Annotated in this window: 54 protein-coding genes and 1 pseudogene (1 of these 55 running past the window's edge); 51 read left to right on the top strand and 4 right to left on the bottom strand. The window is 41.1% G+C overall.

All coding sequences use genetic code 11. From position 1 onward, the window contains the following. The 12 genes and pseudogenes from OCV72_RS02235 to OCV72_RS02180 all read left to right on the top strand — a co-directional run. On the top strand, positions 1–628 hold the final stretch of the coding sequence (locus OCV72_RS02235) for a glycosyltransferase family protein (RefSeq protein WP_055281602.1). 701 nt of this gene lie to the left of the window's left edge; only the last 628 of its 1,329 coding nucleotides appear in the window; the start codon falls outside the window, past its left edge; the stop codon is at positions 626–628. 26 nt (positions 629–654) lie between these two features. Beyond that, positions 655–1,881, top strand: a complete 1,227-nt coding sequence (locus OCV72_RS02230; RefSeq protein WP_172677192.1) for a glycosyltransferase family 2 protein — start codon at positions 655–657, stop codon at positions 1,879–1,881. Between the two features lie 13 nt (positions 1,882–1,894). After that, on the top strand, positions 1,895–3,079 hold the full coding sequence (locus tag OCV72_RS02225) for a MerR family transcriptional regulator (RefSeq protein WP_055281598.1): 1,185 nt from the start codon (positions 1,895–1,897) through the stop codon (positions 3,077–3,079). Positions 3,080–3,168: 89 nt separating this feature from the next. Then, positions 3,169–4,555, top strand: a pseudogene (locus OCV72_RS16730) (AAA family ATPase). Between the two features lie 245 nt (positions 4,556–4,800). Next, entirely contained in the window at positions 4,801–6,102 is a 1,302-nt protein-coding gene (locus OCV72_RS02215) for a DUF262 domain-containing protein (RefSeq protein WP_055281596.1), read from the top strand. After that, positions 6,071–7,177: an AAA family ATPase gene (locus OCV72_RS02210; protein ID WP_055281594.1), complete on the top strand. Its 1,107-nt coding sequence runs from the start codon at positions 6,071–6,073 to the stop codon at positions 7,175–7,177. The genes OCV72_RS02215 and OCV72_RS02210 overlap by 32 nt, the downstream gene beginning before the upstream one ends. A gap of 11 nt (positions 7,178–7,188) precedes the next feature. Continuing rightward, entirely contained in the window at positions 7,189–8,139 is a 951-nt protein-coding gene (locus OCV72_RS02205) for a hypothetical protein (RefSeq protein ID WP_055281592.1), read from the top strand. Between the two features lie 187 nt (positions 8,140–8,326). Next, a complete protein-coding gene (gene rfbA / locus OCV72_RS02200; RefSeq protein ID WP_028087015.1) occupies positions 8,327–9,223 on the top strand; it encodes a glucose-1-phosphate thymidylyltransferase RfbA in 897 nt (298 codons plus the stop codon). A gap of 41 nt (positions 9,224–9,264) precedes the next feature. Continuing rightward, the gene (rfbB, locus tag OCV72_RS02195; RefSeq protein WP_028087014.1) at positions 9,265–10,293 is read left to right on the top strand and encodes a dTDP-glucose 4,6-dehydratase; all 1,029 of its coding nucleotides are present in this window, start codon (positions 9,265–9,267) and stop codon (positions 10,291–10,293) included. Between the two features lie 2 nt (positions 10,294–10,295). Beyond that, a complete protein-coding gene (rfbD, locus tag OCV72_RS02190) occupies positions 10,296–11,237 on the top strand; it encodes a dTDP-4-dehydrorhamnose reductase (protein ID WP_055213658.1) in 942 nt (313 codons plus the stop codon). Positions 11,238–11,328: 91 nt separating this feature from the next. After that, on the top strand, positions 11,329–11,937 hold the full coding sequence (gene rfbC / locus OCV72_RS02185; protein ID WP_028087012.1) for a dTDP-4-dehydrorhamnose 3,5-epimerase: 609 nt from the start codon (positions 11,329–11,331) through the stop codon (positions 11,935–11,937). An 8-nt stretch (positions 11,938–11,945) separates the two neighbouring features. Beyond that, entirely contained in the window at positions 11,946–13,181 is a 1,236-nt protein-coding gene (locus tag OCV72_RS02180) for an O-antigen ligase family protein (protein ID WP_055281590.1), read from the top strand. A gap of 23 nt (positions 13,182–13,204) precedes the next feature. Here OCV72_RS02180 and OCV72_RS02175 read toward each other — a convergent pair whose 3' ends face one another. Then, positions 13,205–14,185 carry a glycosyltransferase family 2 protein gene (locus tag OCV72_RS02175; protein ID WP_055281588.1) on the bottom strand — a complete coding sequence of 327 codons (981 nt, stop codon included), beginning with the start codon at positions 14,183–14,185 and terminating at the stop codon, positions 13,205–13,207. A 221-nt stretch (positions 14,186–14,406) separates the two neighbouring features. On the opposite strand from OCV72_RS02175, the gene OCV72_RS02170 reads away from it, so the two are divergent. The 6 genes from OCV72_RS02170 (at position 14,407) to OCV72_RS02145 (ending at position 22,481) form a co-directional block, all read left to right on the top strand. Then, positions 14,407–15,810 (top strand): undecaprenyl-phosphate glucose phosphotransferase, encoded by a 1,404-nt coding sequence (locus OCV72_RS02170; protein ID WP_055281587.1) that lies wholly within the window; start codon positions 14,407–14,409, stop codon positions 15,808–15,810. Between the two features lie 18 nt (positions 15,811–15,828). After that, positions 15,829–16,965, top strand: coding sequence for an LCP family protein (locus OCV72_RS02165; RefSeq protein ID WP_055281585.1), 1,137 nt, complete (start codon positions 15,829–15,831; stop codon positions 16,963–16,965). Next, positions 16,949–18,256 (top strand): O-antigen polymerase, encoded by a 1,308-nt coding sequence (locus OCV72_RS02160; RefSeq protein WP_055281583.1) that lies wholly within the window; start codon positions 16,949–16,951, stop codon positions 18,254–18,256. Before OCV72_RS02165 ends, OCV72_RS02160 begins: the two co-directional genes overlap by 17 nt. Positions 18,257–18,273: 17 nt before the next feature. Then, on the top strand, positions 18,274–19,200 hold the full coding sequence (locus tag OCV72_RS02155; protein ID WP_055281580.1) for a glycosyltransferase family 2 protein: 927 nt from the start codon (positions 18,274–18,276) through the stop codon (positions 19,198–19,200). A 95-nt stretch (positions 19,201–19,295) separates the two neighbouring features. Further along, the gene (locus OCV72_RS02150) at positions 19,296–20,705 is read left to right on the top strand and encodes an LCP family protein (RefSeq protein ID WP_055281578.1); all 1,410 of its coding nucleotides are present in this window, start codon (positions 19,296–19,298) and stop codon (positions 20,703–20,705) included. 33 nt (positions 20,706–20,738) lie between these two features. Further along, entirely contained in the window at positions 20,739–22,481 is a 1,743-nt protein-coding gene (locus OCV72_RS02145; RefSeq protein ID WP_055281576.1) for a cohesin domain-containing protein, read from the top strand. Between the two features lie 77 nt (positions 22,482–22,558). Here OCV72_RS02145 and OCV72_RS02140 read toward each other — a convergent pair whose 3' ends face one another. Next, positions 22,559–23,452 (bottom strand): polysaccharide deacetylase family protein, encoded by an 894-nt coding sequence (locus OCV72_RS02140; protein ID WP_055281574.1) that lies wholly within the window; start codon positions 23,450–23,452, stop codon positions 22,559–22,561. 105 nt (positions 23,453–23,557) lie between these two features. On the opposite strand from OCV72_RS02140, the gene OCV72_RS02135 reads away from it, so the two are divergent. From OCV72_RS02135 to OCV72_RS02125, 3 genes are all read left to right on the top strand, one after another. Further along, positions 23,558–24,550: a leucine-rich repeat protein gene (locus tag OCV72_RS02135; protein WP_242859188.1), complete on the top strand. Its 993-nt coding sequence runs from the start codon at positions 23,558–23,560 to the stop codon at positions 24,548–24,550. A gap of 105 nt (positions 24,551–24,655) precedes the next feature. Next, positions 24,656–25,939 carry a vWA domain-containing protein gene (locus OCV72_RS02130; protein ID WP_055281748.1) on the top strand — a complete coding sequence of 428 codons (1,284 nt, stop codon included), beginning with the start codon at positions 24,656–24,658 and terminating at the stop codon, positions 25,937–25,939. Positions 25,940–25,973: 34 nt separating this feature from the next. Then, on the top strand, positions 25,974–27,476 hold the full coding sequence (locus OCV72_RS02125; protein WP_055281572.1) for an ATP-binding protein: 1,503 nt from the start codon (positions 25,974–25,976) through the stop codon (positions 27,474–27,476). A 10-nt stretch (positions 27,477–27,486) separates the two neighbouring features. Here OCV72_RS02125 and OCV72_RS02120 read toward each other — a convergent pair whose 3' ends face one another. Then, on the bottom strand, positions 27,487–27,630 hold the full coding sequence (locus tag OCV72_RS02120) for a hypothetical protein (RefSeq protein WP_171029315.1): 144 nt from the start codon (positions 27,628–27,630) through the stop codon (positions 27,487–27,489). 341 nt (positions 27,631–27,971) lie between these two features. Here OCV72_RS02120 and prmA point away from each other — a divergent pair, with 341 nt between their 5' ends. From prmA to thiI, 4 genes are read left to right on the top strand one after another with little or no spacing between them, the layout of a single operon-like run. Further along, the gene (prmA, locus tag OCV72_RS02115; RefSeq protein ID WP_055281570.1) at positions 27,972–28,925 is read left to right on the top strand and encodes a 50S ribosomal protein L11 methyltransferase; all 954 of its coding nucleotides are present in this window, start codon (positions 27,972–27,974) and stop codon (positions 28,923–28,925) included. A gap of 10 nt (positions 28,926–28,935) precedes the next feature. Then, entirely contained in the window at positions 28,936–29,673 is a 738-nt protein-coding gene (locus OCV72_RS02110; RefSeq protein ID WP_055281569.1) for a 16S rRNA (uracil(1498)-N(3))-methyltransferase, read from the top strand. 45 nt (positions 29,674–29,718) lie between these two features. Beyond that, positions 29,719–30,879, top strand: coding sequence for a cysteine desulfurase family protein (locus OCV72_RS02105; RefSeq protein ID WP_055281567.1), 1,161 nt, complete (start codon positions 29,719–29,721; stop codon positions 30,877–30,879). Positions 30,880–30,924: 45 nt separating this feature from the next. Beyond that, positions 30,925–32,112 carry a tRNA uracil 4-sulfurtransferase ThiI gene (thiI, locus tag OCV72_RS02100; protein ID WP_028086996.1) on the top strand — a complete coding sequence of 396 codons (1,188 nt, stop codon included), beginning with the start codon at positions 30,925–30,927 and terminating at the stop codon, positions 32,110–32,112. Positions 32,113–32,182: 70 nt separating this feature from the next. On the opposite strand, the gene OCV72_RS02095 is transcribed toward thiI, so the two are convergent. After that, positions 32,183–32,416 (bottom strand): HPr family phosphocarrier protein, encoded by a 234-nt coding sequence (locus OCV72_RS02095; protein WP_055281565.1) that lies wholly within the window; start codon positions 32,414–32,416, stop codon positions 32,183–32,185. A gap of 143 nt (positions 32,417–32,559) precedes the next feature. Between OCV72_RS02095 and mtaB the strand changes: the two genes are divergently transcribed. The 26 genes from mtaB (at position 32,560) to OCV72_RS01965 (ending at position 57,550) form a co-directional block, all read left to right on the top strand. Beyond that, complete coding sequence (gene mtaB / locus OCV72_RS02090) at positions 32,560–33,888, top strand: tRNA (N(6)-L-threonylcarbamoyladenosine(37)-C(2))-methylthiotransferase MtaB (RefSeq protein ID WP_055281746.1); 1,329 nt, start codon at positions 32,560–32,562, stop codon at positions 33,886–33,888. A 57-nt stretch (positions 33,889–33,945) separates the two neighbouring features. Continuing rightward, on the top strand, positions 33,946–34,209 hold the full coding sequence (locus tag OCV72_RS02085) for an IreB family regulatory phosphoprotein (RefSeq protein WP_055281563.1): 264 nt from the start codon (positions 33,946–33,948) through the stop codon (positions 34,207–34,209). A gap of 5 nt (positions 34,210–34,214) precedes the next feature. Next, positions 34,215–34,649, top strand: coding sequence for a Holliday junction resolvase RuvX (ruvX, locus tag OCV72_RS02080; protein ID WP_028086993.1), 435 nt, complete (start codon positions 34,215–34,217; stop codon positions 34,647–34,649). Between the two features lie 14 nt (positions 34,650–34,663). Then, positions 34,664–34,924 carry a DUF1292 domain-containing protein gene (locus OCV72_RS02075; protein ID WP_028086992.1) on the top strand — a complete coding sequence of 87 codons (261 nt, stop codon included), beginning with the start codon at positions 34,664–34,666 and terminating at the stop codon, positions 34,922–34,924. Between the two features lie 6 nt (positions 34,925–34,930). Next, complete coding sequence (locus tag OCV72_RS02070) at positions 34,931–35,392, top strand: Fur family transcriptional regulator (RefSeq protein WP_055281561.1); 462 nt, start codon at positions 34,931–34,933, stop codon at positions 35,390–35,392. 26 nt (positions 35,393–35,418) lie between these two features. Continuing rightward, positions 35,419–37,086 (top strand): ribonuclease J, encoded by a 1,668-nt coding sequence (locus tag OCV72_RS02065; RefSeq protein ID WP_055281559.1) that lies wholly within the window; start codon positions 35,419–35,421, stop codon positions 37,084–37,086. Positions 37,087–37,246: 160 nt separating this feature from the next. After that, positions 37,247–37,912, top strand: a complete 666-nt coding sequence (locus tag OCV72_RS02060) for an O-methyltransferase (protein ID WP_055281556.1) — start codon at positions 37,247–37,249, stop codon at positions 37,910–37,912. A 1-nt stretch (position 37,913) separates the two neighbouring features. Then, positions 37,914–39,152, top strand: coding sequence for a peptidase U32 family protein (locus OCV72_RS02055; protein WP_055281554.1), 1,239 nt, complete (start codon positions 37,914–37,916; stop codon positions 39,150–39,152). A 107-nt stretch (positions 39,153–39,259) separates the two neighbouring features. Then, positions 39,260–39,883, top strand: a complete 624-nt coding sequence (gene sigK, locus OCV72_RS02050) for an RNA polymerase sporulation sigma factor SigK (protein WP_028086987.1) — start codon at positions 39,260–39,262, stop codon at positions 39,881–39,883. 115 nt (positions 39,884–39,998) lie between these two features. Next, positions 39,999–41,090, top strand: a complete 1,092-nt coding sequence (locus tag OCV72_RS02045; protein ID WP_055281552.1) for an MGDG synthase family glycosyltransferase — start codon at positions 39,999–40,001, stop codon at positions 41,088–41,090. Then, positions 41,090–41,818: a polysaccharide deacetylase family protein gene (locus tag OCV72_RS02040; RefSeq protein WP_055281549.1), complete on the top strand. Its 729-nt coding sequence runs from the start codon at positions 41,090–41,092 to the stop codon at positions 41,816–41,818. The genes OCV72_RS02045 and OCV72_RS02040 overlap by 1 nt, the downstream gene beginning before the upstream one ends. Next, positions 41,787–42,845 carry a lysylphosphatidylglycerol synthase transmembrane domain-containing protein gene (locus OCV72_RS02035; protein WP_055281547.1) on the top strand — a complete coding sequence of 353 codons (1,059 nt, stop codon included), beginning with the start codon at positions 41,787–41,789 and terminating at the stop codon, positions 42,843–42,845. Before OCV72_RS02040 ends, OCV72_RS02035 begins: the two co-directional genes overlap by 32 nt. A gap of 240 nt (positions 42,846–43,085) precedes the next feature. Further along, complete coding sequence (locus OCV72_RS02030; protein ID WP_055281545.1) at positions 43,086–44,636, top strand: YifB family Mg chelatase-like AAA ATPase; 1,551 nt, start codon at positions 43,086–43,088, stop codon at positions 44,634–44,636. Between the two features lie 10 nt (positions 44,637–44,646). Then, positions 44,647–45,726 (top strand): DNA-processing protein DprA, encoded by a 1,080-nt coding sequence (dprA, locus tag OCV72_RS02025; protein ID WP_055281543.1) that lies wholly within the window; start codon positions 44,647–44,649, stop codon positions 45,724–45,726. 26 nt (positions 45,727–45,752) lie between these two features. Further along, positions 45,753–47,837 carry a type I DNA topoisomerase gene (gene topA, locus OCV72_RS02020; RefSeq protein WP_055281744.1) on the top strand — a complete coding sequence of 695 codons (2,085 nt, stop codon included), beginning with the start codon at positions 45,753–45,755 and terminating at the stop codon, positions 47,835–47,837. Between the two features lie 64 nt (positions 47,838–47,901). Continuing rightward, positions 47,902–48,684, top strand: a complete 783-nt coding sequence (gene codY, locus OCV72_RS02015) for a GTP-sensing pleiotropic transcriptional regulator CodY (protein ID WP_055281541.1) — start codon at positions 47,902–47,904, stop codon at positions 48,682–48,684. Between the two features lie 64 nt (positions 48,685–48,748). Beyond that, positions 48,749–49,057 carry a hypothetical protein gene (locus tag OCV72_RS02010; RefSeq protein WP_226851666.1) on the top strand — a complete coding sequence of 103 codons (309 nt, stop codon included), beginning with the start codon at positions 48,749–48,751 and terminating at the stop codon, positions 49,055–49,057. A gap of 112 nt (positions 49,058–49,169) precedes the next feature. Further along, entirely contained in the window at positions 49,170–49,454 is a 285-nt protein-coding gene (locus OCV72_RS02005) for a co-chaperone GroES (protein ID WP_028086978.1), read from the top strand. 39 nt (positions 49,455–49,493) lie between these two features. Beyond that, the gene (groL, locus tag OCV72_RS02000) at positions 49,494–51,116 is read left to right on the top strand and encodes a chaperonin GroEL (RefSeq protein ID WP_055281536.1); all 1,623 of its coding nucleotides are present in this window, start codon (positions 49,494–49,496) and stop codon (positions 51,114–51,116) included. Positions 51,117–51,220: 104 nt separating this feature from the next. Further along, positions 51,221–51,712, top strand: coding sequence for a DUF6106 family protein (locus OCV72_RS01995; protein ID WP_055281534.1), 492 nt, complete (start codon positions 51,221–51,223; stop codon positions 51,710–51,712). 124 nt (positions 51,713–51,836) lie between these two features. Then, positions 51,837–53,291, top strand: coding sequence for an IMP dehydrogenase (guaB, locus tag OCV72_RS01990; protein ID WP_028086975.1), 1,455 nt, complete (start codon positions 51,837–51,839; stop codon positions 53,289–53,291). Positions 53,292–53,525: 234 nt separating this feature from the next. Further along, positions 53,526–54,554: an aldose epimerase family protein gene (locus tag OCV72_RS01985; protein ID WP_172677191.1), complete on the top strand. Its 1,029-nt coding sequence runs from the start codon at positions 53,526–53,528 to the stop codon at positions 54,552–54,554. A gap of 101 nt (positions 54,555–54,655) precedes the next feature. Next, the gene (locus tag OCV72_RS01980; protein ID WP_055281529.1) at positions 54,656–55,309 is read left to right on the top strand and encodes a peptidoglycan recognition protein family protein; all 654 of its coding nucleotides are present in this window, start codon (positions 54,656–54,658) and stop codon (positions 55,307–55,309) included. Between the two features lie 78 nt (positions 55,310–55,387). Next, positions 55,388–56,668 carry a S1C family serine protease gene (locus OCV72_RS01975; RefSeq protein ID WP_055281527.1) on the top strand — a complete coding sequence of 427 codons (1,281 nt, stop codon included), beginning with the start codon at positions 55,388–55,390 and terminating at the stop codon, positions 56,666–56,668. A gap of 123 nt (positions 56,669–56,791) precedes the next feature. Continuing rightward, positions 56,792–57,208: a hypothetical protein gene (locus OCV72_RS01970; protein WP_055281525.1), complete on the top strand. Its 417-nt coding sequence runs from the start codon at positions 56,792–56,794 to the stop codon at positions 57,206–57,208. A gap of 201 nt (positions 57,209–57,409) precedes the next feature. Further along, positions 57,410–57,550 carry a hypothetical protein gene (locus OCV72_RS01965; RefSeq protein WP_155515193.1) on the top strand — a complete coding sequence of 47 codons (141 nt, stop codon included), beginning with the start codon at positions 57,410–57,412 and terminating at the stop codon, positions 57,548–57,550. Positions 57,551–57,671: the final 121 nt, after the last annotated feature.

Here is a 57,671-nt window from a genome sequence, read left to right as displayed (position 1 = left end):
AGCCGTTATTCCGTTTCTGCCGATATTTTTCTTGAGAATCCTTGAATGGTTAGATAACAAAAAGATGTCTGTGAAAATAGTAATTTTCGTGACGGGAATTATAGTGATGCTTGTTTTGCTTGTTGGATTAAATTACTATTTGAATTTATTTAGCTTATTTAAGGCATTTATGAAAAGTTATTTTAATATGGCAACAATGGGAGACAGGGGAAAATCTTTATTTTCAGTTGTACCGACAATTCTTCCGGAAATCTTCAATTTGCTTTGGATAGTCAGTACTTTCTTGATAGTACTGGGTGAAAATGCTTATAATTGGAATCGTTGGTTTACTTATGGGGGTCTTTTAGCATATCTGGTTAATTGGATGGGTATTTTTACTGGTTTCTATCTGATAATGGGGAAAACTTCAGATATGATAAATGAGTTGGATGGAAGGTATTTACATCCGTATATGTTATATTTTGTTCCGGCTTTACAAAGATTTAGTAAAAGAAATAAAATAAAAGTAAATTCAACTACAATTGCAGCATTAGCTATAATAACAGTTGTAATTATTTATTCAGTATATCTTTTCACTTGTTTTTATAGAGGTTTTATTTTAAATATTACAGCAACATGGGTGAGTTAAGAAGTGTGACCGAGAGGGGAGAAAAAATGACACCAAAAGTGAGTATAATCCTGGCAAATTATAATGAAGAAAAATATATTGCAGAAGCTATAGAGAGTGTAATAAATCAGACATATAGAAACTGGGAATTGATTATTGTTGATGATGCGTCAACGGACCGGTCACAGGAAATTATCAATAGCTATAAAGATTCGAGAATAAAAACCATATTTTGTAAAAAGAACAACCATGTTGCATATGCTTCAAATCTTGGTATTGATATGGCAATAGGTGAATACATTGCAAAGATTGACAGTGATGATGTATGGGAAGCGGAAAAACTAGAAAAACAAGTTTTATTTATGGAAGAACATACAGAATATGGAGTGTGTTTTTCAAAAGTGAATATCATTGATGAAGAGTCGGAAGAAGCAAATACGAAATTCAGCGATATTTTTGAATTGTTTAATAAAGTAAAAAACCGGTCACAGGAGGAATGGATAAAATATTTTTTGAAAAATGGAAATTGTCTCTGCAATGCATCTGCGGTAATCAGAAAAGCAGCGTTGCAATGTGTCGGCGGTCACTATAACCTTGCATTTGTAGGAGCGGAAGATTATGAATTGTGGATGCGGCTGGTTATAAAATTTCCGATTTATGTAATGAATGAAAGACTTGTGCGATATAGATGGGAAGAAGCGGTAGGAAAGATAAGTGGTTTTTCATTAGGAAAAATTTATGCGACATTTAATTTACAGACAATGGTGAAGAGCAAGATGTTTGATTATATGTCGGATGAAGAGTTTGAAAAGTTTTTTAGAAATGAATTCGTTAATAATGCGGCAGATACGAAAGAAGAAATTGAGTGTGAAAAAGCTGCATTTATGCTGAGATGTACAGGAAAAGATGTTAATTTCCTGGGATTAATGCAATATGAAAGACTTTTGGAACAGCCGGGGATATTGGAAGTTTTGCAGGAAAAACAAGGTTTTTCATTGCCTGAATTTTATAAAGAATTGCGGGTGAGAAATTTCGGGATTCCGGGGGAACTGGAAGCCAAAGATGTAACAATTGAAGAATTGCAAAGGGTAGTACAGCGAAAAGAAAAGGAAATTAATCAGAGAGAGCAGCAAAAGCTTATATTAGAAAAAAACATAGAAGATAGGGATAATAAGATAAAAGAGTTGGAAGCAATCATAGAAGACTATGAAAATTCGACTTCCTGGAAACTGACAAAACCATTAAGAAAAATTGGAACAATAGTAAAAAAGTAAGAAGGAATGAAAGTTGAAAAAACCAGGCTACTATTCATCCGGTGAATTTGCCCGCATGGCCCACGTGACCCTGCGGACAATTCGCTATTATGACAAACAGAATATATTAAAACCATCTTACGTCACAGAAGCAGGAGCAAGATTTTACACAGATGAAGACTTCGCCAGATTGCAGCAGATATTACTTTTGAAATATCTGGGATTTTCGCTGGACGATATCCGTGATATGACGATCGATGATGCAGACTATCACTTCATGCTCAATTCTCTTAACATTCAGTTGAAATTAGTCCGTGACCGCATCGAACAGATGCAGCTGGTGGAACAGGCAATTCAGGATACGTCGGATCTGATACAGAAAGAACATTCCATCGACTGGAGCCAGATGTTGAATCTAATCCATCTGACCGGCATGGAGAAGAGTATGAAGAACCAGTATCAGGATGCGTCGAACATTTCCGCAAGAATCAATCTACATAGCCTGTATTCGCAGAATACGAAAGGATGGTTTCCATGGATTTTCGAACAACTGGAATTAAAGCCGGGAATGAAGGTTCTGGAGCTGGGATGTGGAGATGGTACACTCTGGAACGTGGACAGGGATAAGATTCCGGAACAGACGGAGATCGTAGTATCAGATATATCGGATGGAATGTTAAGAGATGCAAGGCGTACGATCGGTGCAGACGACAGCAGGTTCAGATTCCGTGTATTTGATGCGGGAAGAATCCCATATGATAAGGATGCATTTGATCTTGTAATTGCCAATCATGTGTTGTTTTATTGCGAAGATATCCCGAAAGTCTGTAAAGAAGTAAAACGTGTATTGAAGCCGGGAGGAAGATTTGTCTGCAGTACATATGGCAATGATCATATGAGAGAAGTGAGTGAACTGGTACAGAAGTTCGATGACCGGATCGTACTGGCAGCAAAGAATCTGTACGAGCGTTTTGGAAAAGAGAACGGAGAAGAGATTCTTAAGAAGGATTTTGAAAAGATAGAGTGGAGGCGGTATGAGGATTCGCTTATCGTGCCGGAACCGGAGCCATTGATTTCTTATATCTTGTCGTGCCATGGAAATCAGGGACAGTATATTCTGGATCATTACAAGGAGTTCCAGTCTTATGTGCGTAAGAAGACGGAAGGCGGGTTCCACATTACGAAAGATGCAGGGATTTTTGTTGGGTATAATGGTTGAGAATAATAAAAATGTTGTGTATAATAAAATAAATGTATGCATTAATAAATGCGCTTTTTGAAATGTGGCAAGAAAGTGAGCATGAATAAATGAATAACAGGGAAAAATTGCCGGTAGGTGTGGAGAACTTTGAAAAACTAATCAAAGAAAATTTTATTATGTAGACAAGACGACAATCATTGCGGCACTTCTTAAAAGCTGGGCAAAGGTAAATGTTTTCACCCGCCCAAGACGCTTCGGAAAAAGCCTGAATATGAACATGCTCCAACCCTTTTTTGAAATCGGAAGTGACAAATCCGTCTTTGAAGGATTAAAGATTTCTGAAGAAAAAGAATTATGCGATAAATATATGGGAAAGTTTCCAGTGATTTCTATAAGCTTAAAAGGAATCGAAGGACAGAACTTTCAGACAGCCAGAGAAGCAATGCAGTATGTGGTTGGGAGTGAAATCAGAAGATTCTCTTTTCTGACAGAAAGTGAGAAACTGGATGCCGGTGAAAGAAAAATGTATGACAGTATGGTACGCATAGACAAGGGGCGTTTCCTGGCAGAAGAAGAAAATGTTGCCGGTGAGTTTGCTTGTATTGTCTGAACTGCTTGCAAAGCATTACGGTAAAGAAGTGATCATTTTGATTGATGAATACGATGTGCCATTAGATAAAGCTTTCCAGTATGGTTATTATGATGAGATGGTAATGCTAATCCGTGGATTATTTGGTAATACATTAAAGACGAATTCGAACTTGTTCTTTGCGGTGCTGACAGGCTGTCTTCGTGTTTCGAAAGAGAGTATATTTACGGGACTCAATAATTTTAATATTTATTCAATTACCAATGTAGAATTTGATGAATATTTCGGATTTACAGATACGGAAGTAAAAGAAATGTTGTCATACTATGGAATTAAGGAATGTTAGGATACCGTGAAAGAATGGTATGACGGATACCAGTTCGGTGAAACGGATGTATACTGTCCGTGGGATGTGATCAATTATTGCAAGAATCGTTGTGCGGATATCAATGCACTGCCGGAAGACTATTGGTCGAATACCAGTGGAAACGCTATGGTACGGTGTTTTATTGATAAGGCGGATTACTGGACGAAAAATGAGATTGAGCAGCTGATCGCCGGAGAATTGATTATAAAGGAGATTCGTCAGGATCTGACTTATAATGAATTAGATAGTTCACTAGAAAATCTGTGGAGCGTTCTTTTACAACCGGGTATCTGAACTTGGATACAGTGATATCCTGATTGAGATCCCGAAAGGCCGCACAGGTGTGGCTGTCGAGATGAAGTATGCGGAAGATGGTGATCTGGAGCGGGCATGCACAGAAGCATTGCAGCAGATTGAAGAAAAGGATTATATGGCAAGACTGAAGCAGGACGGTATGCGGCAGTTTATAAAATACGGAATTGCATGTTATAAGAAGGATTGTAAAGTTATGATTGGAGATGATTCTGATAATACTTAAGAGCGGTTTCCATGCAGGCTGCAGGAGATGATTCCCATCCACCGATAATCTGAACCCATTGGGTCGTATATGTTATTAAACTCCAGTAATATGGACGGATGGGATTGTCATGTATATGTTTTGTGAGGGATATTTTGATTGCGTATTCAGATTCCATTTTACAATAATCCTTTGAGGAAGTATAATAATTAAAGGTTAAGCTATTAGTTGTTGAATATTATATGCACGGAAACGGGAGAGTATACATGTTTAGCGAAAAAGAAAAAAAGGACTTAGATTTGTTGGTGGAAATTGGTGAAAAACAGTCAGGAAAGATAAGTTCTATGCTTGTGAGCAATTACTGGGTAGAATTATCATCTGAAAAGCAGACAGAGGAGATGTACAATCGGATAAAAGCTTATCTAAGTAAGATGAATATAGAAGTTATCGATGATGTTCAGGAACAGGATGCAGAAGTTGAAAATGATGAACAGACAATACCGATGATCCGTCCGTTTGATCCAAGTAAGATTGATATCGATATGAAGACAATGGAATTATCAAGTTTGATTAAGCGCTTACAATATAAAGAGATTGATATGAATACGGATTTTCAGAGAAAGGGTGGATTGTGGACGGACATTCAAAAAAGTCAGTTAATAGAGTCTTTGTTTTTAAGAATACCTATTCCGGCTTTTTATTTTGATGGTGGAATTGTTGATTCGTGGCTGATTATAGATGGACTTCAAAGACTTACGGCATTGAAAGAGTTTGTGATTGATAAGACGCTGAAGCTTACTGGACTGGAATTCTTCAGTGACTTGAATGGATTGACATTTTCAGAACTTCCGAGAGCGTTTGTAAGACGTATTGAAGAGACGAATATTGTCGCTTATATTGTAAAAAGTGGAACTCCGGTAAATGTGAAATATAATATATTTAAAAGAATTAATACAGGCGGACTGGAATTAAAACCACAGGAAATAAGGCATGCATTATATCAGGGGAATGCAACAAAGATATGTAAAAAATTTGCAAAGATACAGGAATTTTTATCTGCAACCACCTTTAGCATAAAAGAAGACCGGATGATGGATCAGGAATTTGTTCTTAGATTTATAGCGGTTTGCTATTATGGAATTGAAAAATATGAAGGAGTACCGGATAATTATCTGAATGGAGCAATGGAATTTCTGAATTCCAAAGAATGTGTGGATGAAGAACTGATGGAGCAGCAGTTCATACGTGTGATGAGATATTCCAGAATTATCATGGGAAAATATGCATTTCGAAAATTAGGGGAGAATGGAATGCGCCGCCCGATTAATAAAGCAATTTATGAAGCATGGTGCAGAAGTATGTTTGTGTTAAATGATTCGGAATTAAAAAAATTAGCAGAAGAAAAGAAAGAAGTATATAAAAGATTTATGAAACTTTGTAATGATGAGGTGTTTTTGCAGATTATTAAAGCAAGTGATAAAAAATCCTTTTTATTTCGGTTTACAAGAATTGAGAATTTATTGAGAGGAGTCTTAGATGATACAAAGAATAGAAGCATCGAATTTTAAATGTTTCAAAGATATTTCGTTGGAGATGTCTAATTTGAATTTACTGTCGGGAATAAACAGTATGGGGAAGTCTACGATAATACAGATGCTGTTGTTGTTAAGACAGTCGTATGAACAGAATGCTTTGGAAAAGGGCATTTATCTGAATGGAAAATATACAAATCTTGGTGTGGGAAAAGATGTATTATATACAGAGGCAGAAGAGAATCGCATAAAAATGAAAATAAGCGATGAAAGTACGATGCTGTCGGCAGAATATGATTATAATGGTATGGCAGATTTTCTGAAATTATTAGAAAATATAGACATAAATATGGTTAAAGATATGAATTTGTTTGGAAGTGGATTTAACTATATTGCGGCGGATCGTCTGGGACCACAAAGTAGTTATGAAAAATCATATTACGAAGTCTGGGAACAGGAACAAATCGGAAATCATGGAGAGTATGCGGTACACTATTTACAGACGCACGAGTCAGAAGAAGTTGAAAATAAAAATATTCTTTATGATGAGGAACCGAGTAGACGACTTCAAAGACAGGTAGAATGTTGGCTGGGGGAGATTACGCCGGGTGTGTCTCTTCGAATGGAAGATTATGGACATAGCAACAGAATTGGTCTTATGGTGCATCAGGAAGGAAATATAGGAGCAGACTACTTTACTGCGCAGAATGTTGGTTTTGGTATTTCTTATGTATTACCAATTGTGCTGGCACTTGTGAAGGCGAAAAAGGGAGAATTAATCATTCTGGAGAATCCGGAAGCGCATTTACATCCAAGCGGACAGAGAAAAATGGGAGAACTGATCGCCAGAGCAGCACAGGGAGGTGTGCAGGTTATTGTAGAAACGCATAGTGATCATATTTTGAATGGAATACGTTTGTGTGCAAAACATAATATGATTGATCCGGATATAGTGCGTCTATATTATTTTTCCAGAAAAAAAGCCGATACAGAAGAATACAGTTCTATCCCAGTTATTGATAATCCGGTCTTATATAAAGATGGAAGACTGAGCTTCTGGCCGGAAGGGTTCTTTGATGAATGGGACAGGGCAATTGATGAATTGTTCTAGAGGATACAAGTATGCAAATGATAATAAATGACTTGTCTGCAAAATTTCCGGTAGATACAATATCCGAGGGCAGACAGATTATGGATAGCTTTTTGAATACATATTCGAAAGTGAAGAAAATAATTATAAATGACTCTGTGCTTATGGATCAGAATTATTGTTCTTTTGAATTGGCAAAAAATTACAGAATAGAACAGTGGAGAAATGATCCGGTTGTAGATATGGAAACAAAGAGAAGATTCCGAGCGTTATTAAATAAATCCGTGATATATGATCCTTCGGAGGTTGAATTGGAAAGCGAATTCGATCTAGAAATTCAAGGGAAGAAATATATATCAAAGGGATGTCTGCGGGCATATGAAACAGAGGGCGTGACGATTAGTTTTTTGAGTGATGACTATTGGGAAACCCCTGAGATTAGTGGATATTATGTGACATTTAATGAGAAGGACGAGTTAAAGGAAGAACATGTACAGGTCCCGAATGTATCGTGTCAGAAGAATGTAGAGCCTTTTGAAGAAAAGTACAAGGAAAAAAGGAAAGAGTGGCGTGCAGAGATCCGGTCAGCACAAGATGTTTTGAAATGTAAAGAGACTAGATTTCCGAATTTAATCTTTTGTGAAAATGCGATAAATGGATGTTATAAGAATGTAGGTGTTGCAGAAGCGGGACAAGTGTATAAACGCCTGTTGGAATTACAGGTGGCAGCTGAAAAAATGGGAAACCAATTTGACAAGAGGCTTTTACCTAAAGCTTCACCGGAAACACCGCTAACATTAGAACAATATGAGACGGAACATACTTTTTTGTTACCGGAAGGAAATGCACAACTGTTTTCATGGCATACAAGGTTTACTGGAGGATATGCCGGAAGAATATTTTTTTATCCGGATACAACACAAAAGAAGATGTATATAGGGCATATAGGACATAAGCTGCCAACCAAAAAGTATCCACATTAGAGATGAATACCAGAAGTAATTCTTAAGAACTTCTTAAATATTACAGGAAAGTTACAAAAAAATAAAAAAAGTACTTGAAGGTGACCTAAGGTCACCTTTTATAATCTAATTAACACGGAACATGGAGACTAGAATAGAAAGTAAAGAACTTGATAACCTATTTATACAAAACGAGGAGGTTCCTGAAATGAAAGGAATTATTTTAGCAGGTGGTTCAGGCACACGTCTGTATCCATTAACAATGGTAACATCAAAGCAGTTATTGCCAATCTATGACAAGCCGATGATCTATTATCCAATGTCAGTGCTGATGAACGCAGGTATCCGTGATATCCTGATCATCTCAACACCACAGGATACACCAAGATTCCAAGAACTGTTGGGAGATGGACATCAGTTTGGTGTGAATCTGTCTTATGCAGTACAGCCAAGCCCGGACGGACTTGCTCAGGCATTTATCATCGGAGAAGAATTCATCGGTGATGATACAGTAGCAATGGTTCTCGGAGATAACATTTTTGCAGGTCATGGACTGAATAAACGTCTGAAAGCTGCTGTTGAGAATGCAGAGACCGGAAAGGGAGCTACTGTATTTGGATATTATGTAGATGATCCGGAACGTTTCGGTATCGTAGAATTTGATCACGAGGGAAAAGCTATTTCCATCGAAGAAAAACCGGCACAGCCAAAGAGCAACTACTGTGTAACAGGATTGTATTTCTATGACAACAATGTTGTGAAGTATGCAAAAGAGTTAAAGCCAAGTGCACGTGGAGAACTGGAGATCACAGATCTGAACCGTGTATATCTTGAAAAAGGTGATCTGAATGTAGAACTTCTCGGACAGGGATTCACATGGCTGGATACAGGTACACACGAAAGCCTTGTAGATGCAACCAACTTCGTGAAGACGGTTGAGACACATCAGCACCGTAAGATCGCATGCCTGGAAGAGATCGCATACCTGAACGGATGGATCAGTAAGGACGAGGTAATGGAAGTATATGAAGTCCTGAAGAAGAACCAGTATGGACAGTACTTAAAAGATGTCCTGGATGGAAAATATAAAGAAAATCTGTACTAAAATCTATACTAAGAAATGATAAAAAAAGGAGAAAGCAAAAAATGACAATTATTGTAACCGGAGGAGCCGGATTTATCGGAAGTAACTTTGTATTTCATATGTTAAACAAATACCCGGACTATCGCATCGTTTGTCTGGACTGCCTGACATATGCAGGTAACTTATCTACACTGGAGCCTGTAATGGACAATCCGAATTTCCGTTTTGTAAAAGAAAGCATTACAGACCGTGAAGCAGTGTACAAATTATTCGAAGAAGAGAAACCGGACATGGTTGTAAACTTCGCAGCAGAAAGCCACGTAGACCGTTCTATCGAGAACCCGGAAGTATTCCTGGACACAAATATCAAAGGTACTGCTGTACTGATGGATGCCTGCAGAAAGTATGGTATCAAACGTTACCATCAGGTATCTACAGATGAAGTATACGGCGATCTGCCGCTTGACAGACCAGACCTGTTCTTCACAGAGGAGACACCGATCCACACAAGCAGCCCATACAGCTCATCTAAGGCAGCAGCAGACCTGTTAGTTCTTGCTTATCACAGAACATACGGACTGCCGGTATCTATCAGCAGATGTTCCAATAACTACGGACCATATCACTTCCCGGAGAAACTGATCCCGCTGATGATCGCCAATGCACTGAATGACAAGCCGCTTCCGGTATACGGAGAAGGATTAAATGTACGTGACTGGTTATATGTAGAAGATCACTGTAAAGCAATCGACCTGATCATCCATAACGGAAGAGTCGGAGAAGTATACAACGTAGGCGGACACAATGAGAAGACAAACATCGAGATCGTTAAGATCATCTGTAAAGAGCTTGGAAAACCGGAAAGTCTGATCACTCACGTTGCAGACCGTAAGGGACATGATATGCGTTATGCGATCGATCCTACAAAGATCCACAACGAACTTGGATGGCTTCCGGAGACCAAATTCGAAGATGGTATTAAGAAGACGATTAAATGGTATCTTGAAAATAAGGAATGGTGGGAGACGATCATTTCCGGAGAATACCAGAACTATTATGAGAAAATGTATGCTCACCGGGAGGAGATTTAAGAATGAAAGTATTAGTGACAGGTGTTGGCGGACAGCTTGGTCATGACGTGATGAACGAACTGGCATCCCGTGGTTATGAGGGAATTGGTTCTGACATCAAAGAAACATACAGCGGAATCCAGGATGGTACAGCGGTAACAACAATGCCATATGTGCCGATGGATATCACAGATGCATCTTCTGTAGAAAAAGTTCTGACAGATGCAAAACCGGATGTAGTGGTACACTGTGCTGCATGGACGGCCGTAGATCTTGCAGAAGACGAAGATAAGAAAGACATCGTAAAAGCGGTCAATGCAACAGGAACAAAGAACATTGCAGATGTATGTAAAAAGTTAGACTGTAAGATGGTATACATCAGTACAGACTATGTATTTGACGGACAGGGAGAGAAAGCCTGGGAACCTGACTGCAAGGATTACAAACCACTGAATGTATATGGAGAGACAAAACTTGCCGGAGAGCTTGCCGTATCTGAGACTCTGGATAAGTACTTCATCGTACGTATCGCGTGGGTATTCGGAAAGAACGGTAAGAACTTTATCAAGACAATGCTCAATGTAGCAAAGACACACGATACATTGAAAGTTGTAAATGACCAGATCGGAACACCAACCTATACATTTGACCTTGCAAGACTTCTCGTTGACATGATCGAGACTGACAAATATGGTTACTATCATGCAACAAATGAAGGCGGATATATCAGCTGGTATGATTTTACAAAGGAAATCTTCCGCCAGGCAGCAGAGCTTGGCCATGACGAATACGGCGAAGACAAGGTGACGGTTCTGCCGGTAACAACAGAAGAGTACGGTGTATCCAAAGCAGCAAGACCTTTCAACAGCAGACTGGACAAGAGTAAACTTGTGGAAAATGGATTTACTCCACTTCCGACATGGCAGGATGCGCTTGGAAGATACTTGAAAGAAATCGAATTCTAAATTTTATATAGGTGAAGAATAATCTCAGCCACATGACGTGGCTGGGATTAACTCACGTATAAATCATTTAAAACAATAAGGAGACGTAATAATGGGACAGATTAAAGTAGAAAAAAACGCAGGCGGTATCCAGGGACTCTGTGTAATTGAACCAACAGTACATGGTGACGCAAGAGGATACTTTATGGAGACATATAACCAGAAAGATATGGAAGAAGCAGGACTTACAATGCAGTTCGTTCAGGACAACCAGTCAAGTTCTACAAAGGGAGTCTTAAGAGGATTACATTTCCAGAAAGAATTTCCACAGGGAAAACTGGTACGTGTCGTAAAAGGTTCTGTATTTGACGTGGCAGTAGACTTAAGAAGTGACAGTGAGACATACGGAAAATGGTTCGGTGTAGAACTGACAGAAGAAAATAAGAAACAGTTCTATATTCCGGAAGGATTCGCACACGGCTTCCTGGTATTAAGTGATCTTGCCGAGTTCTGCTACAAGTGTACAGACTTCTATCATCCGGGAGACGAAGGTGGTCTTGCATGGAACGATCCTGAGATCGGTATTGAGTGGCCGACACTGACAGGAGAGTATAAAGGAACAGCATCCGGGGAAGGTTATGCGCTGGAAGACGGCACTGCACTGAACTTAAGTGATAAGGATCAGCTGTGGGTTGGACTGAAAGATACGTTCCATTTTTAGGATAAACTATGAATAAGTTATCAAAATTACTGAATGTTGTGATTTATCTGTGCATCATAAGTTATGCACTTCCAACGGGAGTAATGAAGGGCATACCAATTCAGAAAATATTGGTATGCCTGTTGATTATTCTAGGAGGAATATGCCTGGTTTTACAAAGAAAAAGCCTTGAGATTATAAAAAGTGCGAAGCTGGAGATTACTTTAGGTGTTTTGGGATTGTTGGCATGTATAGTCAGTTACATTCTTGGAAATGAATGGAGCATAAAATTTACGGGATTATTTTATATCTCGGTAATTGTGTTTGTAGAATTGTATTTTCTGGTCAGATATGAATTGGCTGAACCGGAAAAGATTGTAGAATGTATCCTTTATATGATGCTTTTGAAGATTCTGGGAAAAATAATCATAGAAATCGTCTTTGTATGTAAGTTGATAGAATATGAGGCTGTAATAGAATTTTATCTAAACATGTTTGGAACGGAAGCATCGACGATGACAATGCATTTGGGCAGATTATTGCTGATCCGTGTGCAGACTTCATCCGATATTATAGTTGTAACACTGATGCCGTTTTACTGGATGATGGAGAAATATAAAAAAAGCATCAGAAGTCTGCTGTTTATATTGAGCGGGATTTATACATTGATTGTATTTTCGAGAGTTTTGATGGTTGAATTCTGCTGCTTTGCGTTTGTTGCAGTGTTATATTATTGGAAAAAAATTCCGAAGAAGGTAAGATGCATCGGGTTGATTCTGGTGCTTGCTTCGTCGGTATTATGGTTGAAGCCTGTGATACAAATGATAGAATTCCGGTTCTTTTCTTCATTTGCTGCGGAATCAGATGATGTCAGGCAGATACAAATGAGAGAACTGATAAACGGAGTGAAGGAGTCACCGGTATTCGGGCATGGATTTGGAAGTTACATAAGTGATTATACAAGAAGCGGATCGATACCGTTTTCATATGAAATAGAATATCTGTCATTTTGTTACCAGATGGGAATTTTAGGATTTGTAGTTTTTGTCGGAGGAGTTCTCCTGATATACATAAGAAAAATCGTAAAGTATGCCAGAAAAAATATCTGGGTCATTAAAGTATTTACTTTGATTGGACTGGGCTGGTTTGTGATAAGACCTGCATTTAATCCTGCATTTCTCGGACTACAGAATGGATTTCAGATGATCGGATTATTGATGATCAATATGTATTTTAATAAAAAGCAGGAACCGTATCAAAAGTAAAATGATACGGTTCCTGTTTTTTTCTATTTTTTGAATAATTTTCGTCTAAACCAGTCTCTGGCATAAGAAAGAGTATGAAGAATCAGTTCAAACTCGATCAAAATATAGTTAGGCAGGTGCCGCAGCTTAAAAGCAACTTTTTTCTGTTCCCGGGCATGGGAAAGCCCTTCTTTTATTCCGCAGGCATAGTCTTTACCGAACCCCTTATGCATGAAAAACAGATATTTGACAACACAGCCGAGAAAAAGAGGAATAAAGTTCAAAACCAGCTGTAAGAAAGGCATGTTTTTGTAATTCAGGTAAATATTGTTGCGGGCAGATAATTTAACCTTGAAAGAGTTATATTTTGAACCGCTTGTACCGCTTCCTACATGGTAGACAAGTGCTGTGGGACAGTATGTATTTTTGTAGCCGTAAATTTTGGCACGGTATCCGACATCGATATCTTCAAGGTATGCAAAATGGTTTTCATCAAATAAGCCGATTTTTGAAAAAGCATTTCGACGGTAGATGGCTGCCCCGGCGCATGCGGTAAATATCTGATCTGCTTTTGTGTAATTGGAGACAGGACGTCCGGTTCCGCGGCACACGCCCCAACCCATTAAGGTATAAAGATCACCGGCGCTGTCGATCAGTTCTGGATGATACATCTGGATCATCTTACTGCTGACAGAAAAGATGCGCGGAGATTTTTCAATCGCTTTGATCATTTCTTCTACATAGTGTGTATCAACGGTCGTATCATTATTGAGCAATATCACATAAGGTGTAGTGGAATGTTCGATTCCGACATTGACCGCTTTACTGAAACCGTAATTTTTCTTTAAGGAGATAACTTCTATATCTGGGTAGTGCTCACTCATATATTCCAGACTTCCATCAGAAGATGCGTTGTCAACCACTAATACTTTGAAATCCCTGCAGGTCTGTTCTGATAATGACTGGAGGCAGGGCTCCATAAAATGTTTCCCGTTATAGTTTGGGATGATAATTGTTACTTTCATAGTTTGAGAAATACTCCGATCTCTATTTTCTGCTTTGTGTCTATTATAGCAAAAAAAAGAAGAGGGTGCTATATGAAGATTGGGTAAAATAATTTTTTAAATATATTTCAAAATTATTAATAAAGTATTAAGAAAAACTGTGGTATAATGGGTTGCCGTAAGGAAAAAATTATTGTAAGATAAAACGTAATGTAAAATTAGATAAATATGGGTGAGGAACATTGATAAAGGATAATCAAAAGTTATTAAACAGATTACATGTAGTAATAGATGCAGTCGTAATTGTATTTTCATATATTGCATCGTGGTACCTGAGATTTAAAAGCGGGATTTTTGAATTGGATCCATGGTTTTTATCATTGCAGGAATATGCAAAAGTGTTGATTATAATTGTGCCGGGATATCTGGTCTTATATTATGGATTCCAGTTATATACACCAAAACGTGTGCAGGGACGCAGACTGGAAGCATGGCATATCATTCAGGCGAATGTAATTGGTCTGATGGCATTTATTTTACTGTTATATGTGTGGAAGCAGCCTGATTTTTCAAGGGGAATGATTTTTGTATTTTTCCTGGTGAATGTATTTTTAGAGGTTGTTGTAAGAAATATTATCCGTGAAGTGCTGCGGGATATGCGGAAGCAGGGATATAACCAGAAGCACATTCTGCTGATCGGATATAGCCGTGCGGCGGAACAGTATATTGACAGAATTAAAGCAAATCCGGAATGGGGATATATCGTGAGAGGAATTCTTGCGGATAATGTACCAAGAGGAACAGAGTATAAAGGAATTAGGGTACTTGGAAGAATCGATAATCTTATGATTGTTCTTCCGGAAAATAAACTGGATGAGATAGCAATCACTCTCGGGTTGGCAGAATATCATAAATTAGAAAAGATTGTAGGTATGTGTGAAAAATCTGGTGTCCATACAAAGTTTATACCGGATTATAATAATATCATTCCGACAAAACCATATACGGAAGATTTGGTAGGACTTCCGGTAATTAATATAAGAAGAGTGCCGCTTAGCAATATGCTGAATGCATTTGTAAAAAGGGCAATGGATATTTTTGGAGCATTGGTTGCGCTTACATTATTTTCACCGGTCATGCTGGTAATAACAATTATTATAAAAGTGACATCTCCGGGACCACTGATCTTCAAACAGGAAAGGATCGGTCTGCAGAATAAACCATTCTATATGTATAAATTCCGGTCTATGGTTGTACAGGATGCATCAAAAGAAAAGAATGGATGGACGGTAAAGAACGATCCGCGTGTTACGCCGGTAGGAAAGTTTATAAGAAAAACAAGCATTGACGAATTACCGCAGCTGATCAATATCCTGAAAGGGGATATGAGTCTGATCGGCCCGAGACCGGAAAGGCCTCAGTTTGTAGAAAAATTCAAAGAAGAGATCCCAAGATATATGATCAAACATCAGGTGCGGCCGGGACTTACCGGATGGGCACAGGTGAATGGACTACGTGGTGATACATCGATTCAAAAGAGAATCGAGTATGATTTATATTATATTGAAAATTGGACATTGGGATTTGATATAAAAATATTATTTCTGACATTTTTCAAAGGTTTTATTAATAAGAATGCTTATTAGCTTCTAAAGGAGACGACAATGGCAAAGAAAAGACGCAAGACAAAAAGACAATTAAGAGAAGAACGACAAAAAAAATTGCGCAAAAGAAAAAGGAAAAGAATTATTTTACTAACAGTTGAAATTATAATTCTGGCTGCTTTATTAGTAGCTGCTTACGGAATATTCAAACTCGGGAAACTGGATTATAATGTGTTGAATAAAAAAAATCTGGAAGTTTATAAGGATACAGGAGAGTATACGAACATTGCATTGTTTGGATTAGATTCGAGAAATAATGAATTGGATGGCGGTGTACAAAGTGACTGTATTATGATCGCAAGTATCAATAATAAGACAAGTGACGTGAAGCTTGTGTCGGTATACAGGGATACGTTGCTGCAGCAAAAGAATGGACGCTATAATAAAGCGAACTCAGCATATAATACAGGCGGTCCGGAAGAGGCAATCAGTCTTCTGAACCGCAACTTTGATCTTGATATTAAGAATTATGTCAGTGTGAATTTTAATGCGCTTGTAAAAGTGATTGATGCTCTGGGTGGGATTGATATTAAAATGACGAAAGAAGAAGCACACTGGTGCAATCTGTATGGTGCCGAGACGGCAAGAGTGATTGGCGAACATTGGTCGGATATAGAAGAAAAAGCCGGTACACAGCATCTGGACGGTATTCATGGTGTGGCATATGCAAGAATCCGTTATACAAGTGGTAATGACTTCAAACGTGCACAGAGACAGAGAATTGTATTAGAAAAGGTTGCAAAGAAAGCACAGAAAGCGAATTTCATTACTTTAAATAAAATAGTAAATGAAGTATTTCCGATGATTTCGACAAGTTTTTCTTCAAAACAGATTCTGGGATTTGCAGCGAATGCACTGAATTATAATCTGGTGTCAACAAATGGATTCCCATATCAGGTAACAACCAGTGAAACAGTGAAGAATCATAGCGGTGTATCTTTTGTCATTCCAATCGGTTTGGAACAGAATGTAAAGCAATTACATCAGGAACTGTTTAATGATGATTCTTATGAGGCATCAGACAAAGTAAAAGAGATTGACAGTGACATTGTTTATCTGACGGATATAACAGCAGATAATACAGATGCAATGGAGTCTACGTTTAAAGGAGACAGTCTGAATGAGGGAACGGAATAAAATTATTTTAGAATATGGAACTTATATGCTGAGCTTTTTTGTCAGTTACATAGCGTCACTGGCAAAATGGTATTATGCTTCGGGAATTATTCTGATTGTGGAAGCTGTTTATTTGTATGTTCACTGGGTAAGGGAAAGTGGAAGCTTTGTGGAACTGAGGGCTCTGTTTACACTTGCCTGGGTAGGGGGCCAGGGAATCAGCTGTCTGAAACTCAGTACATTACAGGATACATGGAGCTATATAACCTGGTTGAGCTTTTTTGTGATATATATAGCTTTTGGAATAGGATATGAATGGGGAAGAAAGTATAGCAGGGTAGAGGGAAAAGAACCTGAAAAAAATAAAAAAAAGGCAAACAGGCTTTTTCGATGTATTATGTTGCTGCTGGTTGTGTCGGCCGGATGTTTTGTAATCGAAATTATCCGGATCGGTTATATTCCGGTTTTTTCAGACGAACCTTATTCGTATTCTTATTTCAGAATGTCGGCTTTACATTATCTTCATTATTGTGCAATCAGTTGTATCCTGATACCGGGACTTACGGTGCTTTGGAAAAAAATCGATTCTGAGGAAAGTAAGTGGCGTAATGGAGCAATCATTATTGCAAATATAGTGGCATTTGCAGTTCCGTTTCTCTATGTATCGAGATTTCAGTTTCTGTTTGAAATAGGTGTGGCAGCAGTCATTTATATACTGGTAAATAAAAATATGCGGAAAAGTACCTTGGTTCTTCTTGGCCTTGTGGTTTGTGCAGCGTATGTGGTGATTACATTGTCACAGAAGCGGGATGCGATATATTTGAACAATGTATTTAAAATGAAATATACACATATGCCGGTGTTTCTGACCCAGCCGTATATCTATATTGCCAATAACTACGATAATTTTGACTGTCTGGTGAAAAATCTGCCGAAATTTTCTTATGGCCTGCGGATGTTATTCCCGTTTGTGTCATTAACGGGATTGAAATTTGTAATGCCAAATCTGGTTCCGGCAACGGTCTATCTGACCAGTACCGAATTGACAACGTTTACAATGTTTTATGATGCTTATTATGATTTTGGAGTCATTGGAGTATTTGTGATAGCTTTGCTTATTGGTGTTGTGGCAAAGGTCATTATTGATATTATTAAAAAAAGTGATAACCCGGTTGTATATCTTTTTTATGGACAGATTGCAGTGTATCTGGCTCTTGCATTTTTTACAACATGGTTCAGCAGTCCTGCGACATGGTTCTGGCTGATCATTACAGGGATGATTTATTGCTATGTAGGATATGATAAGAAATAGAGGATGAAAAAGAAAAGATGAATAACGATCAGACTTCTGTAGATGTGGTGATACCATCATACAGACCAGATGAAAATTTTAGCAGACTTGTAAAAAAACTTCAGGAACAGAAATATCCGATCGGCACTATTTTTGTGATCAATACAAAGGCCGGAAGGTTTCCGAAAGAAGTAGAGCAGATGGAAAAGGTAAAAGTATCCCATATAGAACGCCGGGAATTTGATCATGGCGCAACACGGGATATGGGAATGCAGATGTCAAAGGCGGAAATTGTTGTATTTATGACACAGGATGCAGTGCCAGCAGATGAATATGTGATTGGAAATCTGGTGAAAGTACTGGAAGAAGATGAAATGACCGGGGCGGCGTATGCACGTCAGCTTGCAGCATCTAATTGTAATTATATAGAAAAATATACCAGAAAATTCAATTACCCGGAAAACAGCCGGATAAAAAGCAAGGAAGATTTACAGGAAATGGGCATTAAAACATTCTTCTGTTCTAACGTTTGTGCGGCATATAAACGGAATATTTATGAAAAAGCAGGTGGATTCTGCAAGAAAACAATATTTAATGAGGATATGATATTGGCCGGTCATATGATAAATGCCGGATATAAGGTCGCTTATGTGGCTGAAGCGAGAGTGATTCACTCGCATAATTATACAGGGATGCAGCAGTTTCACCGCAATTTTGATATGGCTGTGTCACAGGCAGAACATCCGGAAGTATTTGAGGGTATAAAGTCTGAAAGCGAAGGAATAAAATTGGTGAAACAGACAGCCGCTCATTTGGTAAAACAGCGGAAAATATATATGGTTCCAAAACTGGTTTATCAAAGTGGTTGTAAGTATATTGGTTACCGGATGGGGAAAATGTATAAAAAATTGCCGGATAAAGTCGTTAAATGGTGTTCGATGAGTCCGGGTTACTGGGAAAAGTAGACGAAAAGCTTTATTTTTGATTGAAGTTTGTCATATTTTAAGGTAATATAGATATGATATGATAAGCTACGGCTGAAGAAAGGATATAAAAAGTAATGGCAAAAGATAAAAAAAGATATAAAAGACGGGGACGAAGGTCGAAAACAAGGGGATTTGCATCCTGGTCTTTGGGTAAGAAGATTGGAGCCATTCTTGGAGGAACATTGGTAACGGTAGCAGCGATTGGAGCTGTCATTGTAGCCAGTAAACTTTCGAAGATCAATACAGTAAAGTTAGATACAGATAAATTAAGCGTTTCAAAGGAAGCCAAAAAAAGAGGAAGCGGATATCTGAACGTTGCATTGTTTGGTGTGGATTCAAGAGACAATGATCTGGATAAAGGAACCAGAAGTGATACAATAATGATTGCAAGCCTGAATAAGAAGACAATGAAGGTGAAAATTGCATCGATATATAGAGACACATTGTCAGAGCAGGAAGATGGAACATTGAATAAAATCAATGCAGCATATTCATATGGCGGTCCGGAAGGTGCTCTTTCAGTGTTAAATAAGAATTTGGATATGAATATAGAACATTATGTAACGGTGAATTTCAACTCGATGATAGACATTGTAGATTCTGTGGGCGGAATTGATATCGATGTACAGGAAGATGAAATGCCGTACATCTGTGGTTATGTTCAGGAAATTATGAAGGTGACCGGAAAGCTGTCTCCGGGAGTTACAGAACCGGGAACACAGACTCTGAATGGTGTGCAGGCAACTGCATATGCCAGAATCAGATACACGGCCGGAGATGATTTCAGACGTGCAGAAAGGCAGCGGGCGGTTCTGCAGAAAGTTGTAGAGAAGCTGCAAAAGGCATCACCGGCACAGTTGAATAAGATTATTGATAAGGTCTTTCCTGAGGTTTCGACAAACTTCACAATGACAGAAATCCTTGAATATGCGAAAGATGCGTTTGATTATGAACTGGGAGAAACAACAGGGTTCCCATTTGATAAGACAACCGATACATTGGGAAATGTAGGAAGCGTTGTTATTCCGGTTACAATGGAAAGTAATGTAAAGCAGCTGCATAGTTTCTTCTATGGAGAAAGTGATAATTATGATGTGTCTTCCACAGTATCGGATATCAGTGCAAAGATAGAGAAAAAAGCCGGAAACAGAGATGCGGATACAGACGAATCAACGCAGGAGTTTATGCAACAGCCGGAAGAGACATATTCCGGAAACAGTGGAACAACAAAGAATAGTTCGGGAAGTACAGGAACAACCGGAAGCACTTCGTACAGATCGGGAACGAGTGGTAACAGTGGTACTTCGGGAAGTACAGGGACAACGGGAAGTACAACTGGAACAAGTACGGGAAGTGGTACATCAACCGGAACAGGAAGCGGAACAACAGGAAGTACAGGAACGACAGGAAATGGTACATCAACGGGAGATACTTCAACCGGGACAGGCGGAGAATCAACCGGCGGCGAAGGTACCACAGAGTAGAACACCATAAAGATAAAAAAAGGGGTATTATTCATGAAAAAAGTCAAAAAAATAATTGTATCATTTCTTTTGATGTGTATGTTGTGTGTTGGAATGACATGTGTGGCAAGTGCAACCGCAGCAGAATTCAGATTTTCTGATCCGCAGACCAGTGTCGGAGCAGAGGTAGATGTAACGGCAAAGGTTTCATCTGCGAAAGCGTTAAATACAATTCAGGCAACATTAAGCTATGATAAAACAAAGCTGCGCTTCATCAGCGGTGATGATGCTACAGGTGGAGACGGAACAATTACAATATCAAGAAATGATGAAAATGCCGGAACAACGATGGAATTCAACTTAAAATTTCAGGCATTGGATGAGGGAACAACATCGGTAGAAGTTGCTAAGGTTGATGGAATTGATAGCAATGGAGTTGCATTGGAGATTACGTCAGGTTCTTCATCTGTCAGCATAGCAGAAGGCGATAAATCGCTGATTCAGAAAGAAGATACCAGTTCGGCTGCTGGTGGAACAGAGGTTAAGATTGGAAAATCAAAATATATCGTAACAGATGATTTTTCGGATACGATTATTCCTGATGGTTTTGTAAGAGATGCGTTGAAATTTGAAGGAACAGATCATCAGATTATTAAGCAGGAATCAAGTGGTGCACTTGCAATGTATCTTACACCTGAAAACGGAGGAGATGCGGATTTTTATCTGTATGACAGTGATACCGGAAAATTCGCTCCTCTTGAAGTAATAGAGGTTGCAAAGGGCAGATATATTATTCCTTTGGCTGATGACGGAAATATCTCATTGCCAAGCCAGTATCAGAAGACATCACTTACATTAAACGGAAAAGAGTTTGATACATGGCAGGATACAAAGAATGCGGAATATTATATTGTCTATGCGATGAATTCGGATGGAGAAAAGACAACATACCGTTATGATACAACAGATGGTACGTACCAGAAATATTCGCCATCATCAGGAACATCTTCAGCGTCAGATTCTACTGTCAATAACGGAAAAGGAATCTGGGGAAAAATTTTAAATTTTGTAGATAGTTTTTTGGATATCGTAGTAATTATTGCACTTGTTCTTTTTGCAGTACTGCTGATCGTAGTAATTATTACTTCTGTAAAACTTCATTATAGAGATCTTGAATTAGATGATCTGTATGACGAATATGGAATTGATATGGATGAGGAAGAAGCAGAGAAGAAGATTCAGAAAAAAGCTGCGAAAAAAGTAAATAAAGAGAAGAAGAAAAATAAAAAGACAGCTAAAAAACCAGCAGCTGTAAAGAAAACGTCAAGATTTGACTATGGAGAAGACGAATTTGAAGATTATGAGGATGATTTCGATGATGAGGATCCATGGGTGACAGAGAATATTGCTAAAGCAATGGAGCACAAGCCTGCTAAGAAACAATCAGCAAGGCAGAAAAAGCCAGCAAGACGCACAGAACCTGAAAGAGAAAAGAAACCATCCCAAGGCGTCCGTGCCTTAGACGAGACAGGTCCGGCAATCCGTAAACCTGTTAAGAAGATCAATTTGGAGGATACCAATGATTTTGAAGCCTTTACCCCTCTGGATGAAGAAGCATTTGACAACTTCGAAGGCTATTATTCAGAAGATGATGATTATGATCTGTTCGGAGCAGGTTATGATGATGACGATCTGTTCGATGCGACAGCAGATCTTTTGAGTAATCATCCGGAAAAGAGAAGAAGTCATGCGGAGATGGATGATACATTCAAAATGGATGTGATTGACCTCGATTAAAATAGGATGAATAGAATGAACCGGTTTGCAGAAATCAGAAAGAAATTGATGGAAGCAAACCGGTTCGTTTTTTATTTTCATGTGTTCCTGACAAGCTTTTTGAGTGTAGAAAATGTATACCCCATCTCCTCCCATTTTGCAAGCAGCTCATCCAGAATCTCACTATTGGTTCTGGAGGTGTTATGCAGCAGCACGATGGCACCCGGATGGATCCGTCCGAGAAGCTTGTCAAAGGCTTCTTCTTTGGATGGCTGCGCGTCGGCCAGCCAGTCAACGTAGGCAAGACTCCAGAAGAAGGTATGATATCCCATGTCTTTTGCCATCTGCAGATTTTCAGTACTGTATTTTCCCTGTGGCGGCCGGTAGAAGCGGGTCATGGACTTGCCTGTGATATCTTTATACAGAGCTTCTACACTCTTAAGTTCTCTGGAAAATGTCTCCTTTGTTGCAATCTGGGACATATCGGGGTGATGGAAGGTATGATTGCCGATGGTATGGCCTCCTTTTAACATCTGCTTTACCAGCTCCGGATTATCACGCAGAAAGTTTCCGACAACAAAAAATGTGGCTTGAACGTTGTGCTGTTTTAAAGCATTCAAGATAGCCGGTGTATTTCCGTTTTCATAGCCGCAGTCAAAAGTGAGATAGATGACTTTTTTATCCGTCTTTTGTGCATAGTAGGCGTGATATTGCTGAAGCTCATCGAAAGATGCATTACCGACAGGAACTTTGCCTTCCTCCTGAAAGCTGAGACCCCAGTTTTCGGCAGCCGGCAGAATCGTGGAGAGGGGATTGCCGGAAGTCGAGGCTGTCGGAACTGTGCCGGAGGAAGCTACATTACCGGATGGACTTTTATCATCTGTTCTGACAGACGCAGGTGGAAAGATCCGGGCAATCTGTCCGCCTGCAAAGAAACAGAATGAAAAGAAGAATAAGAGGATCAATGGTTTGTAATTATGTAACCGGGACATAAGAACTCCGCAAGAATCATTTGTTCATATATATGCAGCGAATGCAAAGTTATGACCTGCCTTGCAAATAGCAGGGAATCATAGTAGTATAGGGAAGAAAGAAAAATGGACGGAAATGAATGGAATATGGATGAAAAAATAAATGAACAGGTAAAGAATAAAAAGCAGGACAATATGATCACGCCGGAGATCCGGTATAAAAAGACAGCGAAGGGCATGATGATCACAGAATATTCCGGGACGGACAGTTACGTGGTCCTGCCGGATGAGATAGAAGGCGAAGCTGTGACCGCACTGGATGACTATGCATTTGCCAGGAATCTGGAAGTGGAAGAGATCTGGCTGCCGGAAGCGTTAAAAGAAGTCGGTCGTTACGCATTCTACCGGTGCAGGAACCTGAAAAAACTGATTCTGGGGAATCAACTGCTCGATATGGGTGGAGGTGCATTGACGGGTTGTCGTCTGACGGAAGTAGAGATTTATTTCCGTGAGGGGAAGAAAAGTTGTCTAAAATCCATTGTGGAAGAGATGCGCTATCAGATCCGTGTAAATCTGTATGGATACAGTTGGCGATATGATGCAGGTGAAGAAAAAAACTGTACAGATGGACAGATGTGGGAAGCCAGAATCCTTTTCCCGGAACACTATGAAGAAGCAGTAGAGAATACGCCGGCAAGAATCTTGGAGACGCACCACCACGGTGCGGGAGGATATTACCGCCAGTGCTTTTATAACCGGGAATTAGATTATAAGAAATATGATGAGATGTTCTATCATACGGTTGCGGAGGATACAGAAGAGACGGCGGTGGAGCTTGCACTGGACCGTCTGCGTTTCCCGGAGGAATTGTCGGAGAAGAACAAAAATGTCTACAAAACATACATACGGAAGCATATGGAAACGGTGGCAGCGTATCTGGTAAAGAGAGAAGATATAGAAGGAATCCGGTTCCTGGAGCAGAAGAAGCTGTGGAGTGAACCGTCTTTACAGAAAGGTATGGATGTAGCGGCAGAGGGGAACAGGACGGAAAGTCTGAGTGTGCTTATGGATGTCAGAAAAGAGTTGTTCCCGAAGAAGAAAAAGACGTTTGAATTGTAAGGAGAAAAAGCGGAAAATCATATGGCAGATACGAAGAGACGTATAAAAAATGAAGAAATAAAGAAAGAAACAACAGAACCAGAGGCTGTGTCACAGTCAACTGCCATGCAGGAGCGTATGGAGTCTGTCAGCCGAAAGATCCTGATCACGGCAAGAAATGAGCTTTATATGAAGATGCGTTTCCTGGACGTTGCATTGTCGTGCATGCCATTTATACCGGATACTGGTGTGGACGGCATGGGAACGGATGGACTGTACCTTTATTATGATCCGCAGTATCTGGGGGGATTGTTCCGGGAAGACCGCGTTATGGTGAACCGGATCTATCTGCATCTGGTACTGCATGGTATCTTCCGGCATATGCTCCGGAGAAAGGGAAGAGAAGAGCGGATTTATCATCTGGCCTGCGACATTGTGGCAGAATCCATCATCGACGGGCTTCAGTACCGCTGTGTGATGAAGGCCAGGTCTCTTCCGAGAAGAGAGATGTACCGGATGCTGAAGAAGGAAATGAAGACACTGACGGCAGAACGGGTATATGAAGTGCTGAAGAAAGAAGAATTCCCGGAAACGAAACTTGGACAGTTAGAGTCAGACTTCCGTGTGGATGATCACAGCTATTGGCCAAAAGACGTGGATAAGAAAAAGCAGAGTCAGATTGAGAATCAGTGGCAGGACATCAGCGAACGTATGGAGACGGAGATGGAGACATTTTCCAAAGAGGCATCGGAAAGTTCGGGTGGTCTGATCGATCAGGTGAAGGTCGAGAACCGGGAACGGATGGATTACCGGGAATTCTTACGGAAGTTTTCCGTATTAAAAGAAGAGATGACGGTAGATCCGGATTCGTTTGATTATAATTTTTACAGTTATGGATTGTCTTTATACGGCAATATGCCATTGATCGAGCCGCAGGAGTGGAAGGAAATTCAAAAAGTTGAGGAGTTTGTGATTGTGATCGACACGTCGATGTCGTGTTCGGGAGATTTGGTGAAAAAGTTCCTGGAAGAGACATACGGTGTGCTGAGTGAGAACGACAGTTTTTTTAGAAAGGTGAATATTCACATCATCCAGTGTGACGACCAGATCCAGACGGATCAGAAGATCACCTGTGAGGAAGAATTGAAATCTTATATGGAGAAGTTAGAATTAAAAGGCGAAGGCGGAACGGATTTTCGCCCGGCATTTGCCTATGTGGATGAAATGATCCGGCAGCATGCATTTGAACATCTGCGGGGGATGATCTATTTTACGGACGGACGTGGAATCTATCCGGCGAAGCGCCCGGTCTATGAGACGGCATTTGTGTTCATGGAGGAAGAATATGAAGATGTGGATGTCCCGCCGTGGGCGATCAAGATCATTCTGGAAGAAGGGCAGGACTTTTAAGGAAATGTTGAAATACATGGAGGAAAGAAAATAAATGGATATAAAGCGAGCAAAGAAAGAAATCAAAGATTCCATTGAGGCATATCTTGCCAAAGATGAGTTCGGGGATTATATGATTCCACAGATCAGACAGAGACCGATTCTTTTGATGGGGCCTCCGGGAATCGGAAAGACTCAGGTCATGGAACAGGTGGCCAAAGAGTGTAAAGTGGCGCTTGTGGCATATACGATTACGCACCACACCAGACAGAGTGCGGTGGGACTGCCATTTATTGAAAAGAAAGTATATAGCGGAAAAGAATATTCTGTTACCGAATATACGATGAGTGAGATTATTGCCTCAATATACGATAAGATGGAAGAGACCGGATTAAAAGAAGGAATCCTCTTCATCGATGAGATCAACTGTGTGTCAGAGACGCTGGCACCGACGATGCTGCAGTTCTTGCAGTGTAAGATGTTCGGCAATCAGAAGATCCCGGAAGGCTGGATCATCGTGGCAGCAGGCAATCCGCCGGAATATAATAAGTCGGTTCGCGATTTTGATGTGGTGACGCTCGATCGTATCAAGAAGATCGATGTGGATGTGAATTATGATGTCTGGAAAGAATACGCATATCAGGCAGATATCCATCCGGCAATCCTTGCATATTTGGAGATCCGCAGAGATTATTTCTATCGCATGGAGACGACAGTAGACGGAAGAGTCTTTGCAACGGCCAGAGGATGGGAAGATCTCTCCCAGCTTCTGAAGACATATGAGAAGCTGGGAAAGAAAGCAGACAGAGAGGTCGTTCATCAGTACATTCAGCACTGGAAGATTGCAAAGGATTTTGCGAATTATCTGGAACTGTACAGAAAATACAAGAAAGATTACGGACTTGAGAAGATCATCGAAGGTGTCTATACAAAGGACACTTTGGAAAGACTGCAGTATGCGGCGTTTGATGAGCGTCTCAGTGTAGTTAACATGCTGATCGGAAGACTGGGAACTTGCTTTAAAGATTATTTTCTGAAAGACCGGTTTGTGACGATCTTATATGAATATCTGAAGTTATTAAGATCCAATCTGCAGATCGATCTTGTAGTCTGTGAATCGAGGGACAAGTACGAAAAACTCCGGAAAGAAGAGCAGATGACAAAGCAGGAAGATCATGTACGCAAACAGGTACTGGATACGCTGGAATCCTATGAACAGCTTACGAAAGAGGAACATCTGGATGGAGAAGCAGCATTTGAACGTGTAAAGGAATTGTTTGGCAATGAAGTGGCAGGGCGGGAAGAACTGACAGAGCATACACTTGCTGCGCTGGAACACGCATTTGAGTTCATGGAAGATGCATTCGGAGACAGTCAGGAGATGGTCTCTTTCGTGACAGAGCTTAACACGAATTATTACAGTATTCAGTTCCTGAAGGAAAATGACTGCGACAAGTATTATCAGTACAATAAGAAATTGTTATTTGACAAACAACAGGAAGAGATCCTGTCCGAAATGGATGAGATCGAACAGGATCTGAACACTGCCGTAAAATAATGGTTAAAATTTAATATGTAAGTTTATATCCGTGGCGGATCTTACGGAAAATTTTCCAGATAATGACTGCCGGAAAACTGAGTGCAATATAAAGAGACGACAGTACGCCGACACCTCCGCCGATGATCATAAGAATTAAAATACCAATATTCATAAAAAAGTCCTCCTTGCTGATGTTCGCCGCCGGGAGATCTCAAAGAACCCAATGTGGCAGCTTTTGTGTAAATATGATATGGAATTTTGCTTCCGGATACATTGTATGCATTTTGGCAAGGCAGTGAAAGAGAAGAACGGGCTTCTTAACACGGTCTGAACAGAATACGTTAATTTCTTAACGGAGTTTTAACAAAAGAAGTACATTTACTTTAAACGGCACAGGTGTTAGAATAAACAATGTATATGGATACTGGGAGGATTGCGGATATAACGCATATAAGAGCAGCATATACGATGAATGAACGTAAAAAATATAAGATGACATAAAGGAGAATATATATGAAATGGAATCAGTTTCGCCTGAAGACGACGACAGAGGCAGAAGATATCGTCAGCAGCATGCTTGCAGATCTTGGAATCGAAGGAGTGCAGATCGAGGACAAGATTCCGCTCACCCAGTCTGACAAAGAGCAGATGTTCGTAGACATCCTGCCGGATATACCGGAAGATGATGGATGTGCATATCTGACATTCTATCTGGACGAAGATGTAGACAAACAGGAACTGTTACTGAAAGTCAGACAGGAATTGGAAGAGATGAGAAGTTACCTGAATGTAGGGGAATGTACGATTGAAGAATCACAGACAGAGGATGTAGACTGGGTGAATAACTGGAAACAGTATTTCCATCAGTTCTATATTGATGACATTCTTGTCATTCCTTCATGGGAAAATGTCGAGGCGAAGGACAGTGACAAGATGGTGATCCATATCGATCCGGGTACAGCATTCGGAACCGGTATGCATGAGACAACACAGCTCTGCATCCGTCAGCTTAAGAAATATGTGACAGAGGATACAGAAATCTTAGATGTAGGATGTGGAAGCGGAATCCTTGGAATGCTGGCATTGAAGTTCGGCGCAAAGCATTCCGTAGGAACGGATCTGGATCCGTGTGCGATCGATGCAACATATGAGAATATGGACAATAACGGAATCAGCAGAGATCAGTATGAAGTCATGATCGGTAACATCATTGATGATAAAGCAGTACAGGACAAGGTGGGATATGAAAAATATGATATTGTAGCAGCAAATATTCTGGCAGATGTACTGGTGCCGCTGACACCTGTGATCATTCATCAGATGAAAAAAGGCGGTATCTATATCACGAGTGGAATCATCGAAGACAAAGAAGATGTGGTAGTAAAAGCTGTGAAGGAGGCAGGTCTGGAAGTCCTGGAAGTCAATCACCAGGGTGAGTGGGTATCTGTAACAGCAAGAAAGAATTAGAGGATCTGATATGCAGCATTTTTTTGTATCACCGGAACAGGTGAGGGAAGAAAAAATCTATGTAGAAGGCAGTGACGTCAATCATATGAAGAATGTGCTCCGTATGAAGACCGGCGAGGAACTGACCATTGGGGACGGTGACGGGTGGCTCTATGTGTGTGTGGTGGAATCTTACGAAGAAGACATGGCGGTACTTAAGATTCTGGAGAAAAAGAAGGATGAGAGCGAACTTCCGTCAAAAATCTATCTGTTTCAGGGGCTCCCAAAACAGGACAAGATGGAACTGATCGTGCAGAAAGCGGTGGAACTGGGTGTATACCAGGTGATTCCGGTGGCAACGAAGCGTGCAGTGGTAAAGCTGGATGCAAAGAAAGCAAAAAAGAAGGTCGAACGCTGGCAGCAGATCGCAGTCAGTGCGGCAAAGCAGGCAGGAAGAGGCATTATCCCGGCAGTGGGAGAAGTGTGTACTTATGCACAGGCCCTGAAGTATGCAGAGGAACTGGATGTTGTCCTGATCCCGTATGAACTGGCAGAAGGCATGGAAGAGACGAAGCAGATCATTGCAGAGATCCGGCCGGGGCAGTCGGTCGGCATCTTTATCGGACCGGAAGGCGGCTTTGAGAAAGAAGAAGTAGAACAGGCTGTGAAAGCCGGGGCAGAGCCGCTGACACTTGGGAAGAGAATCTTACGGACAGAGACGGCCGGACTTACAATGCTTTCGGTTCTGATGTTCCATCTGGAAGGGTAGAGACATAATCTAATACTAAGAATGAAGAGTACAGGAAGTGAAGAAATGAAGGAAGTATATCTGGATAATTCGGCGACCACCATGGCATATCGAAGCGTCGGGGAACTGGTGCAGAAGGTTATGTGTGAAGACTATGGCAATCCGTCTTCCATGCATAACAAGGGTGTGGAAGCAGAAAAATATATAAAAGAAGCAAAAGAGACATTTGCAAGACTATGGAAAGTACAGGAAAAGGAAGTGTATTTTACTTCCGGCGGTACCGAAAGTGACAATATGGCATTGATCGGTGCAGCAAGGGCGAACAAGCGTGCAGGCAACCACCTGATCACGTCATCTATTGAACATCCGGCGATCATTAATACCATGCGTTTTCTGGAAGAGGAAGAAGGATTCCGTGTAACCTATCTTCCGGTAGATCAGTATGGAAGGATCCGTCTGGATGCACTGCAGGAAGCACTGTGTGAAGATACGATTCTGGTATCGATCATGTATGTGAATAATGAGGTAGGTTCTGTCCAGCCGATTCAGGAAGCGGCAAGTATCGTAAAGGCATATAATAAAGATATTTTATTCCATGTCGATGCGGTACAGGGATTTGGAAAATATAAGATTTACCCGAAGAAACTTAAGGTAGATATGTGTTCCGTCAGTGGTCATAAGATCCACGGACCGAAGGGTGTGGGTGCTTTATACATCGGTGAAAATGTAAAGATCCGTCCGATCGTTTATGGAGGCGGCCAGCAGCATGATATGCGTTCCGGAACAGAAAATGTACCGGGAATCGCAGGACTTTCCCTGGCAGCAAAGACGATTTACGACAACCTGGATAAGAAGGTAGAGAAGATGAGGATGCTAAAGCAGCATTTCATCGAAGGCGTGGAAAAGATTGAGAATACGACGATCCACGGATTATATGATGAGACATCGGCACCGCATATTATCAGTGTAGGAATCGCAGGTATCCGGAGTGAAGTATTGCTGCATGCGCTGGAAGATAAGGGAATCTATGTATCATCCGGTTCGGCATGTGCATCCAATCATCCACAGATCAGCGGTGTGTTAAAGGGAATCGGCGCAAGGCAGGAGTTCCTGGATGCGACCCTCAGGTTCAGTATGTCAGAATTTACTACGATGGAAGAGATTGACTATACGCTCGATGCACTATATAATATAGTACCGATGCTTAGAAGATATACCAGACATTAAGTAGATCACGATAAAAGAGAAAGAAATCAGGAAAGGAATCAGAAGATGAGATTTCATACATTTTTATTAAAATATGGAGAGATTGGAATTAAGGGAAAGAACCGTCATCTGTTCGAGGATGCACTGGTACGTCAGGTGCGCTATGCATTAAAGGATGTGGACGGACAGTTTGATGTGCATAAGTCACAGGCGAGAATCTATGTGGACTGTGAAGGAGATTATGATTATGATGAGACGGTAGAACATCTGAAAAAGGTATTTGGTCTGGTCGGAATCTGTCCGGTTGTCCGTATGGAGGATAAAGGATTTGAGGAACTGAAGAAAGACGTTGTGGCATATATGGATGAGATGTATCCGGATAAGAACTTCACATTCAAAGTAGAATCCAGACGTGCAAAGAAGTCGTACCCATTGAATTCTATGGAGATCAGCCGTGACCTTGGAGAGGCTATTTTGTATGCATTTCCGGAGAGCGGAATCAAAGTTGATGTGCATCATCCGGATGTCATGGTCAATGTAGAAGTAAGAAATGAGATTTACGTATATTCACAGATCATCCCGGGAGCAGGCGGAATGCCGGTTGGAACCAATGGTTCGGCGATGCTTCTGTTATCCGGCGGTATCGACAGCCCGGTTGCAGGATATATGGTATCAAAACGTGGTGTGAGTCTTGAAGCAACCTATTTCCACGCACCGCCGTATACAAGTGAGCGTGCAAAACAGAAAGTTGTGGATCTTGCGAAGAAGGTAGCAAAATATTCCGGACCGATCAAGCTTCACGTAGTTAACTTTACTGACATCCAGCTTTATATCTATGACCAGTGCCCGCACGATGAACTGACGATCATTATGAGAAGATATATGATGCGTATTGCAGAGCATTTTGCAAAAGAAGATGGATGCTTAGGTATGATCACAGGTGAGAGTATCGGACAGGTGGCAAGTCAGACCATGCAGAGCCTTGCGGCAACCAATGATGTATGTACGATGCCGGTTTACCGTCCGCTGATTGGATTTGACAAGCAGGAGATCGTGGATGTGTCAGAGAAGATCGATACTTACGAGACATCCATCCAGCCATTCGAAGACTGCTGTACGATCTTCGTGGCAAAACATCCGGTAACAAAGCCAAATATTGATGTGATCCGGCGTTCGGAAGAGAACCTGAATGAAAAGATTGATGAGCTGATGAAGCAAGCGATCGAGACTGTTGAGGTCATTGAAGTAAAATAAAAAAAGAGGGCTGAACCCTTAAACAGGTCAGCCCTTTCTCTAAGTAGATCATTTACTTTTTGATTACTGATTAGTCACAAAGATAAGGTTTTAACATAGTCATGATCTCATCTACATTATCATCAGCGTGGATGTTCAGATCGATCGGTTTAGAAAGATCTAAGCTGAAGATTCCCATGATTGATTTCGCATCGATGACATATCTTCCGGATACAAGATCAAAATCATAATCAAATTTTGTGATGTCATTTACAAATGATTTTACTTTGTCAATTGAATTTAAAGAAATTTTTACTGTTTTCATTGGAATACCCTCCTTGATTCATTTCTTGTTCTATAGATATATTAAGAGTCAGACGAAGAAAAGTCAAGAAACAAATTGCCAAAGAATTCAGAAGATTTTCGTTAGAAGTTACAACAATGTGTAAAAAAGAAAGGAACAGATACATGAAGAAAGTAGCATTGCATAATCTCGGGTGCAAAGTGAATGCGTATGAGACGGAAGCCATGCAGGAACTGCTGGAAAAGCACGGATATGAGATCGTGCCGTTTCAGGAAGGTGCAGATGTGTATATCATCAATACCTGTACGGTGACAAATATGGCAGACCGGAAATCCAGACAGATGCTGCACAGGGCAAGAAAGATGAATCCGGATTCGATTGTCGTTGCCTGTGGCTGTTACGTGCAGGCCAGAAAAGATGACATCCCGGATGGAATCGATATTGTCATCGGAAATAACAAGAAGCAGAATATTGTCGAGATCCTGGAAAATTATGAGAAAGAGAAAAATCAGGATGCCCAGGCCGGAACACCGGCAAAACAGGAAAAAGCGGCAGAGACCTATCAGGAGATTCTGGATATCAATCACGAAAAAGCGTATGAAGATCTGCATTTAAGCACGGCAGCAGAGCATACGAGAGCGTATATTAAGGTACAGGATGGATGTAACCAGTTCTGTTCTTACTGTATTATTCCATTTGCAAGAGGAAGAGTAAGAAGCAGAAGCCGTGACAGCGTACTTGAAGAAGTAAAGACATTGGCGGCCAACGGATACAAAGAAGTGGTACTGACGGGAATCCACCTGAGTTCCTATGGAATCGACTGCGATGACAATCTGTTATCCCTGATCCTTGCGATCCACGAAGTAGATGGAATTGAAAGAATCCGCCTCGGATCACTGGAACCAAGAATCATCACGAAGGAATTTGTACAGACGATCGCGCAGCTTCCGAAGATGTGTCCGCATTTCCATCTGTCACTGCAGAGCGGATGTAATGCAACACTGAAGCGTATGAACCGCAGATACACTGCAGAAGAGTATTACGAAAAATGCCGGCTGCTCCGTAAGTATTTCCGTAACCCGGCACTTACAACAGATGTGATCGTTGGATTCCCGGGAGAAACGGAAGAAGAATTTGCCGAGTCAAAAGCATTTGTAGATAAAGTGAATTTCTACGAGACACACATTTTCAAATATTCCAGAAGAGAAGGAACGAAGGCCGCAGCAATGAAAGACCAGGTCCCGGATCAGATCAAGGCTGTAAGAAGTGCGGAACTTATAGAACTGAGCCATAGAAAACAGGCCGCATACGAAGAAAGACTGATCGGAACCACGCAGGAAGTTCTGATCGAAGAGAAAATTATACGCAACGGAGAAGAATTACAGATTGGTCACACAAAGGAATATGTGAAAATTGGTGTAAAAAATCCGAATAATCTTATTAATCAGCTTGTAAATGTAGAAATTGAAAACCAATTACAAATATTGCATTGAAATTTAAGATTTAATCATGTAGAATAAAATTGAAATATTTTTGGAGGACGTGATTACATGAAAAATATGACAAATACCCAGTTTTTCCAGGTGGAAAGTGGACCGCAGATCAGTGCAAAAGATATTCTGGAAATCGTATACAAGGCATTGAGTGAAAAGGGATATAATCCGGTAAATCAGATCGTAGGATACATTATGTCCGGCGATCCGACTTATATCACAAGCCATAACGGAGCCAGAAGTCTGATCATGAAGATGGAAAGAGATGAACTGGTAGAAGAGATGCTCAAGACGTATATTGAGCATAATGAGTGGAAATAATGACTATGAGAATCATGGGACTGGACTATGGATCCAAGACGGTAGGTGTTGCTGTCAGTGATCCGTTGGGAATTACTGCTCAGGGAGTGGAGACTATATGCAGAAAGGACGAGAACAAGCTCAGAAAGACCTGTGCGCGTATCGAAGCACTGATCGAAGAGTATCAGGTTACGAAGATTGTCCTCGGACTTCCGAAGCATATGAACAATGATATTGGAGATCGTGCGGAAAAATCAATGGCATTTGGTGAGATGTTAAAAAGACGGACCGGCCTGGAGGTCGTGATGTGGGACGAGCGTCTGACCACGGTAGAAGCTGAACGGACTTTAATAGAGAATAAGGTAAGGCGTGAAGACCGTAAGAAATATATTGATAAGATTGCGGCTGTTTTTATATTGCAGGGATATCTGGATTCACTTGCACACACGCCACTGGATTAAGAGGTAGATTGCAGATGGAAAAGATTAAATTCATGTCCGAAGAGATGAATGAAGAAGTAGATTTTTATGTACTTGAACAGACGAAAGTTGGTGGTGTGTCATATATTCTGGTGACGGATTCGGAAGAAGATGATGCAGAATGTCTGATTCTGAAAGACACATCAGGAGAGAGCCAGTCAGAGAGCGTATACGAGATCGTAGAGGATGATGTAGAGCTTTCTGCTGTTCTGAAAGTATTTGAAGAACTACTTGAAGATGTAGAGATTGAAAGGTAGTTTGGAATGTCTATCAGTAAAGAGAAGTTTAAAGAAATGCTGAGAGAGAAGGGGTTGAAAGTTACCAACCAGCGTATACTGGTACTGGAGGTCCTTGCAGATCACCGCGATAAGCATCTGACTGCAGAAGATATTTATGAATTAGTAAGAGAAGATTATCCGGAGATTGGGCTGGCAACTATATACCGGACAGTGCAGTTGTTACTGGAAATGCAATTGGTGGATCGTATCAGTCTTGATGATGGATGTGCACGTTATGAAATCGGAGAATTCTTTGATGGAGAAGAAAGACATCATCATCACCATCTGATATGCAGAACATGTGGTAAGATTCTTCCGTTTAAGGATGATCTGTTGGAAGATCTGGAAGATAAGATCGAAGATACCACGGGATTTCATGTGTTAGACCACGAATTAAAGTTCTATGGACAGTGCAGGGAGTGCCAAAAAAGAGGCAGAAAAAAGTAGTGCGGTAAACACGTGGAGGTGTAATTTTGAAAAGAGAAAACAATGGAAAAATGCGTATCATTCCACTCGGAGGTCTGGAAAAGATCGGAATGAACATCACAGCTTTTGAGTATGAAGACAGTATTATTGTTGTAGACTGCGGATTATCTTTCCCGGAGGAGGATATGCTCGGAATCGACCTGGTCATTCCGGATGTCACCTACCTGAAAGATAACATTCAGAAAGTAAAAGGATTTGTAATCACTCATGGACATGAGGACCATATCGGTGCACTTCCTTATGTATTAAGAGAACTGAATCTTCCTATCTATGCGACAAAGCTTACGATGGGAATCATTGAGAAAAAGCTGACGGAACACAATCTGCTCCGCAGTACAAGAAGAAAAGTTGTCAGACACGGACAGTCGATCAATCTGGGACAGTTCCGTATCGAATTTATTAAGACAAACCACAGTATTCAGGATGCGGCAGCACTGGCAATCTATTCACCGGCCGGTATTGTTGTGCATACAGGAGACTTTAAAGTAGATTATACACCGGTATATGGTGATGCGATCGATCTGCAGAGATTTGCAGAGATCGGCAAGAAAGGCGTACTGGCACTGATGTCAGATAGTACCAATGCCGAGAGACCAGGATTTACACAGTCAGAGCGTACAGTAGGTATCACATTTGATCATGTTTTTGCAGAGCATAAAGATACCAGAATTATCATTGCAACATTTGCGTCAAATGTAGACCGTGTACAGCAGATCATCAATACGGCATGTAAATATGACCGTAAGGTGGTCGTAGAGGGACGAAGCATGGTGAACATCATCCAGGTTGCACAGGAACTGGGATACTTAAATGTTCCGGATAAGACATTGATCGAGATCGATCAGCTTAAGAATTATCCGCCGGAGAAGACCGTTCTGATCACAACCGGAAGCCAGGGAGAATCTATGGCAGCTCTGTCGCGTATGGCAGCAGATGTGCATAAGAAAGTAACGATCATGCCTGGTGATACGATCATCTTCAGTTCGAATCCGATCCCTGGAAATGAAAAGTCTGTATCCAAGGTAATCAATGAACTGACAGCTAAGGGAGCGAATGTCATCTTCCAGGATGCACATGTATCCGGTCATGCATGTCAGGAAGAACTGAAACTGATCTATTCTCTGGTAAAACCGAAATATGCGATCCCGGTTCACGGAGAATACCGTCACCTCAAAGCAAATGCGGGAATTGCCAGAATGCTTGGCATTCCAAAAGATAATATTTTCATCCTGAAATCCGGTAATGTTCTGGAAGTCAGTGAGAAGGAAGCAAAAGTAGTAGACAATGTACACACAGGAGAGATTCTGGTAGACGGACTTGGTGTAGGAGATGTAGGAAATATTGTTCTTCGTGACAGACAGCATCTGGCGGAAGACGGTATTATGATTGTTGTACTGACACTGGAAAAAGGAAGCAATCAGCTTCTTGCAGGTCCGGATATTGTATCGCGTGGATTCGTCTATGTAAGAGAGTCCGAAAGCCTGATGGAAGAGGCAAGAAAAGTCCTTACAGATGCAGTGGAGGATTGTCTGACACATCAGCGCAACGCAGACTGGAGTAAGATCAAGCTTGTGATACGTGATACGATGAACGATTTCATTTGGAAACGTACCAAGAGAAGACCAATGATCCTCCCGATCATTATGGACGTATAAAAAAGAAAAAAATGAGCCGCCACATAGTACGAAACCGGCGCCTTCCGACACAGTGTGTGAGGCTGGTTTTGTACAGTGTACGGCTCGTTTCCTTGTAGAATCCTAAGAGAAACTGCAGGAAAGAACAGGTATAAACAGTTAGAACAGAGGTAGAGATACTATGATCGTAGATGAACGTATGGTTACATACATCCGGTCGTTGGAACGTCCGGAGAATCCTGTGATAGAGGCAATCGAACAGGAAGCATTGGAAAGTTTCGTACCGATCATCCGCAAAGAAACCCAGAGCTTCTTAAAGGTAATGATGTTAATGAACCGCCCGGCCAGAGTGCTGGAGGTGGGCACAGCAGTCGGATTTTCGGCAATCTTAATGAGTGAATATCTTCCGGAAGGAAGCCGTATCACAACAATAGAAAACTATGAAAAAAGAATCCCGATTGCGCGAAACAACTTTAAGCGGGCGGGGAAAGAAGAACAGATCACGCTGATCGAAGGGGATGCCCTGGAAGTGATGAAGACCCTGGAAGGTCCGTATGATTTTATCTTTATGGATGCGGCCAAGGGACAGTATATCCATTATATGCCGGAGGCAGTAAGACTGCTTTCGGATGGAGGTATCCTGATGTCAGACAACGTATTACAGGATGGGGATATCATAGAATCCAGATTTGCGGTAGAGAGGCGGAACCGTACCATCCACAGCCGTATGCGGGATTACCTCTATGAATTAAAGCACAGCAATGTGCTGGAGACATCGATCATCCCGTTGGGTGATGGTGTGGCACTCAGTATCAAGAAGAAAAAAGAGGAGAAGGAGAATCGATAAGATGAGAAACAGACATCCAGAATTACTGATTCCTGCAAGCAGTCTGGAAGTGTTGAAGACTGCGGTTATGTTTGGTGCAGATGCAGTATATATCGGAGGAGAGGCATTTGGACTTCGTGCAAAGGCAAAGAACTTCTCTATGGAAGACATGAAAGAAGGCGTGCAGTTTGCGCATGAGCATGGAGCAAGAGTCCATGTCACTGTAAATATTCTTGCGCATAATGATGACCTGGAAGGTGCGGCAGAGTATTTAAAAGAACTAAAAGAGATCGGACCGGATGCGCTGATCATTGCAGATCCGGCAATCTTCATGCTTGCAAAAGAAATCTGTCCGGAGATAGAAAGACATGTCAGCACACAGGCAAATAACACGAACTATGGAACATTCAACTTCTGGTGGAACCTGGGGGCAAAGCGTGTGGTAACAGCCAGAGAACTTTCATTAAAAGAAATCAGAGAGATCCGTGCGCATATCCCGGCAGAGATGGAGATTGAAAGTTTTATCCATGGGGCAATGTGTATTTCTTATTCCGGAAGATGCCTGCTGAGCAATTTCTTTACGGGAAGAGATGCCAATCAGGGTGCCTGTACACATCCGTGCCGTTGGAAATATTCCGTGGTAGAAGAGACAAGACCGGGCGAATATATGCCGGTGTATGAGAATGAAAGAGGAACATACATTTTCAACTCCAAGGATCTGTGTATGATTGAACACATTCCGGAAATGATCGATGCGGGAATTGATAGTTTTAAGATTGAGGGACGTATGAAGACGGCTCTGTATGTGGCGACGGTTGCAAGAACTTACCGCAAGGCGATCGATGATTATCTGGAGAATCCGAAGAAATATGAGGCGAATATGCCTTGGTACAGGGATCAGATTTCGAACTGTACGTATCGTCAGTTTACGACAGGATTTTATTTTGGAAAACCGGGTGACGAGAGCCAGATCTACGATAGTAACACGTATATCAAAGAGTACACTTATCTTGGGATTATCGGCGGGATTAAAGATGGCATGTACCGCATCGAACAGAGAAATAAGTTCTCTGTAGGTGAGACTGTCGAGATTATGAAACCGGACGGACAGAACGTAGAAGTAACGGTGGAAAAGATCATAGATGAGGATGGGCAGGAGCAGGAGAGTGCGCCGCATCCAAAGCAGGTGCTGTATGTGGCATTAAGCGGAGAAGCTTCCGTATATGATATTTTAAGACGCCAGGAAGGTGTAACGGAATAGGGCAGACAAGTAACAGAGAAAGCAGTGATTCAGTGCAAAAATGGAAAAGCACAGAATCACTGCTTTTTGCATAGAATATAATAAATCTGCCTAAGAGGTGCTTTGTCTTGAAGTCATTTCCCCAACCATTGACAGCAGCGGAAGAAAAGTACTATATGCAGAAATATACAGAGGGTGATCTGGAAGCAAAGCACATTCTAATAGAACGGAATCTGCGTCTGGTTGCACATATCGTGAAAAAGTACCAGCCGCCTCCGGAAGAGATGGAAGACCTTCTGTCGATCGGAACCATCGGGCTTATGAAGGCTGTTGTAACGTTTGATCCGGATAAGAGCGCAAGGCTTGCATCGTATGCAGCAAGGTGCATCGAAAATGAAGTATTGATGTACTTGAGAGGTAAGAAAAAAAGTTCAAAAGAAGTATCTTTGTATGAACCGATCGGAACGGATCGGGAAGGCAATGAGATACAATTATTTGATGTGATTGAGATGAATGAAGAAGATGTCTACCGAAGACTGGAACGTAAGGAAGACGTGATCCGTCTGTATCAGCAGGTGGAATCGGTATTGTCTCAGAGAGAACGAATGGTACTGAAGCTGCGGTACGGCCTGTATAATGAAGAGGAATATACACAGCGGGAAATTGCAGCAATGCTCGGCATTTCCAGATCGTATGTATCAAGAATTGAGAAGAGTGCGATTGAAAAATTAAGAAACTTTTTCACTTCTTAGAAAAGTCTTTAAAAAATCTTTAGAATTCTATATCCGTTATTTTAAGAATCAAAGTCTATACTTAACACCATAAGAAAGAGGCATGCAAAATGGTATGTGAGAAAGGGTGGCAGTTATGAAAGTACTGGTGTTAAGTGGTAGATTTGGAATGGGACATGAGATGGCAGCCAATGCGATCTGCGAACAGTTCCGGAAAATAGATGAACAGGCAGAAATTGAAAAAAAAGATCTTCTGGAAGAGTTATATCCACATATCAGTAAATTCATTTTCGGTGGATTCCGCATGATGGTAGAGCACTGTTACGGGATTTATAATTTTATCTACAAAATGTCCGGAAGGATGAAGGTAGAAATACAGCCAAGGGGAAAGGCACGCTATAAAAGGTTAAAGAAGATCATGGATGGAGAACAACCAGATGTGATCGTCTGTACACATCCGATGTGTGTAAAAGCAATTGCATCCTATAAAGAAAAGACAGGGCTTAAAACACCACTTGTGACCTGCATCACAGATATCAGTATGCATCCGGAGTGGACAGCACCACAGACAGACATCTATCTTGTTCCGACACAGGAGATCAAAAGGCATCTGATGAAGGAGGGGACCAGGGCGGAAGATATTCTTGTGACAGGAATTCCGGTTCGCCAGCAGTTCCTGGATGCAGATTACCGTCAGAAACGGGAAAGAAACAGAACACGCAGGGTGCTCATTATGGGAGGCGGACTTGGGCTGATGCCGGATCTGAAAGAATTGCTTGAAAAATTACATAGCATGCAAGGCGTTGAGAGCGTAGTCATTACCGGAAAAAATCATAAGATGTATGAGGAATGGGTGAACCGCTATGAGGATGTGGAAGTACTTGGATACACGGAAAATATCAGCAGATATATGCGTGGGGCAGACCTTGTGATTACAAAAGCAGGTGGAATTACGTTGTTTGAAATTCTGCACAGTCAGGTTCCGCTATTTGTCATCCACCCGTTTCTGGAGCAGGAGATGAATAATGCAAGGTATGCGGCAGAAAAAGGATTTGCCAAAGTCATATGGGGCAGACGTGAAGACTATATTCCGGAACTGGAAAAGCTGTTAAGTGATGAAAAAATGATGGAAGAAATGACCGGAAATGTAAGGCGTGCCTGTAAAGAGATGATAGAAGTATCATTGGATGAGGCAGTAGGGATCATGGAAGAAAGGATGGCGGCATAATGAATATACCAAAGACTGCAAAGCTGGGACTGGCCTGTGCCGCAGCACTGAGTTATAGTGTGATTCCGACGTATTTGCTGAAATACCGTTGGATTTTCAGAAGCAGACAGAGGGCATCCCGGGAAGAGAAGGTTTTGTACCTGACATTTGATGACGGTCCGGATACAGTATATACGAATATATTACTCGATTTTCTGGAGAAGGAACAGATTCCGGCAGCATTTTTCATGGTCGCAGGATCTGCTCGGAAGCATCGCGGGATCGTGGAACGGATGAGAAAGAGCGGATACCAGGTCGGAATACATTCGTTGAGCCACGAAAGTGCGATGCTTTCCGGACCGGGAAGAACTGGCCGGGATGTGAAAGAATCGAAAAAGATTATGGAGAAGATGGATATTGCAGTGAAATGGTACAGACCACCGTGGGGACATCTGAACCTGGCAAGTCTGTTCTGGATACGGAAGCTGCATCTGAATCTGGTATTCTGGGATGTGATGGCACAGGACTGGTCAGCGAAAGAGACCCCGGACAGTATCTGCAATAAGATATTAAGAAGAGTCTTTCCGGGTGCGGTTATCTGTCTGCATGACGGCAGAGGGGAGAACGGAGCACCGGGAAGAACGATAGAAGCATTGAAAAAAGCAATCCCATTGTTGAAAGCGCAGGGGTATGAATTCAGAAGGATAGAAGAAAAATATGGAACAGCAGGTGAGTCAGAGATCGATTAAAAAGTATATGGTTTTATTTCCGGTTTTAGCACTGTTGGTATGTTTCGTTATTTTGAAGGGTGCAGATATGGAATCTGTGTGGAATGCCATGAAAAGTGCGAAGCCGCAATGGATGGCAGCAGGGCTTATACTGGCGGCGGTATTTAATATCGCGGAAGCGATCAATCTGAGGAGCGTATTGAATTCATTTGGATATCAGGTAAGTTTCAGACAGGGTATGAAATATGCTTATACCGGCTATTTTTTCAGTTCGATCACCCCATCTGCAACAGGCGGACAGCCGGTACAGTTATATGTGATGAATAAGGATAATATCCATGTGGCACATGGAACGATGGCTCTTCTGACAGAACTCACCAGTTTTCAGATTGCAGCATTTCTGATGGAAAATGTAGCAACGTTCTGGATACTGACGGGAAGGATACGTCTGAATAAGATGATGCTGGCATTGGCGGCTCTCGGGTATCTGATGAATCTGATTTTTATAGCAGCACTGGTGGTCATAATGTTATCCGAAGGTCTGAAAAAGAAGATTGTAAATGGAATACGTTTCCTGATCATGAAACTCCCGTTTGGGAATAAGAAGAGATTGGGCGCTAAGATGGACGAGATTGTTCGTGATTTTGAAGATTGTAAATTGTTTTTTAAAAGGGATCCGGTACTTGCGTTAAAAGTGACAACAGTCAGTCTGATCCAGATCATCTGCTGGTTCAGTGTTCCATGGGCAGTGTATCATGCAATGGGAGAGTCCGGCAGTTCTTATGGAAGTATGTTTCTGCATCAGATCATTTTGTATATGACTACAGCACTTCTTCCGTTCCCGGGAGCTGAGGGAATTAGTGAATTCTCATTCGTAAAGTTGTTTGCAGGTATCTTTACTTCTGTTCCGGTGGCAGCGGCAGTACTGGTGAATCGGGGGATCAGCTTTTATTTTTTGCTGATATTAAGTGGAATCTTTAGCATCGTGCTTGGACGCATGGATAGAAAATCAAAAAGTAAAATGAAAGTGAAATTAGAAAAATATTGACACGGCGGAAAGAATAGGCTATGATGATTGCACATTTAACGAAGATGAGTGATCAAGTACAGACTATTCTTTTTCGTTTTCTAAATCTGGACCGCCAGTGGCGGATTCTGTAGATGACCGAATCGGTCAAGTTATCAACTATATCAAAACAATTTTATATGAGTGCCGGACAAATAAGGCAGAAAAGATGCTTATATAAGGACAGGTTCTGCATGGTCTGGTATGGAAAGGAGTGTGCAGATGGCATTTTGTACAGTTTTATCTGCTTCAGTTCAGGGACTGGGGGTAGAGATGATCCGTGTGGAAGCGGATGTAAGTAACGGACTTCCGATGTTCCATATGGTGGGATATCTGTCTTCGGAAGTGAAAGAGGCATCAGAACGGGTGAGAACAGCAATCCGCAATTCGGGGATGAAACTTCCGGCAAAGAAGATCATTGTCAATCTTGCGCCGGCAACTGTCCGGAAAAAAGGGGCATCGTTTGATCTGCCGATTGCTCTGGCGGTGCTGACAGCTATGGGGTATATACCGGAAGAAGCAATGGAACGGGTGATCGTAACAGGGGAATTAAGTCTGGAGGGGAAAATAAGAGGTGTACCGGGAGTTCTGCCGATGGTGATAGAGGCGAAAGAACAAGGATGTAAAAGCTTTATCCTGCCCGGAGAGAATGAGACAGAAGGAAGACTCGTAAAAGGAATCGAGATTCTACCGGCAGATAATCTGGAGGAACTCTGTGCGTATCTGAACGGAGCTGCGCGTTCGGAAAAGTCTAAAAGGGAGAAAAAAGAAAATGAAAAAAACAGACAACATAGAACCAGAGAAGATTTTGCGGATATCTGCGGACAGAAAGCGGTGAAACGTGCAGCAGAAATTGCAGTGGCAGGAGGGCACAATCTGTTAATGGCTGGATCACCTGGATCCGGAAAAACGATGATCGCAAAGCGGATCGCAACCATTTTACCGGAACTGTCATGGGAAGAAAGTCTGGAAATTACGAAGATCTACAGTGTATTGGGGCTGGTGGATCAGGAATATCCGCTGATCACACAGCGCCCGTTTCGTAATGTTCATCATACAATCACCAGAACAGCGCTGACAGGGGGCGGAAGAATACCGATGCCCGGGGAGATCAGTATGGCACACGGAGGTGTGCTGTTTCTTGATGAACTTGCGGAATTTCCAAGAAATGTTCTGGAAGTACTAAGACAGCCATTGGAAGAACATCAGATTCATATTGCGAGAAATTATGGGAACTTTACATTTCCGGCGGAATTCATGCTGGTAGCAGCAATGAACCCGTGTCCATGCGGAAATTATCCGGATGTGCAGAAATGTTCCTGCACACCCGGGCAGATTCAGAAATACCTTGGCAAGATCAGCCAGCCGTTCCTGGATCGTATGGATATCTGCATAGAGACTCCGAAAGTTGTATACCGGGATCTGGACGGAGAACGGAAAGATCTGGAAGGGGAAGAGACATCTGAGACGATACGCCGCAGAGTGACGGATGCAAGGAATATACAGAAGGAAAGATATAAAGGAACAGATATCAGAACAAATGCAGTATTAGGACCGCAGGAGATCGGACATTACGTAGAACTGGGAGAGCGCGAAAAAAAGATGATGGAGCTTGCATTTGAAAGAATCGGGCTTACGGCAAGGACCTATCATAAGATCCTGCGTGTGGCAAGGACAATTGCAGATCTGGATTACAGTGAGAAGGTAAAGGAGAAACATTTAAAAGAAGCTATTGCTTACCGGTCACTGGATAAGAAGTACTGGGGACGTTAGGAGGATGTGAATGATATATGAATACTGGCTGGCTGGGATAGAAGGTATTTCGAATCTGAAAAAAAGAAAATTAAGAGAGGTATATGGAAATGGAAAAGCAATATATTATATAGAAGAAACTAATTTGAAGAAACATACATTTCTGAATGAGAAGGATATAGAGAGACTGAAAAAAGCAAAGAAAACAGTTAATCTCGAAATGCAATGGGAAAAATCCGTGAAAAAGAAGATAAAATTTGTGCCGTATTTTTCGGATGATTATCCGAAAAAAATGAAAGTGATCACAGATCCCCCGTACGCCTTGTACGTACTTGGATCGCTGCCGGATGAAAATGTGAAAAGCGCAGCAATCGTAGGGGCCAGGAATTGTACTTCATATGGAGAACAAATGGCATTGCAGTATGGGAAATGTCTTGGGCATGCAGGAGTACAGGTGATAAGCGGTATGGCGAGAGGAATCGACGGAGCAGGGCAGAGAGGTGCTTTGAACGGAGACGGAACAACGTTTGCTGTTCTGGGATGCGGAGTGGATGTGTGTTATCCAAGAGAAAATATCGGATTATATATGGACATTCAAAAAAAAGGCGGAATCATATCGGAATTTCCACCCGGAACCGAACCACTTGCAAGAAATTTTCCGATGCGGAACCGGATTATCAGTGGACTGGCGGAATGGATACTGGTGATAGAGGCAAAAGAAAAGAGCGGATCTTTGATCACTGCAGATTTTGCACTGGATCAGGGGAAGGATGTCTATGCACTTCCGGGACCGGTGACAAGTGCGTTGAGCCAGGGATGTCACAGACTGATCCGGCAGGGAGCGGGAATACTGATCACACCGGAAGAACTGATGGATGAATGGAATCTGAATCGGATGCAAATTGGACAAAAAAATAACAAAAATGAAAAAATGCTTGAAAGTCCTGAGCGTATGGTGTATAGTTGTCTCGATTTGTTCCCGAAAGGAATCGATGAACTGATGAAAGAAACAGAACTTTCTATTTCAGAATTGATGGAAAGACTGATTACTTTGGAATTGAAAGGATACGCAGAAGAAGTATCCAGAAATTATTATATAAGGCTGTTGTAAGGACGGTCGGTATTATGGAGGAAATTATGGCACGCTATCTGGTAATCGTGGAGTCACCTGCAAAGGTGAAGACCATTAAGAAGTTCTTAGGAAGTAATTATGTAGTGACCGCATCGAACGGTCATGTGAGAGATATGCCCAAAAGCCAGATGGGTATCGACATTGAAAATGATTACGAACCAAAGTATATAACGATCAGAGGAAAGGGAGAGATTCTTGCGAAGCTTCGTAAGGAAGTCAAAAAGGCGGACAAGATATATCTTGCAACTGACCCGGACCGGGAGGGAGAAGCAATATCCTGGCATCTGAGTAAAGCTTTGAAATTAGAAGATAAGAAGGTTTATCGAATCAGTTTTAATGAGATTACTAAGAATGCAGTAAAAGCGTCGCTTAAGAATCCAAGAGAAATCGATATGGATCTGGTGGATGCGCAGCAGGCACGCCGTGTACTGGACAGAATTGTAGGTTACAAGATCAGTCCGCTCCTGTGGGCAAAGGTTAAGAGAGGATTAAGTGCCGGACGTGTACAGTCGGTTGCATTGCGTATTATCGCAGACAGAGAAGAAGAGATCAATGCTTTTATTCCGGAAGAATACTGGACACTGGATGCGGATCTGAAGGTCAAAGGAGAAAGAAAACTTCTGACTGCTAAGTTCTATGGTACAGAAAAGAGTAAGATGACAATCTCATCCAGGGAAGAACTGGACGAGATCATGAAAGAAGTAGAAAATGCGGAGTATTCTGTTGCCGATATAAAAAAAGGAGAACGTACCAAGAAGGCACCGGTACCGTTTACAACCAGTACGTTGCAGCAGGAAGCATCCAAGGCATTGAATTTTGCAACAGCCAAGACCATGCGTATTGCCCAGCAGTTATATGAGGGTGTGGATATCAAAGGCAGTGGTACTGTGGGATTGATCACATACCTGCGTACGGATTCTACCCGTATCTCAGAGGAAGCGGATGCAACAGTAAGAGAATATATCAGGGAAGGCTTCGGTGAAGAGTATGTTTCCGACGGAGACGTTAAGAAATCTTCAGACAAGAAGATCATTCAGGATGCACATGAGGCGATCCGTCCGACAGATGTAACCAGAACACCGGCAGCAGTGAAAGAATTCTTAAGCCGTGACCAGTTCCGTCTGTACCAGCTTGTATGGAAACGTTTTATTGCCAGCAGAATGCAGCCGGCCAGATACGAGACGACTTCTGTAAAGATTGCCGCAGGACAGTATCGTTTTACAGTTGCTGCATCCAAGATTGTTTTTGAAGGGTTCCGCAGTGTATATACGGAAGCCGGCGAGACAAAAGAAGAGAACAATGTGCTGTTAAAAGGGCTGGATATGGATTCTGTCCTTACGAAAGAAAGTCTGAACAGTAAGCAGCATTTTACACAACCACCGGCACATTATACAGAGGCAACATTGGTTAAGACACTGGAAGAACTTGGAATCGGGCGTCCAAGTACATATGCGCCGACAATTTCTACGATCATTGCAAGGCGCTATGTGGCAAAAGAGAATAAGAATTTGTATCTGACGGAAATCGGAGAAGTAGTGAATAATATTATGAAACAGTCCTTCCCGAGTATTGTGGATGTGAACTTTACGGCAAATATGGAGAGCCTTCTGGATGGCGTTGCGGAAGGAAAAGTCAGATGGAAGACAATCATCGAGAATTTTTATCCGGATCTGGAGGCAGCAGTGGAAAAAGCCGAGACAGAACTGGAACAGGTGAAGATTGAAGATGAAGTGACAGATGTGATCTGTGAGGAGTGCGGCCGCAATATGGTTGTCAAATATGGCCCGCATGGAAAATTCCTTGCATGCCCGGGATTCCCTGACTGCCGTAACACGAAACCATATCTGGAAAAGATAGGTGTACCATGCCCTGTCTGTGGTAAAGATGTGGTAATCCGGAAGACGAAAAAGGGAAGACGATATTACGGCTGCGAGGATAACCCGGAATGTGAATTTATGTCATGGCAGAAGCCATCGACAAAAAAATGTCCGAGATGTGGTAAATACATGCTGGAAAAAGGAAATAAACTGGTTTGCAGCGATGAACAGTGTGGATATGTAGAAAATATTGAAAATAATAAGGATAATTAATGATATTCGTTGAATATTTCAGAATTGTATGATAATATACATTCATAAGGATGGAGGAATGTAAATGGGCGTACAATTGTTGGATAAAACCAGAAAAATCAACAAATTACTGCATAACAATAGTTCGAGTAAAGTTGTCTTCAATGATATCTGCGAAGTCCTTACAGAAATTTTAAATTCGAACGTATTAGTGATCAGTAAAAAAGGAAAAGTGCTTGGCGGAAGCAAATGCGAAGGTGTGCCTTACATTACCGAATTGATCGAGAGAGAAATCGGAAAACATGTAGATGATATGCTGAATGAGCGGCTGCTTAGTATCTTATCAACAAAAGAAAATGTAAATCTTCAGACATTGGGATTTTCCGAAGAAGCTGTCAAAGGTTATCAGGCGATTATTACGCCGATTGATATTGCAGGGGAAAGACTCGGGACACTGTTTATCTATAAAAAAGATAAAGTGTATGAGATTGATGACATCATTTTGAGTGAATACGGAACAACGGTTGTTGGTCTTGAGATGTTAAGATCTGTGAATGAAGAAAGTGCAGAAGAAACCAGAAAAGAGCATATTGTACAATCGGCAATCAGTACATTGTCGTATTCGGAATTGGAAGCAATCATTCATATATTTGATGAGTTGGATGGTGCGGAAGGAATTCTGGTCGCAAGTAAGATTGCAGACCGTGTCGGAATTACCAGATCGGTAATTGTCAATGCTCTGAGAAAATTCGAAAGTGCGGGTGTGATCGAATCCCGTTCTTCCGGCATGAAAGGAACGTATATTAAAGTAATCAATGATTATGTATTTACGGAACTTGACCGCATTAAAGCAGAACGTACAAAATAATAAGAACTACAAAGGGTATCGGGCAACTGATACCCTTTTCACAGTATAAAGGAGGATGCGGATAGTGAAATATGGAGGATGTACGGCAAAACTCAGAATGGACCGCGTAATTCTGGAAGACAGTTTTTTTGATGAAACGGAATATTTATGCAAGATCATAGCATATGATGAAGAGGAGGAGACGTTGTATCTGGTATCGGAAGAGGCGGAACTCACCTTTTATTCTTTGGATGGAATCTATGAGTGCAGCATAGAGGATCCGAAAGATCCTGTAGTCTGCAAAGGAATATTAAAAGAACGTTACTGGAACAAGGCAGGCAGGGTTATGAAATTTAAAATTCAAAATGGATTTTATAAAAAAGTTCTAAACTAAATAGAAAGTGTGTTGACAAACCAAAAGGAGAGTGCTATTTTATATCTAGAATCTTTCAGCACTCTCTTTTATTGAGTGCTAATAATGCAGAAATAATTAAGGAGGAATAGATATGAAGTTAGTACCATTAGGTGACAGAGTTGTATTAAAACAGTGTGTAGCAGAGGAGACTACAAAGTCGGGAATCGTGATTCCTGGACAGTCTAAGGAAAAACCGCAGCAGGCAGAGGTTATTGCTGTAGGACCAGGTGGAATGGTGAATGGTAAAGAAGTTGAGATGCATGTTACAACAGGACAGCAGGTAATTTATTCCAAATATGCAGGAACAAATGTTGAGATTGATGACGAGGAATATATCATTGTAAAACAGGATGATATTCTGGCCATCTGCGAGTAATTGTACAATTAATTCATATATTTCAGGAGGTAGATACCAATGGCAAAAGAAATTAAATATGGTGCAGAAGCAAGAAGAGCGCTGGAAGCTGGTGTTAATCAGCTCGCTGATACAGTAAGAGTAACAATCGGACCAAAAGGACGCAATGTCGTTCTGGATAAATCTTTCGGAGCACCACTGATCACAAATGACGGTGTAACAATCGCAAAAGAGATTGAACTGGAAGACAGATTTGAAAATATGGGAGCACAACTGATCAAAGAAGTTGCTTCTAAGACAAATGATGTAGCAGGAGACGGTACTACAACAGCAACTGTACTTGCACAGGCAATGGTTCATGAAGGTATGAAGAACCTGGAAGCAGGAGCAAATCCGATCATTCTCCGTAAAGGAATGAAGAAAGCAACAGATGTGGCAGTAGAAGCCATTGCGAAGATGTCAAGCAAAGTAAAAGACAAAGATCAGATTGCAAAAGTGGCAGCAATTTCTGCAGGTGATGCTGAAGTTGGACAGATGGTGGCAGATGCTATGGAGAAAGTATCTAATGACGGAGTTATTACGATCGAAGAGTCTAAGACTATGAAGACAGAGCTGGATCTTGTAGAAGGTATGCAGTTTGACCGTGGATATGTATCTGCATATATGGCTACAGATATGGATAAGATGGAAGCAAATCTGGATGATCCATATATTTTGATCACAGATAAGAAGATTTCTAATATTCAGGAAATCCTTCCGCTTCTGGAGCAGATTGTTCAGGCTGGAGCAAGACTTCTTATTATCGCAGAAGATATTGAGGGAGAGGCACTTACAACTCTGATCGTTAATAAACTGCGTGGAACATTCAATGTTGTAGCTGTAAAAGCACCTGGATACGGTGACAGAAGAAAAGAAATGTTAAAAGACATTGCTACACTGACAGGTGGTCAGGTTATTTCTGAGGAACTCGGTATGGAACTGAAAGATACAACCATGGATCAGCTTGGACGTGCAAAATCTGTAAAGGTACAGAAAGAAAATACAGTAATTGTTGATGGTATGGGAGATAAGAATGCAATCGCAGACCGCGTTGCCCAGATCAAGGCACAGATCGAAGAGACAACATCTGACTTTGACAGAGAAAAACTTCAGGAAAGACTTGCAAAACTTGCAGGCGGCGTAGCTGTTATCCGTGTCGGAGCAGCAACGGAGACAGAGATGAAAGAAGCAAAACTTCGTATGGAAGATGCCTTGAACGCCACAAGAGCAGCAGTAGAGGAAGGTATCATTTCCGGTGGTGGATCTGCATACATTCATGCGTCCAAAGCAGTTGCTGAAGCGATTGACGGACTGGAAGGTGACGAGAAAACAGGTGCAAAGGTTGTCCTGAAAGCTCTGGAAGCACCACTGTTCCATATCTCAGCCAATGCAGGACTGGAAGGTGCTGTTATCATTAACAAGGTAAGAGAATCAGAAGTGGGAACCGGATTTGATGCTCTGACAGAACAGTACGTAGATATGGTGGAAAACGGAATTCTGGATCCTGCTAAGGTTACAAGAAGTGCACTGCAGAACGCAACATCTGTTGCTTCTACACTTCTCACAACAGAATCTGTTGTAGCAGATATCAAAGAAGATGCACCGGCTGTACCGGCAGGAAATCCGGGTATGGGTATGATGTAACAGAATATTAAATTTTTGAGAACTCCTCGTCAGAGGAGTTTTCTTTTTTGCTTCAGGTGTGCTACAATAGACATAGCTTAAAGCAGACTTGGAGGAAAGAAAAAATGGATGATTTTTACACAGAGCAGCTGATAAAAAAACAGGCGGACTCAAAGGATACACTTAAGAAAGCGGGGCTGATCGTATTGACGGTTTTGTCAGTGCTTTTGGTTTTTGCAATACCGGTGGGGATTATTTTTCCAGTTGTAATGATCGTGGTTGATGTGCTGGTATTCAGCAATATGAATGTGGAGTATGAGTATGTATTTGTGAATGGAGATCTTGATATAGACAAGATCATGAACAAATCCAGAAGAAAAAGAATGTTTTCTGTAGATGCAGATCAGATGGAACTTCTTGCACCGGTAGGAGCTGTAGAATTAATGCAGTATAAGAAGGTCAGGACATATGATTATACATCAGGAAAAAATCATGCAGAAATCTATGCATTGATTGCTTCGAACAAAGGAGAACTGTGTAAAGTTTTGTTTGAGCCAAATGAGACGATCATAGAAGGATTCTTTGTAAAAGCACCAAGAAAAGTAATCAGAAAATAATACGTAAAATGTAAAAAAGATTGTATTAAAATAAAAACATGTTAAAAGCTGTTGACAAATATGGGTATGATTCGCTAAGATAGCTGTTAAATATGAATATGCAAAAGAAAGAGAGGAAGAAATCATGGGAAAGATAATTGGAGAAGGTATTACATTTGATGATGTGCTTTTAGTTCCATCGTACTCAGAAGTAATTCCGAACCAGGTGGATTTATCTACTTACCTGACTAAGAAAATTAAGTTAAATATTCCGATGATGAGTGCCGGAATGGATACTGTTACCGAGCACCGTATGGCAATTGCAATGGCCAGACAGGGGGGGATCGGAATTATCCATAAAAATATGTCTATTGAACAGCAGGCTGAGGAAGTGGATAAGGTAAAACGTTCAGAAAACGGTGTTATTACAGATCCATTTTATTTATCACCGGATAATACACTGGAAGATGCCAACAATCTGATGGCAAAGTTCAGAATCTCAGGTGTGCCGATCACAGAGGGAAAAAAATTAGTTGGTATTATCACAAACCGTGATTTGAAATTTGAAGAAGACTTTTCAAAGAAAATCAGAGAGTCAATGACTTCGGAAGGGTTGATCACAGCACCGGAAGGAATTACTCTGGAAGAAGCAAAGAAGATTCTTGCAAAAGCCAGAAAGGAAAAACTTCCGATCGTAGATAAAGACTTCAACCTGAAAGGTTTGATCACAATTAAGGATATTGAAAAACAGATTAAATATCCATTATCTGCAAAAGATGCGCAGGGACGTCTGCTTTGCGGAGCTGCAATCGGAATTACAGCAAACTGTCTTGAGAGAGCAAAGGCTCTGGTAGATGCAAAGGTTGATGTGGTTGTTTTGGATTCAGCACACGGACATTCAGCAAATGTTATTCATACAGTTGATATGATTAAGAGCAAATTCCCGGATCTGCAGGTAATTGCAGGTAACGTTGCTACCGGAGCTGCAACAGAAGATCTGATCAAAGCCGGTGTTGATGCGGTAAAAGTTGGAATCGGACCTGGATCGATCTGTACAACACGTATCATTGCAGGTATTGGTGTTCCTCAGATCACAGCAGTTATGGACTGCTATGAAGCGGCAGACAAATATGGAATTCCGATCATTGCGGATGGAGGAATAAAGTACTCCGGAGATATGACAAAAGCAATCGCAGCCGGAGCGAATGTATGTATGATGGGAAGTATCTTTGCAGGATGTGATGAGAGTCCTGGAACATTCGAATTATTCCAGGGTAGAAAATATAAAGTATACCGTGGTATGGGATCTATCTCAGCAATGGAGAACGGAAGTAAAGATCGTTACTTCCAGACAGATGCGAAAAAACTGGTTCCGGAAGGTGTCGAAGGACGTGTTGCTTACAAAGGAAGCGTGGAAGATACTGTATTCCAGTTAATGGGTGGTCTTCGTTCAGGTATGGGATATTGCGGAGCACCAACAATTGAGGATTTGAAACAGACAGGAAAATTCGTGAAGATTTCTTCGGCTTCATTAAAAGAAAGTCATCCTCATGATATTCATATTACAAAAGAAGCACCAAACTACAGTGTAGACGAATAAAAAAGATTCGGGCGTCGTGAAAACGGCGCCTTTTTGTATTATATGTGTCTGGCAAAGAGAGAGTTTAAATGAATAATATCAGAAAAAATATCCTGAAAATTCTTCATATCATGGTTTTCAGAGATGAATATATAGAGTATAATAAGATTTAGGTAGTCTGCTTGGTATATAAATGCACATAATAAATACACAAGTAATATTAAAAAAAATAAAGTAAAAGGGAGATGCCTGGATATGAAAAAAGAATTTGGAACAACGAGAAACGGGGAAACAGCAAGCTGTTATATATTGAAAAACAGCAAAGGAATGAAAGCAGTTGTATCTGATTTTGGAGCTGCTTTACTGAAGCTTTACGTACCGGATAAGAATGGAAAGTCTCAGGATGTCGTATTGGGCTACGAGACACTTGAGGATTATGAAAATGGTGGAGATTCTGTAGGAGCGACTGTCGGACGTGTGGCAAACCGTATTGGAACTGGTGCATTCGAACTGAACGGCAAGAAATATGAGCTTACGAAGAATGATAACGGGGAAAATACACTTCATGGAGGAACAGATTTCTATAATAAAAGAATGTGGAGTGTAAAAGAGGAGGATGATACACATGTAGTATTTATGCTTGTCAGTCCGGACGGGGATCAGGGATTCCCGGGAGAAGTAAAGATAGAAGTATCCTATACAGTTACGGAAGAAAATGAATTAAAGATTCATTATTATGCAATTCCTGATCAGGATACCCTTTTGAACATGACGAATCACAGCTATTTCAACCTGGCAGGACATGCATCCGGAACCGCATGTAATGCAAAAGTGTGGTTGGATGCAGATGCATTTACAGAGACGGATGCTGAACTGATTCCAACAGGAACGGTAATTCCTGTAGAGGGCACACCAATGGATTTCCGTGAAGGAAAAAAGGTTGCAAAAGAGATCGGAGCAGATTATAAACCATTGAAACTGGCAGGCGGCTATGATCATAACTGGGTATTAAACGGGTCGGGATTCAGAAAAGTGGCATCAGCCGAATCGGAAGAGACAGGTATTAAGATGGAAGTATATACAGACCTTCCGGGTATACAGTTCTATTCCGGCAATTTCCTGGCAGGAGCTAAGGGAAAGCAAGGAGCTGTCTATGGAAAGGGTTGTGGTATATGCTTTGAAACGCAGTATTTCCCGGATGCAATTCATAAAGATAATTTTGAATCTCCGATTACAAAAGCCGGAGAAGTATATGATACAACAACAACGTATAGGTTTTGCTAATTTTCATAAAAACATAAGAATCTCTTTCGGGTACATTAAAAAATGAATGATAAAATAGATAAAAGTGTACTATATAAGGATAGATAAAAAAGAGAGAAAAGATGAAAAAAACGAGAAGCCATTCTAAAAAAGGTCTGATCATTCTTATTATAATAACAGTTGTACTGTGTGCGGTGACGGTTTTAAAAAAGCAGGAGCAGCCGGAAGAATATACGGAAAATAAAAGTGATTACATAGATTCTGTAAGACCGGATATAGACGTAGAACTGCTGACGCCGAATGAGTATTCCAGAGCGGGAATCGCAACAAATAAGATTACAGGAATTGTGATTCATTATACAGCAAATCCAGGTGCTTCGGCTATGAATAACCGGGATTATTTCGAAGGATTGAAGGACAGTCACATTACGAAAGCAAGCAGTAATTTTGTTGTGGGTCTGGAAGGTGAGATTGTTCAATGCGTACCAACATGGGAGATGGCGTATGCCTCAAACAGCAGGAATATTGATACAGTGTCGATAGAATGCTGTCATCCGGACGAAACGGGAAAATTCAATCAAAAGACGTATCAGTCTATGGTAGATCTTTGCGCATGGTTGTGTCTGAAGTTCGATCTGAATGAAAATGATGTTATACGTCATTATGATGTGACTGGAAAGATTTGCCCCAAATATTTTGTAGAACATGAAGATGCATGGAAACAGTTCAAGGGTGATGTGGGAGTAAAGCTGGAAAAATTAAAGGAATATCAATAAATCTCCTTAGTTTTATCACAGATTAAACACAATTACGCTGTACACTACCAATATAAGATATGAAAGGGGCAATAAGATATGGAAAATCAATATAATTATTATACAACCGATCAGAATATGAATACGGGAAATTATGGCGGCGGTGGGGAACCGGGAAAAGAACCGCAGAAAAAAAGAGGAAAAGGCGCAGCGAGATGGGCAAAGGTGGTCTGTGCAGGACTGGTATTTGGAGTGGTTGCAAGTGCTGCATTTCAGACGAGTAATATTGTGGCAGGAAAAGTTCTTGGTACAACACAGACAACGAATAAAACAGCTAAGACAACAACGACCAGCAATGCAAAACTGACAACTTCAACCAACAGCTCAATAGGAACCACAAATGTAACAGAGGTAACTAAAAATGCGATGCCGTCAATTGTGTCCATTACAAACATGAGTGTACAGGAAGTGCAGAATTTCTTCGGTGGTACACAGAAACAGGAAAGTGAAAGTGCCGGTTCTGGAATTATTATTGGACAGAACGATTCAGAACTTCTGATTGCAACCAATAACCATGTAGTAGAAGGAAGCAGTACACTGACAGTTACCTTTATAGATGGGAAAAGCGTGAAAGCTGACATCAAAGGTACGGATTCAGACAAGGATCTTGCAGTTGTGGCAGTTCCGTTAAGCGAGATCAAGGATTCTACGATGGATAAAATTGCGGTGGCAACACTGGGAAATTCAGATCAGACACAGGTAGGAGATCAGGTAATTGCGATCGGAAATGCTCTCGGATACGGACAGTCAGTAACGACAGGTATTGTATCTGCAAAAGACCGCACAATGGATAGTTACGATGGAAAACTTCTTCAGACAGATGCGGCTATCAATCCGGGAAACAGCGGAGGTGCTCTTCTGAATGCAAATGGAGAAGTGATTGGAATCAATTCTGCAAAGATTGCAACGGAAACAGTAGAGGGAATAGGATATGCGATTCCGGTATCTGATGTAAGTGATCTGATCACAAATCTGATGAATCAGAAGACAAAAACCAAGGTAGCAGAATCCGAAAGAGGCTACATTGGAATCAAAGGTGTAGATGTAACAGCAGACAGTGCACAGATGTATAATATGCCGACAGGAGTATATGTATCAGAAGTGATCTCCGGTGGCGGTGCAGAAAAAGCAGGCATTACAAAAGGAGCCGTTATTACAGGAATCGAAGGAACAAGCGTAGATGGAATGGATGCATTGCAGGAACAGCTTCAATATTATAAAGCAGGAGAAAAAGTAAAAATTACGATTCAGACACAGAATAAGAATGGTGAATACGAGAAAAAAGATGTTGAAGTAACATTAGGAAAACAATCGGAATAATTTGGATAAAAAATTGATATTTGTAAATTGATGTAGTATAATGTCAATGTATATGGAATATACAAGGCCGAAAGGCGCAAAGCACAGTTTGAAATAATACACTATGGGGAGGGACAGATTCATATGAAGTGTCCAATATGTGGTCAGGAATTAAGACCAGGAAAAAAAGATCCGAATTATCTGTTGTGCTATAATTGCAAAAAGAAGTTCAAAATTCCACAGAGTGCTCATAAAGTACAGAAGAGAGCGGAAAAACCGGAACCTGAAGAACAGAAGTATTCGAATATACCGCCAAAAGAAGTACGCGAAAAACGTGAACAGGAAATGCGTGATGCGTATGATGAACTCCTTGCAGTAGGAGATGGGAAAAAGAAAAAGAAACCAGCTCCGAAGCCGCAGCGCAGAGAAGAATTAGAGGATGAATATTATGATGATATCGACGACGAAGAAGAAGAGAAGATGTCAAAAGCACCGATCATTATTCTTGCAATTGCTATCATTGTAGTAGCTGGATTAATTGCATTCATGTTACTCAGATAATTGATCAAGGGAGTATACCGACAACAAATTATCTAAAGCGAACATAAAGTGCTGACTTGCCTACAGGTAAGTCAGCATTTTTGCGAGATGAAAAGATTGAAATTAAGCTGAAAAAGAGTTAAATCAAAAAGAGATAAAATAACAGTTGACAAACACAACTGCTTGTGATATTCTTAATAAGCTGTCGCTTGAGACAAACAAATGTTTGAGAAAGAGATGGCAGACGGACAGCTGAAAAGCTGGTCAAAAAAAAGATTAAAAAAGTTCTTGACAAACGTCAATGAATATGATAATCTAAATAAGCTGTTTCAAACAGCGAAGACAAAGAACCTTGATAATTAAACAATAGACAACAACCCTGAAAATTCTAAAGAGAATTATTCAGAACAGACATTTAATGTCGAACCTTAAAACAGTAAAGGGGATAAGAAAGCTAGTAGTTTTCTTGAACTGGAACGAACTT

The sequence above is a fragment of the Dorea amylophila genome, assembly GCF_025567265.1.
Classification (GTDB): domain Bacteria; phylum Bacillota; class Clostridia; order Lachnospirales; family Lachnospiraceae; genus Dorea_A; species Dorea_A amylophila.
Note: the sequence above shows the minus strand (reverse complement) of the source record. Positions and strands in the feature narration are given on the sequence as shown.

Coding starts and splice junctions, on each gene's coding strand:
- rfbC (WP_028087012.1), top strand. CDS start 11,329: ATGGGACAGATTAAAGTAGAAAAAAACGCAGGCGGTATCCAGGGACTC.
- rfbA (WP_028087015.1), top strand. CDS start 8,327: ATGAAAGGAATTATTTTAGCAGGTGGTTCAGGCACACGTCTGTATCCA.
- OCV72_RS02135 (WP_242859188.1), top strand. CDS start 23,558: ATGGACGGAAATGAATGGAATATGGATGAAAAAATAAATGAACAGGTA.
- OCV72_RS02055 (WP_055281554.1), top strand. CDS start 37,914: ATGAGAAACAGACATCCAGAATTACTGATTCCTGCAAGCAGTCTGGAA.
- OCV72_RS01980 (WP_055281529.1), top strand. CDS start 54,656: ATGAAAAAAACGAGAAGCCATTCTAAAAAAGGTCTGATCATTCTTATT.
- OCV72_RS02160 (WP_055281583.1), top strand. CDS start 16,949: ATGAGGGAACGGAATAAAATTATTTTAGAATATGGAACTTATATGCTG.
- OCV72_RS02125 (WP_055281572.1), top strand. CDS start 25,974: ATGGATATAAAGCGAGCAAAGAAAGAAATCAAAGATTCCATTGAGGCA.
- rfbD (WP_055213658.1), top strand. CDS start 10,296: ATGAAAGTATTAGTGACAGGTGTTGGCGGACAGCTTGGTCATGACGTG.
- OCV72_RS02230 (WP_172677192.1), top strand. CDS start 655: ATGACACCAAAAGTGAGTATAATCCTGGCAAATTATAATGAAGAAAAA.
- OCV72_RS02120 (WP_171029315.1), bottom strand. CDS start 27,630: ATGAATATTGGTATTTTAATTCTTATGATCATCGGCGGAGGTGTCGGC.
- OCV72_RS02205 (WP_055281592.1), top strand. CDS start 7,189: ATGCAAATGATAATAAATGACTTGTCTGCAAAATTTCCGGTAGATACA.
- OCV72_RS02140 (WP_055281574.1), bottom strand. CDS start 23,452: ATGTCCCGGTTACATAATTACAAACCATTGATCCTCTTATTCTTCTTT.
- OCV72_RS02035 (WP_055281547.1), top strand. CDS start 41,787: ATGGAACAGCAGGTGAGTCAGAGATCGATTAAAAAGTATATGGTTTTA.
- rfbB (WP_028087014.1), top strand. CDS start 9,265: ATGACAATTATTGTAACCGGAGGAGCCGGATTTATCGGAAGTAACTTT.
- thiI (WP_028086996.1), top strand. CDS start 30,925: ATGAGATTTCATACATTTTTATTAAAATATGGAGAGATTGGAATTAAG.
- OCV72_RS02130 (WP_055281748.1), top strand. CDS start 24,656: ATGCAGGAGCGTATGGAGTCTGTCAGCCGAAAGATCCTGATCACGGCA.
- prmA (WP_055281570.1), top strand. CDS start 27,972: ATGAAATGGAATCAGTTTCGCCTGAAGACGACGACAGAGGCAGAAGAT.
- OCV72_RS02175 (WP_055281588.1), bottom strand. CDS start 14,185: ATGAAAGTAACAATTATCATCCCAAACTATAACGGGAAACATTTTATG.
- OCV72_RS02045 (WP_055281552.1), top strand. CDS start 39,999: ATGAAAGTACTGGTGTTAAGTGGTAGATTTGGAATGGGACATGAGATG.
- OCV72_RS02060 (WP_055281556.1), top strand. CDS start 37,247: ATGATCGTAGATGAACGTATGGTTACATACATCCGGTCGTTGGAACGT.
- codY (WP_055281541.1), top strand. CDS start 47,902: ATGGGCGTACAATTGTTGGATAAAACCAGAAAAATCAACAAATTACTG.
- OCV72_RS02095 (WP_055281565.1), bottom strand. CDS start 32,416: ATGAAAACAGTAAAAATTTCTTTAAATTCAATTGACAAAGTAAAATCA.
- groL (WP_055281536.1), top strand. CDS start 49,494: ATGGCAAAAGAAATTAAATATGGTGCAGAAGCAAGAAGAGCGCTGGAA.
- OCV72_RS02165 (WP_055281585.1), top strand. CDS start 15,829: ATGGCAAAGAAAAGACGCAAGACAAAAAGACAATTAAGAGAAGAACGA.
- OCV72_RS01975 (WP_055281527.1), top strand. CDS start 55,388: ATGGAAAATCAATATAATTATTATACAACCGATCAGAATATGAATACG.
- OCV72_RS02150 (WP_055281578.1), top strand. CDS start 19,296: ATGGCAAAAGATAAAAAAAGATATAAAAGACGGGGACGAAGGTCGAAA.
- OCV72_RS02180 (WP_055281590.1), top strand. CDS start 11,946: ATGAATAAGTTATCAAAATTACTGAATGTTGTGATTTATCTGTGCATC.
- OCV72_RS01965 (WP_155515193.1), top strand. CDS start 57,410: ATGTTTGAGAAAGAGATGGCAGACGGACAGCTGAAAAGCTGGTCAAAA.
- ruvX (WP_028086993.1), top strand. CDS start 34,215: ATGAGAATCATGGGACTGGACTATGGATCCAAGACGGTAGGTGTTGCT.
- OCV72_RS02155 (WP_055281580.1), top strand. CDS start 18,274: ATGAATAACGATCAGACTTCTGTAGATGTGGTGATACCATCATACAGA.
- OCV72_RS01995 (WP_055281534.1), top strand. CDS start 51,221: ATGGATGATTTTTACACAGAGCAGCTGATAAAAAAACAGGCGGACTCA.
- OCV72_RS02145 (WP_055281576.1), top strand. CDS start 20,739: ATGAAAAAAGTCAAAAAAATAATTGTATCATTTCTTTTGATGTGTATG.
- dprA (WP_055281543.1), top strand. CDS start 44,647: ATGATATATGAATACTGGCTGGCTGGGATAGAAGGTATTTCGAATCTG.
- OCV72_RS02105 (WP_055281567.1), top strand. CDS start 29,719: ATGAAGGAAGTATATCTGGATAATTCGGCGACCACCATGGCATATCGA.
- OCV72_RS01970 (WP_055281525.1), top strand. CDS start 56,792: ATGAAGTGTCCAATATGTGGTCAGGAATTAAGACCAGGAAAAAAAGAT.
- guaB (WP_028086975.1), top strand. CDS start 51,837: ATGGGAAAGATAATTGGAGAAGGTATTACATTTGATGATGTGCTTTTA.
- OCV72_RS02005 (WP_028086978.1), top strand. CDS start 49,170: ATGAAGTTAGTACCATTAGGTGACAGAGTTGTATTAAAACAGTGTGTA.
- OCV72_RS02215 (WP_055281596.1), top strand. CDS start 4,801: ATGTTTAGCGAAAAAGAAAAAAAGGACTTAGATTTGTTGGTGGAAATT.
- OCV72_RS02040 (WP_055281549.1), top strand. CDS start 41,090: ATGAATATACCAAAGACTGCAAAGCTGGGACTGGCCTGTGCCGCAGCA.
- OCV72_RS02075 (WP_028086992.1), top strand. CDS start 34,664: ATGGAAAAGATTAAATTCATGTCCGAAGAGATGAATGAAGAAGTAGAT.
- OCV72_RS02110 (WP_055281569.1), top strand. CDS start 28,936: ATGCAGCATTTTTTTGTATCACCGGAACAGGTGAGGGAAGAAAAAATC.
- OCV72_RS02070 (WP_055281561.1), top strand. CDS start 34,931: ATGTCTATCAGTAAAGAGAAGTTTAAAGAAATGCTGAGAGAGAAGGGG.
- OCV72_RS02030 (WP_055281545.1), top strand. CDS start 43,086: ATGGCATTTTGTACAGTTTTATCTGCTTCAGTTCAGGGACTGGGGGTA.
- OCV72_RS02085 (WP_055281563.1), top strand. CDS start 33,946: ATGAAAAATATGACAAATACCCAGTTTTTCCAGGTGGAAAGTGGACCG.
- OCV72_RS01985 (WP_172677191.1), top strand. CDS start 53,526: ATGAAAAAAGAATTTGGAACAACGAGAAACGGGGAAACAGCAAGCTGT.
- mtaB (WP_055281746.1), top strand. CDS start 32,560: ATGAAGAAAGTAGCATTGCATAATCTCGGGTGCAAAGTGAATGCGTAT.
- OCV72_RS02210 (WP_055281594.1), top strand. CDS start 6,071: ATGATACAAAGAATAGAAGCATCGAATTTTAAATGTTTCAAAGATATT.
- topA (WP_055281744.1), top strand. CDS start 45,753: ATGGCACGCTATCTGGTAATCGTGGAGTCACCTGCAAAGGTGAAGACC.